This window comes from Arachnia propionica, from assembly GCF_003859805.1.
GTDB classification, from domain to species: Bacteria; Actinomycetota; Actinomycetes; order Propionibacteriales; family Propionibacteriaceae; genus Arachnia; species Arachnia propionica_C.
This window is the reverse complement of the sequence record NZ_RQZG01000005.1, coordinates 113,212-170,882: the sequence shown is the minus strand read 5'-3', so window position 1 is coordinate 170,882 and position 57,671 is coordinate 113,212. Positions and strand designations below refer to the sequence as shown.

The following is a 57,671-nucleotide window of genomic DNA, read 5'->3' as shown; positions in this document are numbered from 1 at the left end:
AGTTCGAGACCGCCTTCGCCGAGGTCCAGGCAGAGCGTACGGCTCCCGTGGTCTGGGTCCAGGAGATGCTGCCCCGCGCCTCGGTGCGCCAGGTGCTCACCCACGCCACGGTGTTCGCCTGCCCCAGCATCTACGAGCCCCTCGGCATCGTGAACCTCGAGGCCATGGCCTGCGAGACCGCCGTCGTGGCGTCCGCCGTCGGCGGGATCCCGGAGGTCGTGGTGGATCAGGAGACCGGGCTGCTGGTCCCCTACGATCCCACCCGGGCCGACGACCCGGACTTCGTCGCGACCTTCGAGGCCGATTTCGCCGCCAAGGTCAACACCTTGACCGGAGACGTCTCGCTGGCAGAACGGTACGGCAGGTCCGGCAGACAGCGCTGCATCGACGAGTTCTCGTGGGAGCGGATCGCCCGTGAGACCGTCGCCGTCTATGAGCAGGCCGTCGCCCACCACGGTGCCCGCTGAGTGCGATCGGGGCCGCCCGGGATGATCCCGGGCGGCCCCTTGAGCAGGTGTCGGACGAGGTTCAGCCGACGACGTCCTTGAGTGCGTTCAACAGGTCGGTGGCCTCGGCGGCGTTCATCTCGACGACGAGACGACCGCCTCCGTCGACCGGCACGCGCATGACGATGCCTCGCCCTTCCTTGGTGACCTCCATCGGTCCGTCACCGGTGCGGGGTTTCATTGCTGCCATGGGCCAACCTCATTCCTTCTCAAAGTCGAGCGAATGCATCCATTATTCCGCATTCCCCGGGTCGCCCACCCCACGGCGGGGTGTCGCCGGACCCACACCCTCCCCCGTCGGTTGTTCGGCTGACAGGTCCACAGATTCCCGGGGCTCGGGGTTCGAGGGCCGTTCGTCGAGGAACCGCATCGCCTCCGCGACCACCCGGTCCGCGGCCTGCATGTCGTAGCCGCCGGGCACCACGTCGAACAACGGCGGTTCCCGATCCGCGGTCCGCGCCACGGCGGCGTCGAGGAAACGGGTGACCTGTTCGGTGTCGTATCCGGTGCTCACCCTCGGCAGGCGCAGGTGGGAGAGGTACTCGACGCCGAAGGGAAGCTGAGGCAGCACCGCCCTCGGTCGGTCGTTGACCACCTCGGGCATCTCCTTGAACCGTCCGGTCCCGGCCACTGCCGCCATCCCCAGCACCACCATCGCGGCGACCACGATCAACCACACCATGGGCCGAGCCTACCGGCCTACCGGCCTACCGGGGCGACCCCATGGCAGCGACGGCCTCGGCGATGTCGTCAGTCACGGTGACGAGGTCGAGGTCCCCGGGACTGATGAATCCTCCAGCCTCCAGGGTCTGCTCCAGCCACTCCAGCAGTGGCCCCCAGAACTTTGTCCCGAACAGCACCACGGGGAAGTGACGCACCTTGCCGGTCTGGATCAGCGTGAGCGACTCGAAGAGTTCGTCCAGGGTGCCGAATCCGCCGGGCATCGCGATGAAACCCCGCGAGTACTTGAGGAACATCGTCTTGCGGGCGAAGAAGTACCGGAAGTTGATGCCGAGCCCGACGTAGGGGTTGAGTCCCTGCTCGTGAGGCAGCTCGATGCCGAGCCCGACGGAGGTGCCCCCGGCCTCCGAGGCTCCCTTGTTCCCGGCCTCCATGATGCCCGGCCCACCACCGGTGACGACCGCCCAGCCCCGCGCGGTGAGCTCCTGCGCGATCCGCTCGGCCGCCCGGTACATCGGGGAGTCCGTCGGGGTGCGTGCGGATCCGAAGATGCTGATGGCGGGCGGAAGATCGTGCAGGGTGTCGAACCCCTCGACGAACTCGGACTGGATCCGCAGCACCCGCCAGGGGTCCTTCGTCGCCCAGTCGGCGCGGTCGGACGCCAGCAGGGCCTCGTCCGCGGTGGGGACGGTGTGGGCGTGGCCGCGCAGCACGACAGCACCCTGACGACGATCGGACATCGGTTCTCCTTCGAGGTTGCGTTTCGGGTTCGGGCAGGACGGTTCAGGCGAGGAGTCGGCGCAGCCCTTGTGCACATCGCTCCAGGTGGGAGGCCGGGCAGTGTTCGTCGTCACGGTGCGCGAGCGACGGGTCCCCCGGTCCGTAGTTCACGGCGGGGATCCCGAGGGCCGAGAAACGTGCGACATCGGTCCAGCCGTACTTGGGACGGGCCTGACCGCCCACGGCTGCCACGAAGGCCCGGGCGAGTGGCTGGTCCAGACCAGGACGGGCCGCCGGGGAGACGTCGAGCACCTCGCAGGTCTGGCCGCCCAACAGGTGGTCGAGCTGGTCCAAGGCCTCCTCAGCGGTCTTGTCCGGGGCGTATCGGTAGTTGACCTCCACCCACGCCTCAGGCGGGATCACGTTGCCCGCCACTCCTCCTCCGATGCGCACCGCGTTGAGTCCTTCTCGGTAGACCAGGCCCTCGACCTCCACCTCCTGCGGTGTGTGTGCCGCCAGCCTGGCGAGCACATCCGCCAGGTCGTGGATGGCATTGTGCCCCATCCAGGAACGGGCACTGTGCGCGGCCTGTCCCGCGGCGTTCACCCGGACCCGGATGGTGCCCTGGCAGCCGCCCTCGATCTCGGCCGCGGTCGGCTCCATGAGCACGGCGAGATCCGAGGCCAGCAGATCCGGTCGATTCCGGGCGAGCCGTCCCAGACCGTTGCGGTGGGACTCGACCTCCTCGTTGTCATAGAAGATCCAGGTGACGTCGACGCCGGGAGCGCTCAGCTCGCATGCCAGTTTCAGGGCAACCGCGATCCCGCCCTTCATGTCGCAGGTGCCGCGCCCGTGGACCATCACCCCGTCAGGGGTCTCGCTCACCCAGGACGGCAGGTTGTCGGCCACCGGGACGGTGTCGAGATGCCCGGCGATGACGATGCGCTGGTCGCGCCCCAGATCGGTACGGGCGACGACACAGTCGCCGTCACGTTCGACGACCAGGTGTGGCTGGCGGCGCAGCACCTCCTCGACGAGGTCGGCGAGTGGCGCCTCATTGCCTGAGACGCTCTCCACGTCCACCACGCTCCGCAGCAACGTCACGAGGTCAGCAGTCGGGTCCAGGGTCATGGCGTGAAGCCTACTCGGTCCGCCCTGATCACCCGACCCACGACGTGTCCTGACAGGCCGATAAACTTGCCGCCATGACTGACTCGCAGCGTCGTGCGTGGGGCTGGGGCCTCGCCACCGTCCACACCTCCGGCTCCGTTCTCGACGTGTTCTTCCCCGACCCTGAACTCGGTGACGCCATCACCGACAGTGCCCCGGAGGACCTGCTGGCCGCCGAGGTCGACGACGACGTCCGCCGGGTCTCCTCGAAGGTGGTCCGGGTACGGATCGACCTCGACGAGGCCCCGACCTCCACCGAGGACGCCTACCTGCGACTCCACCTGTTGTCACACCGGCTGATCCGGCCTCACGGGCTCAACCTCGACGGGATCTTCGGCAAGCTGCCGAACAACGCCTGGACCAACCGCGGTCCGGTCCGGGTCGAGGATCTCACCTCGGTGAGGCTGACGCTGCGTTCCCGGGGTGAGCACCTGCTGGTCCACGGCGTCGACAAGTTCCCGCGGATGACCGACTACGTCACCCCTGTCGGCGTCCGCATCGCCGATGCCGACCGGGTGCGGTTGGGGGCCCACGTGGCCTCCGGCACCACCGTCATGCACGAGGGCTTCATCAACTTCAACGCCGGCACCCTGGGCACCTCGATGGTCGAGGGCCGGATCTCGGCCGGTGTCGTCGTCGGCGACGGCTCCGACATCGGGGGTGGCGCATCCATCATGGGGACCCTCTCGGGAGGCGGTCAGGAGGTCATCCGGATCGGGGAACGCTGCCTGCTCGGCGCCGAGTCCGGGATCGGGATCTCACTGGGTGACGACTGCGTCGTGGAGGCGGGACTGTACGTGACCGCCGGCACCAAGGTGGAGCTGCCCGACGGCCGGGTGGTCAAGGCCCGGGAGCTGTCCGGCGTGGCCGATCTGCTCTACCTGCGCGACTCGCAGAGCGGAAAGGTCATCGCCAGGCCACGCCATGGCCGTGGCGTCGCCCTCAATGACGAATTGCACGCGAACTGATGCGCCGCCGGTCCGTCATCGCGCTCGTCGTCGCGATCTGTCTCGTCGCCGGACTCGGTTTCGCCGGCTGGAAGGGGTGGGAGTGGCTCAGCGCGAAGCTCACCCCGGAGCGTTGCTACCTCCAGGTGGAGGGCGCGGAGGAGCCCCTCCGGCTCACCCACGAACAGACGATGAACGCCGCCATCATCGTGGCCGAGTCGTTCAACCGTGAGCTGCCGGAACAGGCCGCCGTCGTGGCCCTGGCCACGGCGTGGCAGGAGTCCGGGCTGCGGAACCTGGATCACGGCGACCGCGACTCCCTGGGCCTGTTCCAACAGCGTCCCTCCTACGGCTGGGGCACCGAGGAGCAGATCATGGATCCCTGGTACAGCTCCGGCCGGTTCTACGAGGAGATCGTGAAGTTCGACAACTGGGAGACCACCGACGTCAACGACATGGCGCAGAAGGTGCAGCGTTCCGGGCACCCCGAGGCCTACCGCAAGCACGAGACGAATGCCCGGGCGCTCGCTGGTGCCCTGCGTGGCACCCGACCGGCCGTCCTCGCCTGCATCGATCGCGACGGCTCGGGCAGTGACACCAGCGGCATGACGAAGGTGCTGGCCGCGGTGCCGGGGGTGGAGGTCCGGGGCGACGGCACCGTCTTCTCGATCCACGGTGGTGACGCCACGACTCGATGGGCGGCCGCCCAGCTGGCGATGGCGCACACCCGCGCCGCAGGGATCAAGCGCATCACCCTCGGCGAGCAGGAGTGGTCCTCGGGGGCGAAGCAGTGGGGCACCACCCGCTCCACCCCGGGCGAATCCGATGTGGTGGTGATCGCCCTGACGACCACGTGACGCAGGTAACGTTTCGGCAACGACAGGAACCTGTGTCCGAGCACGGTCGTCCTCCGGGTGAGACATGATTGAGCAGAGGAGACGACGATGCAGGTGACGAGGCGGTCCCTTCTTCTTGGCGGCCTGGCCGCCATGGCCCTCAGCGGGTGCAACACCTCGAGGGCAGAACCCCTGACGGGCAACATCACGTACGAGCAGCTGCCCCTGACCACGTCCCATGTCCCCGGGCTGGTCACCGCGTCCCTGGACCTGATGTGGCAGCTCATGCTCCTGGGGAACCAGGAGGACAACACCGTGGCCTCACCGTCCTCCCTCGTCTCCGCCCTGGCCCTGCTCGGCCTCGGTGCCACCGGGGACAGCGCCACCTCCTTCGACCAGGTCTTCGGCATGGGAGCCGAGGAACGCGCCGCCGCGGCCAACGCCCTGCGCACCGCCATGACCAGCCACGACGCCCTCCCCGAGAAGGTCGACGCGAAGAACCCGCCCGCGACCCCGATCCTCCACCAGGCCAGCCACCTGCTCATCCTCGACGAGATCCCCGTGAACCAGGCGTTCCTGGACCGGGCCACCCAGTACTTCGACAGCGCAGTGGAACGGGTGGTGCGCTCCTCGGCCAAGGCCAACCTGGACGCCTGGGTCAACCGCCACACCGCAGGCCTCATCGAGAAGTCCGCCATCGAGGTCACCCGGGACACCAGGCTCGTCATCCAGGACGCGATCCTCTTCGCCGCGGCCTGGCAGACCCAGTTCGACCAGGAGTCCTCGATCGACTTCCACCGCCTCGATGGCAGCAGCATCCCCACCGAGGGGATCTCACAGACCTTCGACTGCGCCCATGCCGAACTCGACGGCTGGCAGGCCGTCCGGCTGCCCTACACCGAGGCCTTCCGCATGGACGTCATCCTGCCACCGACAGGCACCTCCCCCTACCGGGCCGAGACCAGTCACCTGATGCGTCTGATCGAACTCCTCGACGCCGACCACCGCCCCACACAGGGGGTCGAGGTGTCCATGCCCACCCTCGACGTCCGCACCACCCTCGATCTGCGCACCCTGCTCACCCGGCACGGGATGGACCTGGGAAGTTTCGAGGGAATCTTCGCCAGGGCCGCTGTCGAGGACGCCAGGCAACAGGCGCGGCTCCAGGTCACGGCCAAGGGCACCGTCGGGGCCGCTGTGACGGAGATCAGCATGATGGAGGTCTCAGCCCCGATCAACGATGCACTTCCCTTCGTCGTGGACCGGCCCTACCTGATCGACATCACCGCCGAGGCCACCGGCTGGAGCCTCTTCCTCGCCGTGATCACCGACCCGAGCGTCAAGGAGTGAGTCGGCTCGCGGCCGCGGCGATCCGTTCATCACTCGCGGTCAACGCCACCCGGACGTGGGTGGTGGACCGGGTCCCGTAGAAGTCCCCCGGAGCCACCAGGATGCCTCGTTCGGCAAGCCACGCCACCGTGTCACGACACGGTTCGTCACGGGTCGCCCACAGGTACAGCGACCCCTCGGAGTCATCGATGCGGAACCCCGCCGCCTCGAGTGCCGGACGCAGCACGGCGCGACGGGCGAGGTAGCGTTCCCGTTGCTCGATCACGTGGCCCTGGTCCCCCAGCAGCGCGATCAGGGCCGCCTGGACCGGACCGGGCACCATCATCCCCAGGTGCTTGCGGGCCTGCACCAGATCCTGCACCAGCCTCGGGTCACCAGCCACGAAACCCGCCCGATAACCGGCCGCGTTGGAGCGCTTGGACACCGAGTGGACCGCGAGCAGCCCGGTGAGATCACCGTCGCACACCGCCGGGTCCAGGATGCTGTGCGCCTCGGCCTCCCAGGCGAACTCCCCGTAGCACTCGTCGCTGGCCAGCACCGCCCCCAGCCGACGGGCCACCGCCACCCAGGCCCGCAGCTCGGCGATGCCGAGGATGCGACCACTCGGATTGGCCGGGGAGTTGATCCAGATCAACCGGGTGTCCTCCGGAACCGAGGCCGGGTCATCGCACGGCACCGGTCTGGCCCCGACCACCCTGGCCCCCACCTCGTAGGTGGGGTAGGCGATCTCCGGGAACACCACGGCATCGGCCGTCCCCAGCCCGAGCAGCTCGGGGAGCCACCCGACCAGTTCCTTGGTACCGATGACCGGCAGCACACCCTCGTGGCTGAGCCCCTGTGCGTGCCACCGATGCTCGAGATGGCCGATGATCGCATCACGCAGCTCAGCCGTTCCCCACACCGTCGGATAGCCGTGGGAGTCAGCGGCCGCGGCGAGCGCATCGCGAGCGACCTGCGGGGTGGGATCGACCGGAGTGCCGACGGAGAGGTCGACGAGACCTCCGGGATGCGCGGAGGCCACACGCCTCGCCTCCGCCAGGCTGTCCCAGGGGAAGTCCGGCAAGGACTCCGCGAGCCCCATCACTGCCCCTGTGGCGGCAGGGCCTCGACGATGGGGTGGTCACCATCGACGGGGCCGAGACGTGCAGCCCCGCCCGGGGATCCGATGGACTCGAAGAACTGCGCATTGACGTCGTAGTACTCCGCCTGGTCATCCGGCAGGTCATCCTCGTAGTAGATGGCCTCGACCGGGCACACCGGCTCACAGGCCCCACAGTCGACGCATTCCTCCGGGTGGATGTAGAGCATCCGGTTTCCCTCGTAGATGCAGTCGACGGGACACTCCTCCACACAGGCCCGGTCCTTGACGTCGACGCACGGCAAACCGATGATGTAGGTCACTTCCGCTCCTTCACACTTGTCGCGGCCAAGCTTAGAGCCTGTGTCAACCGGTGGAAACCAGCCACAGCACCTGGACGGGGATGACCAGCTCAGTTCTCCCCCGGCTCCGGGTTCTTGGGGGCGCAGGAGATCTTGTCACCCGCCGAGTACTTCCAGGTGTAGTTCTCCGTCTTGGCGACCTCCCCGTCCTTGTAGAACAGCCGCTGCCAGGTCGCCGTGAAGCCCTGGATCGGTGACTGGGGTTTGCAGTCCGGGGTGTCCAGCACCCGTTCCCTGCCGTAGTAGTAGTCGGACTTCACGGGCTCGGAGGACTCCACCTTGTCCCAGGTGGGGATGGAGTGGATCCTGAAGGTGACGCTGCCCTTGCTGCCGGAGGAGGAAGGACTGATGAATCCCTCGATGTAGGCCGGGTACTCGGTGTTGTTCTTGAAGGACATGTCGAGGGCCCCGTACACGACGGTGGCCTCACGCCCCACCGGGTAGCGGTCGAAGTAGAGGCTGTGCGGTTTGTGTTCGATGTCCTCGTAGCCCGCGAAGAACCCCGCGTTGTACAAGGTGGTGGCCGCCTGGGAGACCCCGCCCCCCAGGTCCTTGACCAGGACACCGTCCTTGATCATGTACCCCTCGGTGAAACCGTTCGCCGCGGTCCGCTCACCCAGGGTGCCGTTGAGGCTGAAGGTCTCCCCCGGCATCAGCACGGTGCCGTTGACCAGTTCGGCGGCCCGCCCGATGTTGGTGTTGCGGTAGGGGGCGTGCGGATAGCTGGTGGTGAACTCACCGATCACCTGGGTGGGCTTGAGCCGCTCGGCATCCACCGTGGCGAACTCCGCGGGTCCCTGGACCACCTCGACGTTGACGCTCCGGGCCTCACCACTCTTCGTCGCGGCCTCCTTGACCCCGGCGGCCAGGCCATCCACGTCGACCTGCTGACCGTCCTCGGAGGGCACCACCTGGATGCTCCCGTCGACCATCGTGTACGAGGCGTTCTTGCCCACCTGGAGGCCGAGTTCCGCCCGGGCCTCACTGGTGAGTTCGAACAGCTTCTTGGGGTCGAGGTGGGGTACCAGCCTGTCCCCCTCGACCCCGAAGGTGGTTGCCCCGGCGATGTGCTCGGGGGCCACGGCGAAGGTACCGTTGTCGCCGACCGTGACCTGGACGGGGCCGCTGAGAGCCGGTTCCGCGAAATCGGCGACGGCCTGGTCCACCATGGCGGTCGTCACTGCAGGGGCCTCATGGACCAACGTCACGGTGACCTTCTGCTGCCCCTGGCGGAAGGCCTCGCTGACGGCCTTCGCCGTCGCCTCGACGTCGAGGACCGAGGAGTCCTCGGACTCGGTGCGCACGATCTGCCCACCCTCGAAACCGAGCGTGGCCTCCGCACCGGCCTTCAGGAAGGTGCCCGAGCTGTTCTCCAACTCGGACCTCAGGGCCTGCTCGTCGACCGCCAGGACCAGCTTCGACTCCCCGCCCCCGAACAGCGTCTTGGCGATGTCCAGTGGATTCCAGCTGGCCCCACCACCGGCCTCGGTGACACTGGCTGCCCAGTCGACGCTCAACCCACTGCTCTCGGGGTCGAGGCTCACCTCGTTGCCGGCGTCGTCGGTGAGGGTGATCGGTTCGGTGTGACGCCCGGCCAGTTCTGAGCGAAGTTTCTCCTCGGCCTCGGCGGGACTCAGCCCTCCGATGGCCACCCCTGCGACGTTGGCATTGGCCGGCACCTTGTCCCCCGCTGCGAAGTGCGCCGCCACATAACCACCGCCCAGGAGCACCACCAACCCAACTCCGCCACCGATCAGCCACTTGCGGGCGGATCCCGACTTCTTCTCGGTCATGCATCTCCTTGCAACATCAACTACACGCGGGGAACACAGCGCACCCAATGGTACGCGAGTAGGCTTGCAGGTTGTTCAGATGACGATTTCAAGGTTTCAGGAGGACTGCCGGGGATGAACCTGCGCAACAGGCTGCGTGCGACGGGACTGCCACGCAGCGTATGGGTGCTGGCGGTCACGAACTTCCTGGTCGCCATCGGATTCGGTGTGGTCATCCCCGTTCTCGGCCCCTTCGCCCGCACCTTCGGCGCCACCAACTTCCAGCTCGGACTCGTTGTCTCGATGTTCGCCCTGATGCGGCTGGTCACGGCCCCGTTGGCCACCCGGATCTCCCGACGCATCGGGGAACGCAATGCCATCACCCTCGGCATGGTCATCGTCGCCACCACGACCTTCGGGGTGGCGATGGCACCCGACCTGTGGTGGATGATCATCGTGCGGGCTCTCGGCGGGATCGGGTCGGTCACCTTCACCATCGCCGCGTTCAACCTGATGATCGCCACCACGCCACAACAACTCCGTGGACGTGCCGCCGGGCTCAACCAGGGCGGTTTCCTGCTCGGGAACATGACCGGACCGGCCCTCGGAGGACTGCTCGGGGCGATCTCGCTGCAGGCCCCGTTCCACTTCTACTCCGTGATGCTCCTGCTCTCGGGCCTGGTCGCGTTCCTCCTGCTGCCCGCCCGGGCGACCCCCCTGCCCAGCACGGCCAAGCAACCGCGCCCCTTCAAGGAGGTGCTGCAGGACATCCGCTACCAGGCCGCCTGCGTCATGGGATTCGCCCAGGGGTGGCAGTCCATCGGGGTCCGTTCGGCACTGATCCCGGTCATGATCACCGAGATCCACCACAAGGACACCGGCTGGGCGGGCATCGCCTTCGCCGTCGCCGCCCTGGTGCAGACCTTGGCTCTCACTCCCGCCGGGCTCGCCACGGATCGGATCGGGCGCCGACCCGTGATGGTGACCACAGGTCTGTTGTGCGGCATCGCAACCTTCGCCATGCCCTTCTCACCCAATGTGTGGGTGCTCATCCTACTGCTGTGCCTGTACGGGATCGGGGGTTCGATGCTCGGCACGGCACCCACGGCCGCCGTCGGTGACGCCACCCAGGGACGTGGCGGCGCCCCCGTCGCCGTCTACTCCATGATCCTGGACCTCGGGGCCATCATCGGCCCTCTGGCGGTCGGAGCGATCGTCGATCACGCCGGCCACGCCGTCGGTTTCGCGGTCGGCGGTTGCATCTTCCTGCTCGGAGCCCTCGTCGCCTTCCTGATCCCCGAGGAACTGGACCGCTCCTCGCTGATCCAGGGCTCCCGGGGCTGATCATCACCTCAGGTGGAAACGCCAGGGCAGGGCCAACGCACCCTCGACGTGGAGGCCGACGTGAGTGGCGAGACCGAGCCAGGACTGCTCGATCCCCGGCCAGATGGTGCGGGTGGACCCGGCCCGGTGCTCACTGGAACGGGCGGGGATGACCTTCTCCAGCAGTGACCCCGTCCCGATGCGTTCCGCTGTTGCCTGATCCGGGTCGAGATCGGCCAGGGCGCAGGCTCGACGCCAGGCCAGGTTCCATCCGCCCAGGTGATCCACCAGGCCCCGTTCCTTCGCGTCGGCGCCGGTCCACACCCGCCCCTTCGCGAGGGTCTCCATCTCCTCCACGGACATCCCCCGGTCCTCAGCGGCAAGGCCCACGAAGGTGTCGTAGATCCGGTCCAGTTCCCGGTTCAGTCGCTCCCAGTCCTCGGTGGTGAACTCGGTGGCCGGGCTCATCATCCCGGCGACGGCACCGATCCGCACCGGCTCACGGGTGATCCCGAGCAGTTCGTGGAGACGTCGGGTGACGAACTTCCCCGCCACGACCCCGATGGATCCGGTCAAGGTGGTGGGCAGGGCCACGATCTCGTCGCACGGCATCGAGACGTAGTAGCCACCGGATCCGGCGACCTGACCCATGCGGGCCACCACGGGACGACCCGACTCACGGACCCGTACCACGCTGCGCCGGATGAAGTCGGAGGCGACGGCGGACCCCCCGGGGCTGTCGACGTCGAACAGCACGGCCTTGATGTCGTCGTCACGGAGCACGGCCCGGAAGTGCTCGTCCACGAGGTCCGATCCCACGGTCTCACCACCGAGGGGGGATCGTCCGCCACGTCCGGTGACGATGCCTCCTCGCAGTGAGATCACGGCCACCTTGGCACGCCCACGGTTGCAGAGCCTCCGGATGCCCTGCGAGCGGCCCTGGTGTCGGGAGACGAACAGCAGCTGGTCGGGTTCGGCCTCCCACTCCTGCAGCAGGGTGGCGTAGACCTGGTCCCGGTAGGCCACCTGATCGACCAGCCCGGCCTGAAGGGCCTGATCCGCGGTCAGTGGCGAGGAGTTGACCGCATCCCAGACCTGCTGGGAGTCCAGGCCGCGCCGCGTGGCGATGGTCGCCACCGCGTCGTCGACGATGGACTGCGCGATGCGCGTGACCATCGCGCGGTTCGCCTCACTCACCTCGTCGGCGGCGAACTGGTCGGCGGCGGTCTTGTACTCGTGGCGCTGGCCGAACTGGGGGTCGATCCCCACCTTGTCCAGCATTCCCTTGAGCAGGGTGATCTGGACCTCCAGACCACCGATGCAGAGCTCACCGGTCGGTTGGACGAAGACCCGCTGACAGGCCGTGGCCAGCTTGTACAGGCCGAGCGCATTGCCCAGCTCACCGAACGACTCGCCCCAGGCAGCGGTCGGTTTGGCCTGGGCGAACTCGTGCAGCACCTCACCGATCTCGTCCAGGACCTGCAGCGGTTGGCCGCAATCGGCGACGTGGACGATCAGTCCCGCCACCCGGGGATCGGTCGCCGCATCATGCAGGGTCTCCCGTAGGGAACCCATCGAGGTCGCCCCGACCACCTGCAGCATCTGGAGGGGGTTACGAGGAAAGGTCTCCAGGACGCCACGGGCCAGATCGAGCTCCAGCACGATGCGACGGGTGGGGCGGGCCAGCTTGCCGAGCAGATTCTTGAGCGCCATGCCCCCACACTACCCAGCAGTCGGACCGCCCCGGACGATGTCACAGCACGCCGCGTGCCACCTTCACGACGTTGTCGACGGTGAAGCCGAACTCCTCGAAGCAGCGCGCACCCGACGCCGAGGCCCCGAAGTGCTCGATGCTGACCGAGGCCCCCTTGGCACCGACGTACTTCGCCCAGCCCATCGCGATGCCGGCCTCGATGGAGACCCGGGCCGTCACCGCGGCGGGCAGCACCTGCTCCCGGTACTCCTCGTCCTGCTGGTCGAACCATTCCTGACAGGGCATGGAGACCACTCGTGTCGGGACTCCTTCGGACTCCAGCCTCGCCGCTGCGTCGATGGCCAGTGCCACCTCCGAGCCGGAGGCGATGAGGATGAGCCGAGGGCTCTCGGAGGCCTCCTTGAGGATGTAGGCACCGGAGGCCACCCCGTCGGCCAGGGCGAACTCAGCGCCGCGGGCCACCGTGCGCAGGTCCTGACGGGACAGGATGATGGCAGCCGGATGATCGGTGCGGCGCAGGATCTCGCCCCACGCGACGGCGGTCTCGTTGGCATCGGCCGGGCGCACCACGTCGAAGTTCGGGATGGCTCGCAGTGAGGCCAGGTGCTCGATGGGCTGATGGGTGGGGCCATCCTCCCCGACGCCGATCGAGTCGTGGGTCCACACGAAGATCGACGGCACCCCCATCAGGGCGGCGAGTCGGGCCGGTGGCCGCATGTAGTCGGCGAACACCAGGAAGGTGCCGCAGTAGGCACGGGTCAGTCCGGACAGGTTGATCCCATTGACGATCCCACCCATCGCGTGCTCACGGATCCCGAAGTGGAGGGTGCGGCCGTACTCGTTGCCCGACCAGTCGTGGGTCTGTCGGTTCTCCGGCAGGAAGCTCGGCTGTCCCTTCATCGTCGTGTTGTTGGAACCGGCGAGATCGGCGGACCCGCCCCACAGCTCGGGCAGCTGCGGGGCCAGGGCGGCCAGCACCTCCCCGGAGGCCTTGCGGGTGGACATCTTCCCCTCGTCGAAGACGGGCAGGGTGAGGTCCTCGGGCAACCTGCGGGCACGGGCCCGGTCGAGGAGAGCCGCACGCTGCGGATTCGCCGCACGCCAGGCCTGGTACCTCTCGTCCCATGCCTCGCGGGCGGCCTTGCCTCGGGAGGCGGCGTTGGCCCGGGTCTTCTCGACGAGGTCCAGGTCGATGGCGAAGGGCTCCGGGTCGAAGCCGAGCCTCTCCTTGAGCTGGGCGATCTCGTCGGCACCGATCTTGTTGCCGTGGACGTCGTGGGAGCCGGCCTTGTTCGGCAGCGGCCACCCGATGATCGTGTTCAGCTTGATGATCGACGGGCGGTCGGTGACCTGCTTGGCCTTCTCGATGGCCTGTGACAGCGCGTCGAGGTCCTCCACGTACTCGCTGCCACCGTTGGTCCAGTCGACCTCCTGGGTGTGCCAGCCGTAGGCCGCGTGGCGGGCCAGCACGTCCTCGGTGAAGGAGATGTTGATGTCACCCTCGATGGTGATGCGGTTGGCGTCGTAGATGACGATGAGGTTCCCGAGGTTCTGGGTGGCGGCCAGTGACGCGGCCTCCGAGGCCACCCCTTCCTGCAGGCAGCCGTCACCGACGATGCAGTAGACGAAGTGGTCGAAGATCGATTCCCCCCGTGGCGCGTCGGGGTCGAACAGACCGCGCTCACGACGGGCCGCCATCGCCATGCCGACGGCGTTGCTGATCCCGGCCCCGAGCGGCCCGGTGGTGCACTCGACGAACCTGGTGTGCCCGTACTCGGGGTGACCCGCGCACTTGGAACCCCAGGTGCGCAGCGACTTCAGGTCGTCCAGCTCGAGGTCGCAGCCCGCCAGGTAGAGCTGGCAGTACTGGGTCAAGGAGGCGTGCCCGACCGACAGCACGAATCGGTCCCTGCCGATCCAGGTGTCGTCGGTCACGTCGAGGTTCATGACCTTCTGGTAGAGCAGATAGGCCACGGGGGCCAGGGAGATCGGGGTGCCGGGGTGGCCGTTGCCCACCTTCTCCACGGCGTCGGCGGCAAGGATGCGGGCGGTGTCAACCGCTCGGGCGTCCAGTTCGGTCCAGTCGAGGGTCATGTCTCTTCCTAATGAGTACCGGTGTTGGGCTGCTGCGCCCGGGGACAGGTTACCTGAGTGTTAGCGCAAACACTCCGGTGGGGTCAGGTCAGAAATCGGTGATGCTGATGGTGGGCCCGTCGAACGGGGTGAGGGTTGCCGGATCCACGATCACCTCCGGCTCCTCGGTCACCACCTCAGGAGTGCTGCCCGGCTGGACGGGACGGATGTCCTCGCCGAGCGCCTCCATCACGAGGCGCCGGATCTCGGATCCGCCGTCAGGGTCATGGGTTCGGATCTCGGCCATGCCGTTCCTCCCTTCAGGTCAGTGGGGGTTTGTCCGACCAGGGGAAGACGATCCACTGGTCGGTTCGTTTCCAGCAGTAGTCGGGTTCGACGATGGTGGAGGGCTTCGTGTAGAGCACCGCGCTGCGCACGTCGGCACCGAAACCACGCAGCAGCTTGACCACCAGCGACAGGGTGCGGCCCGAGTCGGCGACGTCATCAACCACGAGCAGTTGCCTGCCAGCGATCGACTCGGTGTCGAGCATGGGCGCGAGCAGCACCGGGTCCGGCAGTGTCTCCTCCACATCGGTGTAGAACTCGACGTTGATGGCATCGGTGAGCTTGATGCCCAACCGATAGGTCAGCACCCCGGCAGGAATCATCCCGCCGCGTGCGATGGCGATGACGACGCTGGGCCGGAACCCCGACCCGTGCACCTGCTGGGCCAGTTCATCCGCCGCCCGCCCCAACCCGTCCCAGGTCAGGATCTCCTTGCCCTCGGTGTCCGAGGCATCCGCGTGATAGGCCATGCGTGGAATGTTAACGGAAGTGGTGGGTGACGAAGATGATGTCGAGCCAACGACCGAACTTCCGCCCCACTTCGCGCAGCACACCGGACTCCTGGAAACCCATCCGGGCGTGGAAGGCGCGGGAGGCCTCGTTGTCCGCGTCCAGCACCCCGATCATGACGTGGACCCCACGTCCACGGGCGTGGTCGAGCAGTGCCCCCAGAAGCATGCGTCCCGCTCCGGCCGAGCGGTGCCCGTCGGCCACGTACACGGAGTGTTCGACGGTGTGCAGGTAGCCCTGCTTGTCCCGGAAGGGGCCGTAGCTGGCGTACCCGGTGACCACACCGTCGCTCTCCACCACCAGCACCGGGAAGTCCTGACTGCGGAGCCTCTCGAACCACGCGATCCGGTCCTCGACGGTGACCGGTTCCAGATCGTACGAGGCGGTGGTGGCCACCCCCGCCTCGTTGTAGATCTCGGCGATACGGGGCAGGTCGTCGAGGACGGCGGAACGGATGGTCACGGCCATGCCCGCCATCCTAGGGATAGGCTCCTGCCCATGGCCACCGAGGAGGACCTGCGCCGGGCAGGACTGCGCATCATCACCGACGACGACGCCACGGGCAGTGCCCTCGACTACGGGGCGACGGTCCTGTCCTGGGCCCCACGAGGCGGTGAGGAGGTGCTGTTCCTCAGTCGGGACGCCCTGGTCGGGGTGGGCGACGAGATCCACGGTGGCGTGCCCGTGTGTTCACCGTGGTTCGGAAGCGGTCGCGCCGAGGTGACCGTTCCGCACGGCCACGGTCTGGTGCGTTGGGTGCCGTGGCGGCTCACCGACCAGGGCCCGGGGCACCTGGCGTGGGAGCTCACCCAGCAGGAGGTGATCCACCTGCCCGGCGCGGACCGCTACCCGTCGGACCTGCTCCACCGGCTGGAGGCCCGGTTCGGCGAATCCCTCGAGATCACGCTCACCGTCACCTCCCCCACGTCCGCTGTCATCCTCGACCAGGCCCTGCACACCTACCTGCGGGTCGACGACGTGACACAGTGCCGGATCGAGGGCCTGGCAGGTGCCCCCTTCCGCGACTTCGCCACGGATGCCACCTTGGCTGTGGAGCACGAACCACTGCGTCTCGGCGCCCATGTGGACCGGGTCTACCGGCACGACGGTCCCGTCACCCTGGCAGACGGCGGGCGTCGGGTCCGGATCTCCCAGGAGGGCGGGGCGAGTGTGGTGGTGTGGAACCCGGGTCCGGAGCTGCGTTTCCCCGGCCTCGCCCCGGACGAGTGGCGGTCGATGGTGTGCATCGAGGTCGGCAACGTGCAGGACCGGGCGGTGACCGTGCCCGCCGGGGGGAGCCACACCCTCCGGCTGCGGATCACGGTCGATGACTGAGCACCCGTGTGGCCTTCGTGACGGGCATCACGACCGCACTCACGCCACAGACCCAGAAGGTCATCACCCACTTCGTCGCCGCCACACTCCACGGCTTCCTCGGTGGGGATGTCAGTCAGGGCATCAGCTACGGCCTGCGCGTGTCCAAGTACGCGCTGACCCATCACGGTGACCTGACCCACATCACCCCGTCGGAACTCGCCATTCCCACCACCACCGACATCATCCGATGAGCGAGACGACCATGACCACTTCATCCACACCTCGTCCCACGACGAGTGAACTCATCGACTCCCGCCCCCTGACGGGACATCAGAAGAACCTCATCGCCCTGGTCATCGTGGCCAACATCTCCGAGTTCTTCGACTTGCTCCTCATCGGCTTCGTCGTCTCGCTGCTGACCAAGCCGTGGAACCTCACCGGTTTCGAGGCCGCCTGGATCCTCGGTGCCTCCGGGGCGGGGACCGTGCTGGGCGCGATCCTGTGGGGGCCCTGGCGGACCGCATCGGACGACGTGCCTCCTTCTTCTGGTGCGTGGTGCTGTTCACCGTCTTCACCGCACTCACCCTCCTGACCCCCGACCGGGGGTGGATCATGCTGGCGATCCTCCGGGTCATCGTCGGGGCCGGGGTGGGTGGCCTGAACATCACCTCCATCCCGTACGTGCAGGAATTCGTCCCGGCGAGACGTCGTGGGTTGCTGGCCGGCCTGGCCTCGGTGTTCATCCCGATCGGTCTGCTGCTCGGCGCCCAGGCCCAGCTGTGGTTCGGGGAGACCATCGGCTGGCGCGGCCTGATCGCTCTCGGTGCCCTCCCGATCCTGCTGCTGCTGTGGCTGCGGACGGTGCCCGAGTCCCCGCGCTTCCTGCAGTCCCGGGGACGGGACGACGAGGCCCGTTCCACCGGCCTCGGGCTCGGCTACGGCATCGGTGCCACGGCGAAGATCATCGGTCCCTTCCTCATGGGTGCCCTGATCGGTGGTGACGCCATCAAGCAGAACGTGACCCGGGACGCGGTGCCACCTGCGTTCTTCCTGTTCGCGGTGCTGCTCGTGGTCGGCGGGATCATCTATCTCCTCGCGAAGGAGACCCGCAACGTCGCCCTCGAGAAGATCTGAGCGGTTCTGCACCGGGCGGTGGGTCCCGGTTCCGGCCGGGACCCACCGCCCGGTTCGGGGTGAGAGAATCGGGAGCGCGATGATGAGACTGACGAGCCTGATGCCTGCCGAGCCGACCCCGGATGCCCTGTTCGACGCGTTGACCACGTGGACCGCCGAGCAGGGGATCTCCCTGTACCCGCACCAGGAGGAGTCCCTGTTGGCGATCCTGGCCGGGGACCACGCCATCGTGACCACACCGACCGGGTCGGGCAAGTCACTGATCGCCCTGGGGGCGCACCTCGCGGCCTTCGCCGAGGGCGGACGGACCTACTACACCGCCCCCATCAAGGCCTTGGTGAACGAGAAGTTCTTCGCCCTGTGCGATGCCTTCGGTGCCGACAACGTCGGCATGGTGACCGGGGATGCCTCGGTCAACCCGGAGGCTCCCATCATCTGCTGCACCGCGGAGATCCTGGCCAACCTGGCGCTCCGGGAGGGGCGTGAGGCCGAGGTCTCCCAGGTCGTGATGGATGAGTTCCACTTCCTGGCCGAACCGGAACGGGGCTGGGCCTGGCAGGTACCGCTCGTGGAGCTGCCCCAGGCCCAGTTCGTCATCATGTCGGCCACCCTGGGCGATGTCACCGAGCTGGCGGCCGACCTGACACGACGGACGGGACGCGAGACCGCGGTCATCGGCGGGGTCAGCCGGCCGGTGCCCCTGACCTACCGGTGGGCGCTCACCCCGATCCACGAAACCATCGCCGAGATCGTGGAGACCCACCAGGCCCCGGTCTACATCGTCCACGCCACCCAGGGTGCGGCGGTGGATCAGGCGACGGCGCTGCTGAGCCAGGGCGTGGTGCGCAAGGCCTCGGCCGCGGTGCCCGCCGAGCTGAAGGAGGCGCTGCAGGGTTTTCCCTTCGCCGGGGGCTTCGGGCAGACCCTGGCCAAGCTGCTGCGCGGCGGGATCGGGGTGCATCACGCCGGGATGCTGCCGAGGTACCGTCGGCTGGTGGAGCAGCTGGCGCAGCGCGGCCTGCTGGCGGTGATCTGCGGCACCGACACCCTGGGGGTGGGGATCAACGTCCCGATCCGCACGGTGTTGTTCAGTGCGTTGACGAAGTTCGACGGGAGACGCTCGCGGGTGCTGCGCAGCCGTGAGTTCCACCAGATCGCGGGTCGGGCCGGACGGGCAGGGTTCGACACCCTGGGCAACGTCGTCGCCCAGGCCCCGGAGCACGAGGTGGAGAACGCCCGCATCCTGGCGAAGTTCGCAGGGGACGAGAAGAAGCTGCGCTCGGTGAGGCGCAGGAAGCCGCCGGAGGGGTTCGTCAACTACACGGAGGCGACGTTCACCAAGCTGGTGGATTCCACCCCGGAGTCGTTGCACGCCCGGATGCGGATCAGTCATTCGCTGCTGCTCAACCTGCTGCAGCGCGACGAGGAGACCAGCGTCGCGGTGGCCCGGCTGGTGGATTCCACCAAGGTGGAGGGCAAGACCAGGCGGGCGCTGCTGCGTCGCGCGGTGCAGCTGGGCCGTTCCCTGCTCCGGGCCGGTGTGGTGACCCGGCTTGCCGAGCCCACCCCGGGTGGACGACGCCACGAGTTGAACGTCGACCTGCAGCGGGACTTCGCCTTGAACCAGCCGCTGTCGGCCTTCGCCCTGGCGGTGATCGACACCTTGGACCCCACCTCCCCGGAGTACGCCCTGGATGTGGTCTCGGTCATCGAATCCACCCTGGAGGACCCCAGGGTGTTGCTGCTGGCGCAGCAGTTCAAGGCCCGGGGCGAGGCGGTGGCCGAGATGAAGGCCGATGGCTGGGACTACGAGGAGCGGATGGAGGCGCTGGAGGAGGTGACCTGGCCGCAGCCGTTGGCCGAGCTGCTGGAGCAGGCCCACCTGGAGTACTCGGCCCTGCACCCGTGGTTGGCAGAGACCCCGGTCAACCCGAAGTCGGTGGTGCGTGACATGTACCTGCAGGGGATGACCTTCGGCGAGTACGTCGCCCACTACAAGCTGCAGCGCACCGAGGGCTTGCTGCTGCGCTACCTGACCGATGCCTACCGGGCGCTTCGGCAGACCGTGCCCGAGTCGTTGCGCACCGAGGAGTTGAACGACCTGATCGACTGGCTGGGGGCCTCCACCCGGCTGGTGGACTCCTCGCTGCTGGACGAGTGGAACGAGCTCGCCGAGCTGGCCGGGGTGGTCGTCGAGCAGCGCCTCGAGACGACAGCCCCGGCCCGTCCGGTCACCGGTAATGAGCGGGCCTTCAGGGTGATGGTGCGCAACGCGATGTGGCGTCGCGTGGAACTGTGCGCCGATGACGACGTGGATGCGCTGGCCGCACTGACCAGCGGGGACCCGATGACCAGGCAGCGCTGGGATGACGCCCTGGCTGACTACTGGGACGAGCACGAGGACATCGGGGTGGGCTCAGATGCCAGGGGACCTGCCTTCTTCGTCGTGGAGACCCGTCGGGGTGGGAGGCTGTGGGAGGTACGCCAGATTCTCGACGACCCGGCGGGCAACCGGGACTGGTCGATACTGGCCACCGTCGATCTGGACGAGTGCGACGAGGCGGGTGAGCTGGTGCTGAGGACCCTGGACTTCAGCCGTCTCGACGGGTGAGAGGGTGCGCGGCGGTTCTGGCTCCGTACCCGGTGTGAGAGCCCAGCTTCGCCAGAGCACACCCAAGGGTGTTATTCACGTCCTGAACCTCCGCTCGACCATCGCCTACGATTGGAGCATGTCTGCTGGGGATTCATCTCCATATCCGAGTTGGCTCCGGCTGTGCGCCTACGGTGCGTTCGCTGCGGTCATTCCCTCCGCGCTGTGGCGGGTGCTCATGATCATCGGGCTACTCCCGGGGACTGCCGAGTTGCGCGAGTTCGAGCTTGCAGGAGATCCGGCGCTCCGCTACGCCTACGTCGTTGGCCTCTCAGTCATGCAACTCGCGACCGGCTACCTTGCCGTCGGGTTGGTGCGGCCGTGGGGCACCACTCTCTTCGGGAGGCAGGTTCCGCCGATCCTTCCCCTCGTGTTGGGCACCGCGGGTGGGGTAGCGGTGACCTGGATCTTCAACATCTCGATGGTGGCTGCCATCGCTCAAGGCAGTCGGCCTGACGCCGGTCTTGTCTCGGGATGGCCGCTGGTCATCATGGTCTGGTGTTATCTACCAATCCTGCTGTGGGGCCCGTTGGTTGTCGCGTCGTCGTGGGGCCACTGGCACCATCGTCGAACCGCGCCCATCGCCTGAGTGAAATGAGCAGAAGGACAGATGCCTCTGCCCCGAAGGTTTGATTGATTGGGCACACCCACCTGCACAACCTGCTGTCACTGCATCCGGGCTGTCTCCCTGCGACGGTGCTGTCGTGGCACCCCGAGACCTTTCACAACAGGTGCCGGATGCGGTGGGTGAACAGCGGGGACCAGTTCGCCTCCACGATGCGCGGATCGACGAACCGGGCCTCAGCGATCTCGGCGCGGGGCTCGGGTAGCTCTGTCAGGGGCTCCGGGTGGCGGAGGATGTCGGCCACCACGACGTGGCCGGGTTCGTTGGCGGCCTCGGCGCGGACCCGGCCCAGCCAGGTGAGTTCCTCCGGGGCGATGTGCAGGCCCAGTTCCTCGTCCAGCTCCCTGGCAGCACACTGTGCGGGTGTTTCTCCCGGTTCCGGTTTCCCACCGGGGTTGAGGAGGCGCTGGGTGCCGCGTTTGCGCACCATGAGCACCTGCCCTGCGGCATTGGTGAGGATGACGGCGCTGACGTGAATCTCCGGGGTCATGCCGGGGCTCCTGATCCGAGCAGGGCGAGCAGCAGGGTGGATGTGGTTCCGGCCAGCAGCAACAGGGCGACATCGTTGGCCCGGAAGCGTCGTTGCACCACCTGGAGCAGCATCACACCGAGGGGAACGGCCCAGGCCACCGTCGCCGTCGGTGCCCCGACGCTGGTGGCGGTGTCGATGCAACCGAGCCACAGGGAGCAGGAGGTGGTGCACAGCAGGCCGCAGATCACGGGCAGAATCCAGAGGCTGAGTGCCGTGGCGAACCGGGACTCCTTGATCCGGTCGAAGAACGCCATGACGAACAGGGCGACGGCGGCGCAGGCGCTGATGGCCGCCGCGAAGGCGAGTGCGGCCATGGCCAGACCGGTCCCGATCCCGCCCGCGGCGGTGCCGGTGGCATACCCCATGCCGGAGACGAGCTTGACCAGGATCGGTCCGGGCAGGGCGTTCGCGATCGGGACGAGCTGGTGGTAGAAGACGTCGGCATCGACCAGACCGGGGACCACGAAGAAGCCGTCGGCGACGGCGATGTAGGCGGCCCCACCGCCGAAGGAGGACAGCGTCGAGGCCACCACGAGTCCCATGAACCGCAAGCCGCCGGGGATGAGGAGTGCTCCTGCCACGAGGCAACCCAGGCTGATCCCCGTCAGCACGGATGCCGTGGTGAGGCTGCCTGGTTCCGTGGTCTGCTGTCTCGGGGGTGCCTCCGGGTCGTGACGTCGTGCCCGCCAGGCGGTGATCCCGATGGCGGCCAGGGCGACGACGATGAGCTGGAAGGTCGTCAGATGGGGTGCCTCGATGCTGACCTCGGCCCCGAGGAGCCGGGCGATCAGTGTGAACAGTCGTCCTGCGCCAGTGGCGAGGAAACACACCAGGGTGAGCCCGATGAAGGTCCTGGCGCGTCCGCTCCTGCGGATCACCCCGATGACGTAACCGGCCACGACCAGGAGGATGAACAGTGAGACGCCGAAGGCCGCGTACTCGATCCATCGGATCGCGGCCTCCCCCAGCCAGGTGAAGGCCAGGAGGATGAGCAGGGCGAGCAGTGCCCCCGGCAGTCCCATCGCGAATGCGGCGAGTGTGCTCGCCATCACCCCGGTGCCCACCCCGGCCAGGGCGGCCATCTTGACGGGGAAGGCCCCGGGGGTGAGGTTGGTCACGACGGTGTGGGTGCCGAAGGTGGCCTCGTCGACGACGTGGCCGCGTTCCACGAACTGCCGGTGCAGCACGGGGATGAGCACTGCACCTCCCCCGAAACCGATGAGTCCAACCGTCAGGGATGAGCGCACCACCGTGCCGATCCGCATCGTGCTCCTTTCCGCAGCGACAACCTATCTCACACGGGGCGGATCATGCTCCGGTGCGGGATGCCTGCCTCGAGGAACTCCTCACCGACGGCGCGGAAGCCGAACCGTTCGTAGAGGCCCACGACATCGCGCTGTGAGTGGATGACCACCGGTTCGTCCCGGAACTGCTCGAGGATCGCGGTGACGAGCCCTGTGGCCAGCCCTTCTCCCCGACGGGCGGCCCGCACCGCGACCCGTCCGAAACTGGCGACCGCTCCGTGCTCAGGCGTGGCCAGGCGCACCGATCGGGCGTATGCGACGATCCCTGCCGGACCGGCGACCCACCAGTGCCGGGTGTCCCGGGCCCGGTCGAGGTCGTCGAGATCGGCCACGGTGATCCGTTGCTCCAGATGGAAGACGAGTTCTCGCAGCTGTGCGATCTCGTAGAGCTCATCTGTGCTCAGCTCCCGAAACGGTCTCACCCGGATGGTCATGTGCCGTGCTCCTTCTCCCCGGACCATGCTACGAGGCGTTCCCGGAGCCGGGTCGTTGCCGCCCCTGCACAGGGATGTGTTCCTGAAGTAGCCTTGCACCAGGTGTGACATCAGCGCAGAAAGGTCCCTCATGAACGAGCATCACCCCCCTGGCATGCAACCCGCCCAGCAGCCGCAGCCGGGCCAGGTCCCGTACGGGCACGCCCAGTACGGCGGCCCCCCACCCCAGGGTCACTGGCAGATGACTCCCCCGGTGAAACCGCAACGTCCGGGAGGCGCGACCGGAGCCGGGGTGCTCGGCATCATCAGTGGCAGTCTCGGCCTCATCAAGGCAATCCTGCTCATCGTCACGACGGCGGTGCTCCAAAGTGGCGAGGTGATCGTCAACCTGAAGAACCCGGAGTTGGTGATTGCCCTGACCAACATCAACGGCTACGGCACGCTGGTCGCGGCAGTGGCGCTCCTGGTCAGCGGGATCACCTTCCTCAAGGGCAAGGGGCACGGTGTGTTGTTGGCGGCTGCCTGCGCCCAGGCCGCCCTGGTCATCCTCAGCCTGGTCATCGAGATCACGGCGGACACCCTGGCAAACCCGAGTGTGGTGCTGGGGCTCATCATCGGGGCCGGCCTCGCCGGGACCACCATCTTCCTCCTGCTCAGCCCGGATGTGCAACGCTGGAAGAAGTAGGACTGTTCCCCTGCGGTCACCCCGTGCGGGCAACAGGTTGGACCCGCTGCGTATCATCGAGGACAGACAGAGTTTTCAGGAGTGATGTCGGGTGTCCAGCGGTTTCTTCTTCATGATGATCCTGCTCGCGTTGGTGTTCTTCGCGATGCGGGGTCACCGCATGCTCGGCGGGGGTGGCGCTCCCCAGCAGCTGGCCGCCACTGGGTACCCTGCCCCGGGCCTGGAGCCCCGGATGACCGATGCTGCCCGGGCCTCCCTGGACGCCGACATCACCCGGTTCGGTGACGAACTGCGGGAGCTGGACCTGGACGTCGTCGGGTACGACCTCGACAAGGAGGCCCAGGCCAGGTACGCCGAGGCGCTGGATGCCTACGAGAACGCCAAGCAGGCCATGAACATGGCCCAGCTGGCCTCGGACGCCACGGCGGTGGCCCACATCCTGGAGGAGGGACGCTACGCCATGGCCTGTGTGCGGTCCGGGGCACGTGGTGAGCCGATGCCGGAGCGTCGTCCCCCCTGTTTCTTCGACCCGTCGCACGGCCCGTCCACCCGCAACGTGATGTGGACCCCCGACGGCGGGACCGCGCGCGAGGTCCCGGCCTGCGCCTTGGACGCGGCCCGGGTGACCTCGGGTGCCGCCCCGCACATCCGCATGGTGCAGCAGGGCTACCAGGCGGTGCCCTACTGGCAGGACCAGGGCCACGCCGCCTACGCCCGTGGCTATTACGAGCCCTACATGGGCGGCGGCCAGATGGTGGACGGCATGGTCAAGGGGGCACTGCTGTTCGGCGGTCTCTCCCTGTTCATGGGGCTGCTCGACGACTGACCGCCGTGGGTGCCACCAGGAGCCCAGGACCTCGGGTACTCTTGCTGGCCGTATGTCCTCCTCCGCCTTCGAACACCTGTCCCCCGCCTACCCGCAGCGCGCCGCCTGGGGGACTGCGCAGAGCCTGCGCGCCTGGCAGGTGGCGGCCCTGGAGCTCTACGAGCGGGACCAGCCCCGCGATTTCCTGTGCGTGGCCACACCGGGGGCCGGCAAGACCACCTTCGCGCTCAGGGTGGCCCACCAGCTGCTGCACACCCGCACGGTGCGCCGCATCGTCGTGGTGACCCCCACCGAGCACCTGAAGACACAGTGGGCGGATGCCGCCGCCCGGGTCGGCATCCACCTCGACCCAGGCAACGGGGGCACCCGGCGGGGTCGGTCCAAGCAGTTCGACGGCTCCGTGGTCACCTACGCCGGGGTGACGGTCCGGGCCCACGCCTACGAGGCCCTGTGCCATGACGTGAAGACCCTGGTGATCTTCGACGAGCTCCACCACGCGGGCGACGCGAAGAGCTGGGGCGATGGCATCAAGCAGGCCTTCAGCGCGGCGACCCGTCGTCTGGCGCTGACCGGCACCCCGTTCCGTTCCGATGACAACCCCATCCCGTTCGTCACCTACGAGGAGTCGGCCTCCGGGGTCAAGACCTCCCGGGCCGACTACACCTACGGCTACAAGGAGGCCCTGGCCGACCACGTGGTGCGCCCCGTGGTGTTCATGAACTACGGCGGCCAGATGAGGTGGCGGATGCGCTCCGGTGAGGTGCTGGACGCCGACCTCGGCTCGATGCTCACCAAGGACCTGACCGCCCACGCCTGGCGCACCGCCCTGTCCCCCACCGGGGAGTGGATCCCAGCCGTGCTGCGGGCCGCCGACCAACGGCTGACCCAGGTGCGCCGCACCCTGCCCGACGCCGGAGGCCTGGTGATAGCGACGAACCAGACCGTCGCCCGCGCCTACGCCAGACTGCTCACCGAGATCACCGGCACCACACCGACGGTGATCCTCTCCGACGACGCGTCGGCGGGGAAGCGGATCGAGGAGTTCTCGGCCTCCGAGGACCGCTGGATGGTGGCGGTGCGGATGGTCTCCGAGGGAGTGGACGTGCCCCGGCTGGCGGTCGGGGTCTACGCCACCTCCACCTCCACCCCACTGTTCTTCGCCCAGGCGGTGGGACGGTTCGTGCGTTCCCGCCGTCGCGGCGAGGTGGCCACCGTCTTCCTGCCGACCGTGCCGATCCTGCTGGCCCACGCCGCCACGCTGGAGCGGCAGCGCGACCACGTGCTGGGCCGTCCCAAGACCGAGGAGGGGGACCTGTGGGCCGAGACCGAGGCCCTGATCGAGGCGGCGAACCGCAGCGAAGGAGCAACCGACGACCTGCTGGGGGAGTTCGAGGCCCTGGACTCCCAGGCCACCTTCGACCACGTGCTGTTCGACTCCCAGGCCTTCGGGATGCACGCGGAACCGACCAGCCAGGACGAGCTGGACTACCTGGGGCTGCCCGGACTGCTGGAGCCCGACCAGGTGAGCGTGCTGCTGGCCGAGCGGCAGCGCCGCCAGATCCGCCGTCGAGAACGCAAGGACCCGAAGTCACAGCCCGAGGTGCCGCTCCACCGGGCGCTCGCCACCCAGCGCAAGGAGCTCAACTCCCTGGTCAGTCAGTTGGCCCGCATCGAGCAGCGCCCCCACAGCCACGTCCACGCCGACCTGCGGCGGGAATGTGGTGGCCCTCCCCTGGCCCAGGCCACCACCGAGCAGGTGGCCGAACGGATCGCCCAGGCCAGGAAGTGGCTGCGCCGCTGATCTCAGAAGCTGTCCATGTCCGCATGGTGCGTGTGGAGACGACGTGAGGCCTCGGCCAGCGAACCGGACAGCGACGGATAGACGGTGAAGCTGGAACTGAACTCATCGACGGTGACCCGGGTCCGAACCGCCACCGACACCGAGTGGATCAGCTCCGAGGCGTTGGGGGCCACGACCACCCCACCGATGATGATGCCCGTGGTGGGCAGGCAGAACAGCTTGACGAAACCATCGGTGAAACCCTGCATCTTGGCGCGGGGATTGGAGGCCAGGGGCAGCAGCACGGAGGCCACCCGGACGGAGCCTGCATCCACCTGCCGCTGCGTGACCCCGACGGTGGCGATCTCGGGTGAGGTGAACACGTTGGCCGAGACGTTGCGCAGGTTCAGTGGGGCGACGGCGTCGCCGAGGCAGTGGTACATGGCGATGCGTCCCTGCATCGCGGCGACCGAGGCCAGCGCGAAGACCCCGGTGACGTCCCCGGCGGCGTAGATGTTGCGCACCGAGGTGCGGGAGACCTTGTCGACGACGACGTGGCCCGACGCGGTCAGCTCCACCCCGACCTCGCCCAGGCCGAGCCCGTGGGTGTTCGGCACGGAACCCACCGCCATGAGGCAGTGTGAACCGTGCACCTCGCGACCATCCGCGAGGGTCACCACGACGCCGTCGCCCTCGGTGCGGGCCGCCACGGCGCGGGACCGGCTCATCACCTCCATGCCGCGGTCGGTGAAGGCACGCTGCAGCACGTGAGCGGCATCGGGATCCTCACCGGGTAGCACCTGGTCGCGGGAACTGACCAGCACCACCTCGGCGCCCAGCGCATCGTAGGCCGAGGCGAACTCCGCGCCGGTGACGCCGGAACCCACGACGATGAGACGGCTCGGCAGTTCGACGAGGTCGTAGAGCTGTTTCCAGTTGAGCACCCGGTGGCCGTCACAGGGAGCATCCGGCAGTTCGCGAGGGGTGGTCCCGGTGGCCACCAGGATGACATCGGCCTCGAGCCGTTGCTCGCTCTTCCCCTCCTGCACGACGACGGTGGTGCGGCCGTCGAGACGGGCCGTGCCGCGGAGCAGTGTGACCCCCTCGTGGGTGAGTCGACCCGCGATGTCGCGGGACTGCGCGGTGGCCAGGTTGCGCACCCGATGGTTCAGCTCGGCCAGGTTCACCTCGACGACATTGGTGGCGTCGTTGCCCGGGAAGTGCAGCCCCAGGTTTCCGGCCCGCTCCATCGTGCTCATCACCTCGGCGGCCGCGATGAGGGTCTTGGAGGGCACGCAGTCGGTGAGCACCGCCGCCCCACCCAGCCCGTCACGTTCGATGAGGGTCACCTCCCCACCCAGCTGTGCTGCCACGAGGGCGGCCTCGTAGCCACCCGGACCTCCGCCGATGATCGCAACCTTTGCCACGCGTTCATCTTGGCACACCATGTCTCGTCGCCGCGCATCGTTGCGACATGTCGTCGCAGCTGGTGCGGCCTCGTGGTTGCGACCCACATCCGGGGTCTCCCCAGTAGGCTGAACGCATGACAGACAACGCCAAGCAACTCGCCAGTGACGCCGCCGCCTTCCTGAAGGATCGCTTCGAGACCGACCACATCGACATCGCCCTGGTGCTCGGGTCCGGCTGGTCCAGCGGTGCCGAGCAGCTGGGCGAGGCGATCGGGGAGATCGAGCTGGGTGCGGTACCCGGTTTCAGCCGCCCCGTCGTCAGTGGGCACGGCGGCAAACTGCTGTTGCGCCGCACCACCAGCGGGAAGGTCGCGGCGGTGCTGACGGGACGAACCCACTACTACGAGGGCCGCGGGGTCGCCCCGGTCGTCCACGGGGTCCGCACCGCCGCGGCATGGGGGGCCACGACGCTGGTGCTCACCAATGGCTGCGGTGGCCTGAACCCGGCCTGGGTGCCGGGCACCGTGGTGCTGCTGAAGGACCACATCAACCTCACCGGCGACACCCCACTGGTCGGGGCCACCTTCGTGGATCTGTCCCAGGCCTACTCGAGGCGACTGCGGGACCTGGCCCACACCGTCGACCCCGAGCTGCCGGAGGGGGTCTACGTCCAGTTCCGAGGACCGCAGTACGAGACCCCCGCGGAGGTGAGGATGGCGGGCATCCTGGGTGGTGACCTGGTGGGCATGTCCACGGCCCTCGAGACCATCGCGGCCCGGGAAGCGGGCCTGGAGGTGCTGGGGCTGTCGCTGGTGACCAATGCCGCCGCCGGGATGGGCGATGCCGACCTGGACCACACAGAGGTGCTGCAGACCGGGCGCGACGCGGGTCCCCGACTGGCCAGCCTGCTGGCCGGGATCGTGGGTGTGCTGTGAGCGCGGAGGGCGCGGCCCGCGCGTGGCTGACCATCGACCCCGACCCCGACACCCGCTCCGAGCTGCAGCAGCTGCTCGACGACGGTGCCCGGGCAGAACTGGCCGATGCCTTCCGCGGTCCCCTGGAGTTCGGCACCGCCGGGCTGAGGGGGCGGATGGGGCCCGGCCCGAACCGGATGAACCGGGTGGTGGTGGCCCAGGCGGCCGCCGGGATCGGCGACTGGCTGAACCAGCACGGTCATGCCGGGCAGCGGGTCATCATCGGTTTCGACGCCCGGCGCAAGTCGCGGGACTTCGCGACGGAGTCGGCGACGATCCTCGCCGGGGCGGGGTTCGAGGTCCTGCTGACCGGCTCCCCGACCCCGACCCCGGTCGTGGCGTTCGGGATCCGGCACCACGGGTGCGTGGCGGGCATCGTCGTCACGGCCTCCCACAACCCGGCCGCGGACAACGGCTACAAGGTGTACCTGGGGGACGGCTCCCAGATCATCCCGCCGACGGATTCCGAGATGGCGACCTGCATCGCCGCCCACACCATCGACTCGCTGGCCGATCTGCCCCGCTCCGATGAGTACGGTGTCCTCGGCGAGGAACTGCTCGACGCCTACATCGACCAGACGGCGAGGCTGGTGCCCTCGACGAGCCCGCGCAAGTTGTCGTGGGTGCACACCGCGATGCACGGGGTGGGCGCCCACGCGATGCGACGCCTGAGCGCGGCGGCCGGGTTCGCGGCGCCGACGGAGGTTGCGGAGCAGGCGGAGCCGGATCCGGCCTTTCCGACGGTGGCCTTCCCCAATCCCGAGGAGGCGGGGGCGATCGACCTGGCACTGGCACGCGCCGCCGAGGTGGGTGCCGATGTCGTCATCGCGAACGATCCTGACGCCGACCGGTGCGCCGTGGCGGCGGTCGTCGACGGCGGATGGCGCATGCTGACCGGGGACGAGCTGGGGCTCCTGCTGGGCGACCACATGATCGCCCGCGGCGCCCCCGGGGTGCTGGCGAACTCGGTGGTGTCCTCCCGGGGCCTGGAGAAGCTCGCCCAGCTGCGGGAACGGCGTCACGTCACCACCCTCACCGGTTTCAAGTGGATCGGCAGGGTGCCGGATCTGGCCTTCGGTTACGAGGAGGCCATCGGCTACTGCTGCGACTCGGACCGGGTCCCCGACAAGGACGGCCTGTCCGCCGCCCTCATGGTCCTGGAACTGGCCGCCACCCTCAAGGCGCGCGGGCTGACCCTGGCGGATCGGCTCGATGAGCTGGCGGCCGAACTGGGCCTGTTCGCCACGGCCCAGCTGTCCCTGCGGTTCGAGGACCTCAGCCTCATCTCGGCGGCGGTGGATCGTCTCCGTCAGGCGCCCCCCGCCACCCTTCTCGGGGTGCCGGTGGTGTTCCTTGACCTCGCGGAGGGCTCCCCCGACCTGCCGCCGACGAACGCGGTCATGCTCGTCAGCGACGCGGTCCGGGTGATCGTCCGCCCGTCCGGAACCGAACCGAAGCTGAAGTGCTACCTGGAGGTGTGCCTGCCGAAGGACCGCACCCAGATCGGCTCGGCAGCCCGGTTCGCCGCAGCCACCCGCCTGACGACCCTGCGCGAACAGGTCCGCCAGATCCTGGGCGTCGGCTGACCCTCAGCCGACCGCGTTGAGGCCGACGAGGATCGGCCAGTGTTCGGTGGGGGTGCCGCCCTCATCCGTCCACCCTCGGCAGCATCACTGCTCCTGAGGCACAAACCGGTGGCGGGCGTCGCCGATCTCCTCAAGGGATTGATGACGCCCGCTGCTCACACCGGACCACGCGTGCCAGCGCGCAGTCCATGTCGAGACCTCTGGCACTCATCCTTCAGTCACCCCCTCCCACCGGCTTCCGCAGCACGCTGATTCGCCTGCCTTGGGCCGGAAACGCCTGCCGATTCTCTTCGCCTGTCCAGTTGGACAGGCGAGCCACAGGCGAGCCACACCCAACACAGGCGAACCCGGGACAAGACAGGCGAAACCACCACGGTCAGGAAACACCATCCTGGAGGGTCGTGCAGGGGGCAGACCTCGGGTCAGGGCGACCTTGAAGCCTCCGCTGAACAACCCTCCTGCTCTGACTCTCGTGAGCAACGCCGCAACCGTGCCGACCCCCGCTACTGCTCCGAGAGGGCACACCGAGTCATCGTGGCCGCAAAACCAGTCGGTTCCCCCTTGAGCAATCTCCTCAGGTCATCAGCTGGACCCTCAAATCCTGCAGCGGAATAATGCGCAAACATTGCTTTCAGCAGCGCACGGGAACCATGGTCATAACGACGAGCCGCCACCCGGGCCACCAACCACGACGGCCAGCGCTGCACGGAGACGTCATGTCCCCAGGCGTCGGCCATACGTTCAGCCATCTGCCGCATGGTCAGCCGTTCGGCTCCGGCCAAGGTGTACGTCTGGCGCTCATGCCCGTCCTCGACCAGCACGATCGCCGCAGCTCGACCCACGTCGGCCACGTCAATGGGGGTGAACCAGCTGTCGGGCGAAAACGGCAATCGCAACCGCGTTCTTGCCCGGTTGAGGAAAGCCAAGGCGGTTTGCGCATACATCGCCGGGCGAACTATCGTCCACGACAACGCCGACTCCCGAAGCAATTCCTCGACCTGCCACTTGCGCCAATGATGCGGCATGTCAGGTGTCTCGGCGTGCATCACCGAGTGATACACCAGGCGCACCCCATCCACCCGCGTTGCCGCTTTCATCACGTTCCGACCAAACGCCACCTCATGCGGGGAATATGTCGGCGGGATGTGATACACCGCGTCAATCCCGGACAGCGCTTCCGTCAACGCCTCGATGTCGGCAAAATCAGCTTCAGCTCTCTCAACCCCCTCGGGCAGAGAAACCGAGGCCCCGGGTCGGACCACTGCCCGCACCGCTGCTCCACGAGCCACCAACTCGGGAAGTAGGGCTGCGCCCGTCTGGCCAGCTGCGCCCAGCACAGCGACACGAGGTCGACCGACACGGTTCATCTCACTTCTCCCATTCGAAGCTGTTGGCATCTTCAGGTTCACTCACCAACCGACGCTGCCGCAGCACCACATTCCTACTCATCGGCCGGAATCACGTGCCGCCTATCCGCGGATGGGGGCCCAGCTCGGGCCCTCGGTGGCGAGCTTCTCGTCAAGCTTACGGAACAGCGGGGTCGGCTTGGCCAACGGCGTGCCCGGCACGATCTCCCGACGCTCCCAGGTGGCCTGCTGGGCGGCGTAGTCGCCGGTGAGGATGGGATAGGTCAGGTCACCATCGCTGACCTCGACCAGCTCCGGCTGCGCCGCCCACACCCCCTCGTTGCCGAGGGCCTCGAAGATGGCCTGCGCCGCGTGCGGCAGGTACGGGGTGAGCAGGGTGTTGCAGTCGCTGACCACCTGCAGCGCGACGTGCAGGATGGTGTCGCGGCGCGCCGGGTCGTCCTTCTTCTTCCACGGCTCCTCGTCGGAGAGGTACTTGTTGGCCAGCGAGACGATCCGCATCGCCTCGGTGATCCCGGCCTTGAAACGACGCTGCGCGATGTGCTCGCCCACGACGTCGAAGGCCGCTGCCGAGGCGTCGAGCAGCTTTTGGTCCACCTCGGTGAGCTCTCCGGCCTCAGGGATGGCGCCGACGTTCTTGTGGGCCATCGAGATGGAGCGGTTGACGAGGTTGCCCCACTCGTTGGCCAGCTCGAAGTTGATCCGACGGACGAACTCCTCCCAGGTGAAATCCGTGTCCTGGTTCTCCGGCCCTGCCACCGCGATGAAGTAACGCAGCGCATCGGGGCCGAACTCGGCCAGGAAGTCCCCGACGAAGATGCTGGCCCCCCGGGAACTGGAGACCTTGGAGCCCTTCATGGTCATGAACTCGGAGCTGACCACCTCGGTGGGCAGCTGCAGCTCGCCCAGCTCCGGCTTCACCTCACCACCGACGGCCCCCTGGCCGTTGGCACCGAGCAGGATGCCCGGCCAGATCACCGAGTGGAAGACGATGTTGTCCTTGCCCATGAAGTAGAAGCTCTGTGCGGTCTCGGCGTTCCAGAAGGTGCGCCACGCCTCGGGGTCGCCACTGCGGCGCGCCCACTCGATGGAGGCCGACAGATACCCGATCACCGCATCGAACCACACGTAGATGCGCTTCATCGGGGCGTCGATCCAGCCGTCGAGGGGCACCGGCACCCCCCAGTCGAGATCCCGGGTGATGGCGCGGGGCCGGATCTCCTTGAGCAGGTTGTGGCTGAACTTCAACACGTTCGGCCGCCAGTCCTCGCGAGTGGCCAGCCACTGGGTGAGCTGTTCGGCCACCTTCGGCAGGTCCAGGAAGAAGTGCTCGGTCTCCACGAACTCCGGCCTCTCCCCGTTGATCCGGGAGACCGGGTCGATCAGATCCGCCGGGTCCAGCTGGTTCCCGCACTGGTCGCACTGGTCGCCACGTGCCGCGGTGTAGCCGCAGATCGGGCAGGTGCCCTCGATGAACCGGTCAGGCAGGGTACGCCCCGTCGACGGGGAGATCGCCCCCAGCTGAGACTTGGAGAACACGTAGCCGTTGTCGTGCAGGGCGGTGAACATCTGCTGCACCACCCGGTAGTGGTTCGGGGTCGTGGTGCGGGTGAACAGGTCGTAGGACAGCCCCAGCCCCTGCAGGTCCGTGGCGATGATCCGGTGGTACCTGTCCGCACACTCCCTGGCGGTCAGCCCCTCCTGGTCGGCCTTGACCTGGATGGCGGTGCCGTGCTCATCCGATCCCGAGACCATCAGGACGTTGTGCCCGGCCATGCGCATGTAGCGCGCGAAGACATCCGAGGGGACCCCGAAACCGGACACGTGACCGATGTGACGGGGGCCATTGGCATAGGGCCAGGCCACCGCCGCGAGAACGTCTGCACACATGGGCGGCATTCTATCGGTTGGCGGCGGCTGCCCCGGTCACGCTCTGGCGTGACGGAAGCCGAGCCAGCCGAGCCAGCAGGCCAGCGTGAAGAACACGGCGATCCCCACCAGACCGCCCAGGAACTGGCTGCCGGTCACCCGGTCCAGCAGCGGCCACGCCAGACCGTAGAACCCGCCCGCCAGGACCCCCCAGCTGAGGATCGCGGCCACCACACCGCGCCAGCCGTACCCGAGGCCGAGCGTGCAGAGCATGAGGAACAACGACGCCAACGGCACCCCGTAGAAGACGAACAACGGAACCATCGCGCGCAGCTCGGCGCTGGCCATCGCGGTGGCACTGATCCCGGTGATGGCCGCCCACACCACGATCCCGGTGAAGGTGCCCAGCACACCGACGGGGTAGACGTGCCGTCTGGCATGTCCCAGCCCGACGGCGAAACGGGCACCCCACAGCCACAGCACGGGAACACTGAACAGGGCGGCCACGAGCAGCACCCCGGCAGGTTCCTCCATCCTGTCCTGCCGAAACGTCATCACCATCGCCGCATCCACCAGCCAGGGCAGGGCCGGCCACCAGAACCGCCATCCCCAGCGGCCCCCGAGTGCGGACAGGATGGGGGTCATCGTCGCATTCATCGTGGACCTTTCTCGTCCTCACCCGGCAGGGCCTCCCGCCTGGGCCCGATGAGGAGGTCCGCCAACTCCCTGAGACTGACGGACTGCCCCGGGAACCCTGCCTCGTGGCCGCGACGCACCACCGCGCTGGCCTGGCCGCCCACCCGGTCGAGCCGCCCCAGTCTGGGCAGCCGGGACACCTCCTCGATCGGACCGTGCACCCGGACGAACTGGGCGAGCAGCCCGGGAACGGTGTCGGCGGCGATGACCCGCCCGGCCTCCATCATCGCCACCCGATGAAACAGCGGCTCCGCCTCGTCGACCAGATGGGTGGACAACATCAGTGTCCTGGGGTACATGGCCAGTTCCTCGGTGAGGATCCGGGTGAACCGACGGCGCGCCGGAACATCCAGTCCGAGGTAGGGCTCGTCCAGCAACGTCAGCGGGGCCCTCGCCGCCAGTGCGAGGGAGAGGAAGGCCGCCGTGCGCTGCCCACGGCTCACCGCGAAGGGGTAGCGGTTGGCTGGAACGTCGAACCACGCCAGGAGTTCCAGGGCCCGTTCCGGATCGAAGTGCGGGTGCACCCGGGTCAGGTGCCGGATGAGGTCCTTGAACCGCTGATCCGGCCCGAAGGGCCAGTACTCGGCGGTCAGGAACACCCGCCCGGAGGCGGCATCCGGCAAGGGCTCGCCGAGGACCGAGGCCTCTCCGCTGCACCGTCCCTCACGTCCTGCCAGCAGCCGCATCAGGGTGGACTTCCCGGCACCGTTGCGCCCGATCAGCCCCATCACGATGCCGGGTGGGGCGACCAGGTGCACCTCCTGCAGCACCGGACGCGCTCCCAGACCGACGGACACGGAACGCAACTCGAAGGCAAGCTGCTCAGCCAAGGCGGTCCTCTCCGTCCGGTCGGTCCCGGAACCTCGTGCACGTCGTACGTCTTACGATGCCGAGTCTATTGCCAAAGCGGGATTGGGGCACCTGTCCACTCGATCGCGTCGTCCGTTTGACCGATCCGGTGCGAGGATCAGCCCGGCTCGGGGACCGGGGTCACCTGGGCGAACCGCAGCCGCCAGCCGAGCGGGGTCTGCTGCCACAGTCCGTAACGCAGCCGATCGCGTTGGCGCCACCGCATCCCGGCCACCCCTGGGGCGTACTCGTCGACGCCGAGCACCTCGAGGTCAACATCATCGAGGGGGTGCCAGCTCCCGTGGTCGATGTCGATGACCCTCCCGTCGACGGCGTGCGCGATGAAGTCCGGGTGCAACAGGTCACGCAGCCGCTCCGCATCGGTGCGCACCTCGGGACTGAGCAACTGCCGGGTCAAGGAGACGAGCATCGCCTTGACCCGTTGCCCGGCCGTGCCGGGAATGCCGGCGGGCGTGGTGACCGGTGGCTCCTCGACGACACTGAACAGGTCGGGCTGCGGCTCGACCACGGCGACCGGTTGGCGGGGCTCGGCACGGGGAATCCCGAAACCGGGACCGGCATCGACGACGGTTCCGTCCCGGTGGGCGGTCGCGGCGGCCCGAGCCCGCTGGTCAGCGGCGTCGTTGAGGTCGTGCCCGGAGTGCCCCTTCACCCACTCGAAACGCACCCGACGCCCCGTCAGGGCCGCATCCAGCTGCTGCATGAGCTCGACGTTGAGGACCGGCTTGCCGTCGCCCTTCCGCCAGCCCTTGCGTTTCCAGCCGGGCAGCCACGTGGTCAGCGAGTTGATGACGTAGCGCGAGTCACACAGGATCAGCAGCTCCTCATCAGCACCGGCCGTGGCCAACAGGAGTTCCAGCACCGCCTGGAGCTCGGCCATGTTGTTCGTGCCGTGCACCCAGCCACCAGCGGCCCAGCGCTCATCGTCGATGTACCACGCCCACCCGGCCGGGCCTGGATTGGCCAACGACGACCCGTCGGCGGCAGCGGTGATCACGCGGTCTTCCCGTGACGGGCCGCACGATAGGCCGGGCGGATCAGCCCGTCGACCAGGGCCTCGCGCTCGTCGTGGTGGAGGAAGGCCGCGCGCATGGCCGCCACCGTGGCCCGCTCCACCTCGGCCAGCCCCCACCCGAAGGCCTCGGAGAGCTTCGCGAACTCCTGGCTGAGGGTGGTGCCACTCATCAGCCGGTTGTCGCAGTGGATGGTGACGTTGAAGCCCAGCTCCGCGAGCCTACCCACCGGGTGCTCCGCCACCGTCGCCGCAATGCCGGTCTGGGTGTTGGAGGTGGGGCACACCTCCAGGGGAATCTGCTGGTCCCGCACGAAGGCGGCGAGCCTGCCCAGCCGGGGACGCGGGCCGTGGAGGTCCTCGATGTCCTCGACGATCCTCACCCCGTGCCCGATGCGCTGCGCCCCGCACAGCTGGATGGCCTCCCACATCGACTCCGGGCCGTCCGCCTCGCCGGCGTGGATGGTGATGTGGGCGTTGTTGCGCCGAAGCAGCTCGAAGGAGTCACGGAACCGGGACGGCCTGAACCCGTACTCGGCACCGGCGATGTCGAAGCCGACCACCGAGTCGTCGCGGTACTGCAACGCCAGCTGGGCGATCTCGGTGGTGGGCTGCTCGACGTGACGCATCGCGGTCACCAGCTGGGTGGCGACGATGGCCTGCCCGGCCGCCTCCGCATCGGCCATCCCCCATGCCAGCCCGTCCCGGACCGCCTCGACGGCCTGGGTGAGGCTGAGTCCTTGCTCCAGGTGCTGCTCCGGGGCCCACCGGGCTTCGGCGTAGACCACACCGTCGGCCGCCTGGTCCAGCACGAACTCACGGGCCACCCGCACCAGTTGATCCCTGGTCTGCATCGCTGCACAGGTGTGGGCGAAGCCCTCCAGGTAGCGCACCAGGGAGCCGGAGTCCGCGGCCTCGAAGAACCAGCGACGCAATTCCTCCGGGTCCGTGGTGGGCAGGTCATGGCCGTTCTCGGCACAGTGCTCGATCACGGTCTGCGGCCTGAGCCCCCCGTCGAGGTGGTCATGGAGGGCAACCTTCGGTAGCACACGCAGCTCTTCAACAGTCAGCATGCGACGATCTTATGCCCTGTCCCCACTGGTCACCCGTGGGGCGATTCCTGAGCTGTTGCCGCTGCCGACCCGACCCATCATTCGTACCGGAGGGCCTCGATCGGCTCCTTGAGAGCAGCTCGGACAGCAGGCGCGGTGCCAGCGATGAACGTCATGGCCAGGATCAACACGAGGACGAACATCAAGGCGACAGGGTCGACGGTGTAGACATTCAGGCCCGGCAACGCACTGAGCATCCCCGTGGTGAGCACTCCGTTGGCGGCCGTGCCGAGGGCAATCGCGGCACCCCCACCGATCACGGCACCCAGGATCCCGATGACGACGGCTTCGAGGGCGAACAACCAGAAGATGACTCTGCCAGAGGTACCAAGTGCCTTGAGAAGCCCGATCTCTCGAGTCCGTTCCTGAACGGACATGAGCAGTGTGTTGGCGACCCCGAAGGCGGCAGCCAGCAGGGTGATCGCTGCAAAGGCTGCCATCACGAGCACGATTCCATCGATGACAGCCTTGAAGGTCCCGATCCGATCCAGGACCGTGGTGCCTTCCAGACCGATCGACCTGAGCTCCTCCTTGAGGCGGTTGACATCGTCGACATCGAGGTCAGGGGAGAAGACGAGGCCGGCATTGGCCATCGGCCTGCGCTGACCACTGGGCATGCCCACGGCCTGCACCTGGGCGATGTGAGAGACCAGGGCCTGATTCGCCACGGGGGTGGTCTGGGGTATCACTCCCGGCCGGATCACCCCCGTGACCCGGGCGGCCGCGGTGTGCTCGGCACCGGTCTGGTCACGAAACCCGAAGATGAGCTCCTCGCCGAGGATCGCCGTCTCGTCCGAGTAGTCCAACGCCCCGACGTAGTTCGCGGGAACAGCGATCTCATGTGATGTGCTGGTGTCATCCGGCGGAACCCCCACCGATGTCTGGAGCACATTGTCGTGCTGGAGAGCACCGAGCCCGCTCGAATACCTCTCCCCGCCAGCGCGTTGGACGTGATCGACGAGGATCGTCTCGAAGGGCTCCACGCTGACCACCCCCGGCAGCGCCCGGGCCTGGTCGAGTTGTTCCTCACTGATCCCGGGCCCTGAGCCACTGAACCCCGGCCCCGTGACAGTGCCTGCCTCGGGATCATAGACCTGCAGGTCTCCCTCCTCGGTGTCGTCGGCCCGGCTGAGCTCCATGGTGGTCGGGGCTCCAAGACCGTCCACCGTGTCGGCGATGTAGGCATTCACGCCGGTCCCGATGCCGACGGTGAGCACCAGGGTGAAGCTCCCGATCATCACCGCGATCCCGGTGAGAACCGTGCGAGCCCTGCTGCGCAGGACGTTTCCGGAGGCTCCATGGACCAGGTCGATCATCCTCATCGGGTCTCCCCCGTTCCCTGGGCGAGACGACCGTCATGGATGACGACCTGCCGACCACACCGGGCGGCGAGGTCAGGATCATGGGTCACGAGGATGAGGGTGATGCCATGCTCACGGTTGAGCCCGGCCAGAAGGTTCCACACGGTCCTACCCGCAGAGGTGTCGAGATTCCCCGTGGGCTCGTCGGCGAAGATGACCGACGGGGCGGTGATCAGGGCACGGGCGATGACGAGTCGCTGTTTCTGCCCACCCGAGAGTTTGTTGGCAGCACTTCTCGCCTTGTCCACGATGTCGAGCTGCTCAAGGACCTCCATGCCACGCCTGCGACGCTCGGCTGGACGCACCCCGGCAATCGTGAGCGGAAGGGTGACATTGTCCAGGACCGATCCACCCGCGATGAGGAAGAACTGCTGGAACACGAACCCGAACTCCTCGTTGCGCACCCTCTCGAGTCGCCTTGCCCCCAGGGCATCCGTTCTGACGCCGCGCACCGAGACCGCTCCCGAGGTGGGACGATCGAGCAGCGCCATGATGTGCATGAGCGTGGACTTGCCTGACCCTGACTTCCCGATGACCGCGACGGACTCCCCCTCGCCGACGCTGAGGTCGATGCCCTTCAAGGCCGTGAAGCTGTTCTCACCTCGGCCGTAGCGACGGATGATGCTGTGACACTCAATCACTGGAGTGGTCATGGCCGCTCCTGACGTGAGATGGGCATCCGGGCCGCCTCGACGAACTGATCCCGGATGCTCTGCACCTGCTTGCGACCGGCAACGGTACGCATGATCACGTCGCGCACCGCCCCCATCATCGGATTCCGCCACGACACGATGGCGCCGATCCGCCAGGAGGTCCGCTGCAGTGCCTCGGCCTCCGGCTTCCGCTCCCGGGTGTAGGCCTCGAGCACGGAACGCAGCCGCAACCCATCCCTGAGATCGACGCCCCGCAGCAAGGACGCCAACCCGACGGCGTCGAGCATCGCCTGCTCGGAACCACGTCCAAGATTCGGCGTCGTGGCGTGGGCTGCATCCCCGAGCAGGAAGATCCGACCGCGGCCCCACGTCTTCATCGGTTGAAGATCGCGCACCGTGTGGTGGATCAACGTTTCCGTCGGCGTGGCGTCGATGACCGAGGTGATGCCTTCCGGAAAAACGCTGAACCTCTTCAGCAGATCATCCTTGAGAGTCTCCAAGGAGCCTTCCAGCGGTACCACTGGTTTCTTCAGACCAACGAGCCAGTATGTCCTGCCGTGCCCACAGTCCCCGAGGGCGATCCGGTCTCCCCGCCCGAAGAACATGGCGAACATGTTGCTCCCGAAGGGAAGGGGGTGCTCCACCAGGGAACGCACGTAGCGATATCCGGCGGTGCGGATCCCCACCTCGGGAAACAGCTCACGTCGCACCCTCGAGTTGATGCCATCCGCAGCGATGAGCAGATCCGCCTCATCCGTCCCGCCATCTGCGAACCGTACGATCACCTTGTCTCCCTGATCCTCAACAGCCACCACCCGGTGCCCCAGGTGCACCGTCGCCAGGTCCACGCCCGTGACCAGAGCATCGATGAGTGCGCTTCGAGCAATCATCACCGGAACCGGCGCACCGGTCAGTCGGGCGTCGTTCAGAAGATCCACGGAGTACAGCGGCGCGCCCACGGCGTTGAAGAACCGGTGCGCATGGACCTCAGCCCCTGCCGAGGCCACGGCGTTCGCGACGCCGAGTTGCTTCAATGCCTGCATCCCCTTGACCCAGACCTGGAGGCCAGCACCGACCTCACTGAACTGCGGCGCCTGCTCGTGGACCACCGCCTCGATCCCGATCTGGTGCAGCGCGATGCTCGTGCACAACCCCCCGATACCACCTCCGAGGATGATCGCTCTGCCTGGCATGTCCCACACCTCCATAAGTAATCAATCACTTACAACTGCCACGATAGCAGATACTCAGCGGCTGATAATCTTGTTGGATGAGTACGCCACGAACTCGTTTGAGCGCTACCGAGCGCCGGGAATCGATTCTCGACGCCGCAGCGGTGGTCTTCGGCGAGCAGGGCTACGTCGGAGCCAGAACCGATGAGATCGCACGACGGGCAGGCATCAGTCAGGCCCTTGTGATCCGTAGCTTCGGGTCCAAGGAGGCCCTGTTCATCGCCACCGCCGAACGTGCGGTTGCCCGTGTCGCCGCGACCTTCCGGAGCACCATCGCCAACACGAACTCCCAGGCACGGATCGAGCCGAGACTCGGTGAGGCCTACGTCCGTCTGGCCGAGGATCGAGGCAGCCTGGTGACACTGCTCCACCTGTTCACCCTCGGACAGGACCCGACCATGGGACCAATCGCCAGGGAGAGCTTCCTCAGCATCTACAGGATCCTGCGTGACGAGGCAGGCCTCTCAGCTGCTCGGGCAAGTGCTTTCCTCGCCAACGGAATGCTGGTCAGCACTCTGTTGGGGCTGCAACTCCCCGGCCAGGCCGAGGACTCCACCGTCACCGAGTTGCTCCGATCCGCGTTCCACGAGAACTACTCACTTGCACTCGCTCCAGCGCACAGCGAAGTCGCCTCACGACGGTAGGCAGAGGTTGCGTCCTCAGCCCATGACGGCGGCGAGATCCGTCGGTCCGAAGGCCTGCGGCAGGACCTCCCTCATCGGCAGGATCCCCTGCGGGGTGTCCACGAGCAGGTCGTTGCCGCCGAACTCGAACAGCAGCTGACGGCAGCGCCCGCAGGGCATGATCCGCTCCCCCAGCTTGTTGCAGCAGGTGAAGGCGACGAGCCTGCCACCTCCGGTGGCATGGAGCTGCGAGACCAGGCCGCACTCGGCGCACAGCCCCACGCCGTAGGAGGCGTTCTCCACGTTGCACCCCACGACGACCCGACCGTCGTCGACGAGCGCGGCACAGCCGACCTGGTAGTCCGAGTAGGGGGCGTAGGCACGCGTGGCGATGTCACGGGATGCGGCCCGGAGCTCCTCCCAGTCGATGTCGGTCATCAGTGCCCCTTGACGAAGTGGGCACCGTCGGCCGCCGGAGGTCGGACCCGCCCGACGAGCCCGGCGACGGCGATGATCGTGGCCAGGTAGGGCAACATCTCGATGAGCTGGCTGGGGATCGGCAACGCCATCAGCTTGGTGGACTGGGCCAGTGCCCGGGTGAAACCGAAGAACAGTGCCGTGGCCGCCGCCAGCAGCGGGTTCCAGCGGCCCATGATGACCGCCGCCAGCGCGATGAACCCATTGCCCGCGGTGATGTTGTTGTCCTGGAACTCACCCACCGAGCCGATGGTGAAGTACGCCCCGCCGAGACCGGCCAGGATGCCACCGAGCAGCACCGCCTGGGCCTTGGTCGAGATCACCTTGATGCCGACGGTGTCCGCCGCGTGGGGATGCTCGCCCACCGCACGGACCCTGAGTCCCCACTTGGTGCGGTGGAGCAGGAACCACACCAGCGGCACCGCCACCATCGCCATGAAGGACAAAGGACGCTGCGTGAACAGGATCGGACCGATGAACGGCACCCAGCTGAGCCCTGGCACCTCGAGAGTGGTCATCGGGTCCACCACACCCCATGTCGCCTTGTCCCTGGCGACGAGCTGGTTGAAGATGAACCCGGTCAGACCCGTGGCGAGCAGGTTCACCACGACGCCGACGATGACGTGGTCCACGAGGTATCTCAGGGTGAACACGGCCAGCACCGCGCCCATGAGCAGCCCGGCGAGGGCCGCCGCGACCAGCGCGGCCACGTAGGAGCGGGTGACCGAGAACGTGACCGCGGCCGCGAAGGCCGCGGAGAGGAACTGTCCCTCGATGGCGATGTTGACCACACCGGCCCGCTCCGAGAGCACCCCCGCCAGCACCCCGAACAGCAACGGCGTCGAGTACTCGATGGTGAGGTTCAGCTGACTGGACAACGTGAACGGCAGGGTGGACGAGGCGGCCGCCCAGACGATGAACCCGACGAGCACACCGACCCCGGCCAGCACACCGGCGATGCGACGCCCCCGTGGGCTGAGCCTCCCGCTGAGGAAACCGATGCCACCACCCAGCACCAGCAGGGCCGCGACGAGCACCGTCGGCAGCCCCGGCACCGCGATGGTCGGCAGCTGCACATCGGCCAGGGCGTCCGACAGGGCGATCCGGCCGACCGCGGAGGTGGTGAAGGCCAACAGGAGCAGGATCAGCCCGATCAGGGTGACGAGCACTCCCGTGGAGATGCGGGTGGCGCGGGCCTCGGGCGACTCGATTCCCACCTTGAGGTGGCCGGTTGACTGTTCCGGATGGGTGTCGGTGCTCATGCCTGGGCCTCCTTCGAGATGCGCGCGGCGCGGCGGTTCCTGGTGTCTCGTCGTTGCCTGAGGAAGGGCAGCAACCACGCCACGAAGGCCGGGGCCGCCACGAAGAGCACGATGAGGGCCTGGATCAGATCAGTGAGCTGGGCGGGAGTGCCCGCCACCGACTCCATCGTGCGCCGACCGGCCTTCAGCGCCCCGAAGAGCAACCCGGCGAAGACCACTCCCAGCGGGCGGGAACGGCCCAGCAGGGCGACGGTGATGGCGTCGAAGCCCAGCACCCCGACGATGGTCCCCGTGAGCTGCGGTGGGAAGCTCGTCAGCACCTCCGGCGCGGTGACGATGATCACGCCACCGAGCCCGGCGAGACCACCGGCCAGCGCCATCGTGACCGCGGTGACCCGGCTGACGGAGGTGCCTGCGGTCGCCGCGGCATGGGGATTGAGGCCCACCGCCTGGAGCCGGAGCCCGAAGGCGGTGCGCTCCAGCAGCCACCAGCAGCCGACGGCCGCGAGCAGGGCCAGGAAGAAGCCCAGGTGCAGGCGGCCCCCCTCCAACCGGGGCAGCGTCGCCGTCCACTCCAGGACCGGGGCGATGGGGTCGTTGCGTCGCGGGTCCTGCATGAACCGCTGGTCCATGAGGTAGGCGAGCAGGATCGCCGCGATGTAGTTCATCATGATGGTGAGGATGACCTCGTGGGCCCCGGTCTTCGCCTTGAGGATACCGACGACGCCACCCCACAGGGCCCCGCTGACGATGCCGAGCAGCAGGACCAGTGGAAGGTGCAGCACCAGCGGCAACCCCTTGATGGAGAACCCGAGGAAGGCCCCGACCAGGGCCCCCATGAGTGCCTGTCCCTGGGCACCGATGTTGAACAGACCGGCCCGGAAGGCGATGGCCACCCCCAGACCCGCGGCGATGAGTGGAGCCGCCTCCGCCGTGGTGTGGGTGATGTTGGTGAAGCTGCCGAGCGCACCCTGGAACAACGCCCCGTACGCACCGGCCACCTTGTCCCAGGAGGCCTGGAGCGCATCACCGGGCCGGGCGAAGAAGTACGAGTACCTGCCCATCACCTCGGCGTCGCTGAGCACCATGACCACGGCAGCCACCAGGAAGGCCAGGACGAGGGAGAAGAACGTGACGAGACCATTCCTCAGCCACGCACGGTCGCTGCGGGTGCTGCTCATGCCCCTGCCTCCTCTTCAGCCGCCGCGGCGACGGCGTCGTCGTAGCCGATCCCGGCCATCATGAGGCCGAGCACGTTGCGGGGGGTCTCCGGTGGGACGAGGCCGACGATCCGTCCGCGGTACATCACCGCGATCCGGTCCGCCAACGACTCCACCTCGTCCAACTCGGTGGAGATGATGAGCACCGCGGTGCCCTTGTCCCGCTCCGCGACGATCCGGCTGTGCAGGAACTCGATGGCCCCGACGTCCACCCCCCGGGTGGGCTGGTTCGCCAACAGCAGCGACAAGGGCCTGGACAGCTCCCTGGCCAGCACCACCTTCTGCTGGTTGCCACCCGAGAGTGACTTCACGGGTTGGGTGTGGGAACCGGTGCGGATGTCGAACTCCTCCACCCTTGCCACGGCGTTGTCGTTGATCCTCCCGAGCTGGAGGTTGCCGCGCCTCGAGAACTCGGCCAGGTTGTCCAGCACCAGGTTCTGCGCGATCGAGAAGTCCCCGACGAACCCGTCACGGTGCCGGTCCTCGGGCACGTAGCCGAGGCCCGCGGCCAGGGTCCTGGCCGGGGTCATGTGGGTGATGTCCACCCCGTCGAGGGTGATGGTCCCGGACACCGGGGTGACGGTGCCGAGCAGGGCCTCCGCCAGCTCCGACTGGCCGTTGCCCTGGACCCCCGCGATGACGATGATCTCGCCACCACGCACCGCGAGGTCGAGTTCGTCGACGGCGATCGCCCCTGAGGGGGAGGTGACCACGAGTCCCTTGACGTTGAGCCTCTCCGCCCCGGGCTCCGGTTCCTCCTTGGCCACCTTGAGCTCCACGGAACGCCCGACCATCAGAGCCGCCAGGTCGCTCTCCGAGGACTCGGGGTCGGCCTGTCCGACCACCCTGCCCCGGCGGATCACGGTGATGTCGTCTGCGACCTCCCGCACCTCACGCAGTTTGTGGGTGATGAAGACGATGGCACGTCCCTCGTCACGCAGGGCCCGCATCACCGTCATCAGCTCGTCGATCTCCTGGGGGGTGAGCACCGCCGTCGGTTCGTCGAAGATCAGGTACCGGGCATCGAGGGACAGCGACTTGAGGATCTCCACGCGCTGCTGGATGCCGACGGGCAGGTCCGCCACGAGCGCATCGGGATCTACGTCGAGCCGATAACGCTCCGAGAGCTCCTTGACCTTCGCCCTGGCCTGCCTGATGTCGAGCAGACCGTGGTTGCCCGGCTCGTGCCCGAGCACCATGTTCTCCGCCACGGTGAAGGGTGGGATCAACATGAAGTGCTGGTGCACCATCCCGATGCCTGCCTGCATCGCCTGCCCGGGATCCCCGAGGCGGAGCACCTGCTCCCCCATCCGGATCTCACCCTCGTCCGGGGTCAGCAGCCCGAAGAGGATGTTCATCAGGGTCGACTTGCCCGCCCCGTTCTCGCCGAGGAGGCAATGGATCCGACCGGGAACGACGTCCAGACTGATGTCCTCGTTCGCCGTCAAGGTGCCGAAGCGTTTGGTGATGCCCCTGAGGGACAGCACCGGGGATGTTGGGGTCACTGATCCTCCTTCATCGGGGGGCGGCAACACTCTACCCTGCCCGTGCGAGAAGGGGCGCCCTGAGGGGCGCCCCTTCCACGGCAGGTGTTCAACCCACGGCTCACTGCGCGGGCAGCTTCACCGTGATCTTGCCGTCGATGATCTCCTGCTTCAGGGTCTCCAGCTCCTTCTTCGTCTCGTCGGAGACCTGGGAGTCGAAGTCGTGGAACTCGGACAGGTCCACGCCCTTGTTGGCCAACGTCCCGACGTAGTTCTCCGAGGAGAAGGTGCCGTCCTTGGTGGCCTTGATGGCATCGAAGACCGCGACATCCATGGCCTTCTCGACGGAGGTGATGATGACCTCCTTGTACTCGGGGGCCGAGACGTAGCCGTCGGTGTCCACCCAGATGGCGTTCACCTTGCCACCCGTCTCCTTGACGGCCGCCAGGGCACCGAGCCCGGCCGGACCGGCGACGGGCAGGATGATGTCAGCGCCCTGCGCGATGAGGGTGTTGGCGGTGTTCTTGCCGCCGGACTGGTCACCGAACGGGTCGTTGCCGCCGATGAACTGGCCGTCCTGTGCCTCATGGCTCCACCCCAGCACCTCGACGTTGGCGCCCTTGGTCTGGTTGTAGTGGGCCACGCCCTGGGCGAAACCATCCATGAAGATGGTCACGGTCGGGTACTTCGCCCCGCCGAAGGTGCCGACCTTGCCGGTCTTGGTCATCGACGCCGCGAGGTAGCCCGCCAGGAAGGAGGGCTCCGCGGTGTTGAAGGTCAGGCCCTTGGCGTTGTCGACACCGTCGAACGAGGGGTTGTCGACGATGGCGAACTTCGCATCCGGGGTCTGCTTGGCGGCGGCCTCGGTGGCGCTGGCCAGGGCGAAACCGACGGTGATGACGATGTTGCACTTCTGGTCGATCATCGCGGCGACGTTGCCCGAGTAGTCGCCCTCGGCCTGGGACTCCAGCTGGGCGGTCTGGACCCCGAGCTCCTCCTTGGCCTGCAGCAGGCCCTTGTAGGAGGTCTCGTTGAACGACTTGTCATCGAAACCACCGAAGTCGGAGACCATGCAGGCCTTGAAGCCGTCGGCGTTGTTCTCAGTCCCGGAGGTGTTGCCACCGCTGGTGGCGGAGCTGGACTCACCGGGAGCGGCGGAACTGCCGGAGGTGGTGCTCGGTGGCTGGGCACAACCGGCGAGCGCGAGCGCGCCGGCCGCGGCGAGGGCGGCGAACTTGAGGAGAGACTTGGTCACAGGGACACTCCAGACTGCTCGGAATGATTCAGGGTCGATTGACGATACCCTGACCCACTCCGGCAAGCCCAGATCCGCGCCGAATCGTTATCAGCTCGCAACCTGGTCCACCAGGGCGATGGCGGAGCGGATCATCTTCCTGGTGGTCTCCTGCCAGAACGGCTCCTGACCCCGGAACGGCCCCGTCGCCAAGGAGATCACCACGGCGGCGGCCCGCAGCCGGAGCTCCACCGGGTCCACCCTGCGGTCGAAGACCGGCACCCAGCGGGCCAGCAGTGACCGCACCGTCGCCTCCTGCTGCCGGTTCATGCGCTGGATGGTCGACAGGTGGGCGATGAGACACGCCAGGTCATCCGCACGGCTGCCCGGACCGATCGTGTCGATGTCGAGGATCCCGACCACGCGTCCCCCGTGGACGTGGACCTGACCCTCGTGGAAGTCGCCGTGGGTGGGTTCGTTGCCCGGCGGGATCCCGGCCAATCCGGACTGGATGCGACGCCTCACCCGGTCCAGGTCGTCCCGCACCTCGGGCAGTGCCGCCGAGACCACACCGGCGTAGTGCTCCACCGCGTCGCTCCAGGGTGGACGCCGATCCAGCTTCGCCACCAGCCGGGGCATCGAGTCGAGCACCTCGATCAACTCCTCCGGGCTGCAGGGCTCGACCGGGTCGAAGATCGCCTTCGCCAGCGGTCGGCCCGGCAGCGCCTCGAGGAACATGAGGTTGTCCTTGGTGGTGAACGCCACTCGCGGCGAGGGCACCCCCGCGGACTCGAGCAACCGATGCCTCGACAAGGTGTCCTCGAACTGCTTTCCCCGGATCGCCTTGACGTAGTAGGTGACCCCCTTCGCCGAGAACCGCACCACGGCTCGACGCCTCGGCCGATACCCGACGATGTTGAGTTCCAGGTCCCTCCCCGAGATCGGACCGGGGATCAACCCGGCCCGGTTGACCAGGTCCGCCAGGCGCTGCGGGTAGGCGACACGTGCCAGCCCGGGCAGATCCGGGTCGTTCGGGTAGATCCAGACCGCGACCTCCCGGTTGCCGTCGGCGAAGACCTCGGCACCACGATCGGACCTCGACAGCCTCCCGCGCCGGGCCGAGACCCCGAGCAGCTCGGTCCGTTCCCCGTAGGGCCACCGGACCCGCGCCAGGAAGGTGGCGGTGGTCGACTGGTTCGGGTTCGCGTCGACGTGCTCCAGCGCCCAGTTCAGCAGCCTTCCCCCGGCATGCTCCACCGCCGCCTTGAGCAGTGGCCCGGCCCCCGGTCCGGTCAGCAGCTCCGAGCCGTCGTCACTGTGTCTCACCGTTCACCTGCCTCACCGACAACCAGGCGGCACGACGCCCGTCCATCTCCTCGACGGTGAACCGCCACGGCACCTCGAGGTGCCCCTCCTCCCCGGGTTCGACGGGGAGGAGGCCGACCTCGACCGCGGCTCCCACGAACGGGAGTCTGCCGAGCCTGGCCATCACGTACCCCGCGACGGTGTCGTAGGGGCCCTCCGGGATGACGTGGCCGGTCAGCTGCGCGAACTCCTCGATCGTGGCCAGGCCGTCGAGCCTCTTCAGCGGGTCGATGCGGGTCGGCCCCGAGGTGTCCTCCACGTCGTACTCGTCGGTGATGTCGCCGATCAGTTCCTCCACCAGGTCCTCCAGGGTGACGATGCCGGCCGTGCCGCCGAACTCGTCACGCACGATGGCCAGGTGCGATCCGGCGGCACGCATCGCGGACAGGGCACGGAGCAGTTTGACGGTCTCGGGCAGGCTGAGGACCGGACGCACGATGGCACGGAGCTGACCGGAACGCGCCGACTCGTCGAGATCCATCAGGTCACGCACGTGGCAGAATCCGATCACCTTGTCCACGGAGCCGTCAGTGACCGGGTAACGGGAGTGCGGCGCCCCGCGGACCTCCTTGTAGGCCCGCTGCACCGGCATGTCCGCCGGCAGGAAGTCGACCTCGGTGCGGGGCACCATCACCTCTCTCAGGCTGAGCTGACCGGCGTCGAAGACCTCGTCGAGGATGCTGCGTTCCTCCTTGCCGAGGGTCGTGGACACCGAGACCATGGCCCGCAGTTCCTCGTCGCTGACCCCGTCCTTGGCACGTTTCGGATCACCACCGAAGACCCGCACCACCGCATCGGTGGAGACCCCGAGGAACCAGATCACGGGACGGGCCAGGGCCGCGATGCCGGCGACCAGCGGGGCCAGGGCCAGGGCGTAGCCCTCGGCACGCTGCATGGCCAGTCGTTTCGCGCTCAACTCTCCGATGACGATGGAGAAGTAGGAGACCACGACCGTGACCGCCACCAGGGCCACCGTCGTGGCCACCGAGGCGGGCATCCCCCACGAGGTCAGCACCGGGGCGAGCCGGTCGGCGATCGTCGCCCCACCGTAGGCCGCGGAGAGGAAGCCCGACAGCGTGACCCCGATCTGCACGGCGGAGAGGAACAGATTGGGATCGCTGGTGAGACGCTCGATGGCCCGCCCCCGCTTGCCCCGGCTGGCCAGTTGCCTGACCTGGGACTCGCGCAACGTCACCAGTGCCATCTCGGCAGCGGCGAAGGTGCCACCGATGAGGATGAAGAGCGCGATGAGCGCGATGTCACCGGCCATCGACATCAGCGGAAGATCACCGTCCGGTGACCATCGCTCAGCACCCGGTGCTCGGCGAAGAGTCGCACCGCCTCCGCCAGGGTCTGCGACTCCTGGGCCTGCCCCTTGCGCACCAGCTTCGACACGCTCATGGTGTGGTCCACCCGGATCACGTTCTGCTCGATGATGGGGCCCTCGTCCAGGTCACTGGTGACGAAGTGCGCAGTGGCACCGATCAGTTTCACACCCCGGGTGTGGGCCTGCCGGTACGGGTTGGCCCCCTTGAATCCCGGCAGGAAGGAGTGGTGGATGTTGATCGCCCGGCCCGCCAGGTGGTCACACAGCTCAGGACTGAGGATCTGCATGTAGCGGGCGAGCACCACCAGTTCCACCTGCTGTTCCTCCACCACCCGCATCACCTCCGCCTCGAAGTCGGCCTTGGTCTCGGGCAGGACGACGTGGTGGGTGAACGGGACGCTGTAGAACTCGGCCATGGAGGCCAGGACCTCGTGGTTGGCCATCAGTCCGACGATCTCCACCGGCAGTTCACCTCCCCGCCACCTGAACAGCAGGTCGTTGACGCAGTGTCCCGCCTTGGAGGCGAGCAACAGGGTCCGGGTCGGGCGTGTGGCGTCGTGCACCTGAAAATTCGCGCCGAGGTCCTGGGCGATGTCGTTGATCCGGGTGCGCAGCACCTCCAGTTCCATCCCCTCCACCGCGATCCTGGTGAAGAAACGTCCCGAGTCAGGGGAGCTGAACTGCTGGAGTTCGGTGATGTTGCCCCGAGCCGCGACGACCGCTCCGGTGAGAGTGTGCATGATCCCCGGGCGATCCGGGCAGTCAAGCGTCATGACGAGTTCCTGCATGACGCGAAGCCTATTGCATGCCTTGTGCCCCACCCACGCAATCAGGGCGGCACCACGTCGGCCGGAAGTCCGGTTTCCGCACCGGCTCCTCGGAGTCGGTAGGCTGGTGCCGCCCTGCGGCTCTGGAACCCGGTTGAACTCCGGGACGGTCCCGCCACTGTGACGCGTCAGCGAAGTCAGGAACATCCGCCGGGCACCTCAACCACCCGGACGCGGATCCCGACGGAGGACACCTTGACCCGCATCGCACTGCTCACCACCACCGAGACCGACCTCCTGAGCGCCCGCGCCAGCGGCGCCGACTTCGTCCACGGCAATCCCGTGAAACTCACCGTCGAGGCAGTCGAACAACTGCTCGAGAACGCGGACCTGGTGGTCTTCCGCTTCCTCGGCGGCAAGGAGCAGCTGCCCGAGACCTTCCAGGTGTGCCGCCGATCGGGGCTGCCGCTGGTGGTGCTGGGGGGGCAGCACACCCCCGACGCCTCCCTGATGGAGCTGTCCACGGTGCCCGTCGGTGTGGCCGCCCAGGCCCACGACTACTTCGTCCACGGCGGGGTGGAGAACCTCCGCAACGTCCACGCCTTCCTCTCCGACACGGTCCTGCTCACCGGGGACGGTTTCGAACCGGTGAGGCAACTGCCCACCTGGAGTGAACTGCCCCGTCCCGAGGCTCCCACTGACTCCCCGGCCGGTCATCGTCGTCCCCGGATCGCCATCATCTTCTACCGAGCCCACCACGCCGCGGGCAACATCGCCCACGTCATCGCACTCGCCGATGCCATCGATGCGGCAGGAGGCATCGGGGTACCCGTCCAGACCGCGTCGCTGCGCAACCCGGACCCGGAACTCATCAAGCACCTGGGGACCTTCGACGCCATCATCACCACGGTTCAGGCCTCCGGTGGGCTCACCCCGGCGGCGGCATCCGCGGGAGGGGACGACGACGCCTGGGACGTCGAACAACTCGCGAAACTGGACCTGCCGATCCTGCAGGGCCTCACCCTCACCTGGGACCGGGCCTCCTGGGAGGCCAGCGACGACGGCATGAGCCCGCTGGACGTCGCCACTCAGGTGGCGGTCCCGGAGTTCGACGGCCGGATCATCACGGTGGCGTTCTCGTTCAAGGAGATCGACGACGACGGTCTGCCCCACTACGTCCCGGACCCGGAGCGTTGCGCACGGGTCGCTCGCCTGGCCGTCAACCACGCCCGGCTGCGGCTCATCCCGGCGGCGCAACGCCGCATCGCGATCGTGTTGTCCGCCTACCCGACCAAGCACGCCCGGATCGGCAACGCCGTCGGCCTCGACACCCCGGTCTCCCTGATCCAGCTGCTGCGTGCGATGCGTGAGGCGGGCTACGACCTCGGTGCCCCGGGCGAGATCCCCGGCACCGGGGAGCTGCCGGAGGTGGAGGGTGAGCACCCCGACACCACCGCCGGCAACGCCCTGATCCACGCCCTGATCGAGGCCGGTGGCCAGGACGAGGAGTGGCTGACCAACGAACAGCTCGCGGGACAACCGGTCAGGATCGACGCCGCGACCTACCGTGGCTGGTTCTCCCAGTTCCCCGAGGAACTGCGCGAGGCCGTCACCGCGGCCTGGGGTGAGGCCCCAGGAGAGCTCTTCGTGGACCGTTCCACCGATCCTGACGGTGAGATCGTCGCCGCCACCCTTCGCGCGGGCAACGTGGTGATCCTGGTGCAGCCGCCCCGGGGCTTCGGCGAGAACCCCATCGCCATCTACCACGACCCGGAGCTGGCCCCGAGCCACCACTACCTGGCGACCTACCGCTGGTTGGAGGAGGGATTCGGTGCGCACGCGGTGGTGCACCTGGGCAAGCACGGCAACCTGGAGTGGCTGCCGGGCAAGAACCTGGCGCTGGACGCCGCGTCAGGTCCGGATGCCGCGCTGGGCTCACTGCCCCTGATCTACCCGTTCCTCATCAACGACCCCGGTGAGGGCACCCAGGCGAAGCGGCGGGCGCACGGCACCATCATCGATCACCTCATCCCACCGATGGCCAGGGCGGAGAGCTACGGCGACATCTCACGGCTGGAGCAGCTGCTCGACGAGTACGGCAACGTCTCCGTGATGGACCCGGCGAAGGCCCCGGCCCTGCAGGGTGAGATCTGGCAGCTGATGAAGGCCGCCCAGATGCACCTGGACCTGGGGTTGGAGGAACGCCCTGGTGAGGACGAGTTCGACGACTTCATCATGCACGTCGACGGTTGGCTGTGCGAGATCAAGGACGTCCAGATCCGTGACGGTCTGCACATCCTGTCCCGGGCCCCCGAGGGTGAGGGCCTGGTGAACCTGGTGCTGGCGATCCTGCGGGCCAACCAGGTCTTCGGCGGGCGCACCGACGGGGTCCCCGGACTCCGCGTCGCCCTGGGGCTTCCCGAGGACCAGCAGGACGTGAACGTCAGCCGGGAGCACGTCGATGCCGTGGAGGCCGAGGCGAGGCACCTGGTGCAGTCCCTGGCGGAACGGGGCTGGGAGGCCTCTGCCGTGGACGAGATCGTCGCCCCGCTGGAGGGCCGTGACGGCGTCGACGTGGCGGGGGTGCGTACCGCGCTGCTCTTCGCCTGCACCGAGGTGGTGCCACGGCTGGCTGCCACGAGCGGTGAGATCCCGGCCGTGCTGCACGCCCTGGAGGGCGGCTACACCCCGGCCGGCCCGTCCGGTTCACCCCTGCGGGGCCTGGTGAACGTGCTGCCGACCGGCCGCAACTTCTACTCCGTCGATCCGAAGGCGATCCCCAGCAAGCTGGCCTGGCAGACCGGTCAGGCCGCGGCGGAGAACCTGGTGGCCCGCTACCTGTCCGAGACCGGTGAGTACCCGTCCTCGGTGGGGTTGTCGGTGTGGGGCACCTCGGCCATGCGCACCTCGGGCGATGACATCGCAGAGGTCTTCGCGCTGCTGGGCATCCGCCCGCTGTGGGACGAGCAGTCCCGTCGTGTCGTCGGTCTGGAACCCATCCCGTCGGAGGAACTGGGGCGTCCCCGCATCGACGTGACGGTCCGGATCTCCGGCTTCTTCCGGGACGCCTTCCCGCACGTCGTGGCCCTGCTGGACGACGCCGTCGCGCTGGCAGCCGCCCAGGAGGACCCCGGGACGAGCAACTTCGTCCGGGCCCACGTGGCGGCCGACCTGGCCGAGCACGGGGATGAGCGCCGCGCCCGCACCCGGATCTTCGGTTCCGCCCCGGGCAGCTACGGGGCCGGTCTGCTGGAGACCATCGAGTCGGGGAACTGGCGTTCCGACGAGGACCTGGCGGAGGTGTACGCGACGTGGGGCGGTTTCGCCTACGGCCGCGACCTGGACGGTACCCCTGCCAGGGAGGACATGGAGGCGAACTACCGGCGCATCAAGGTGGCGGCGAAGAACATCGACTCGCGTGAGCACGACATCATCGACTCCGACGACTACTTCCAGTACCACGGTGGCATGATCGCCACCGTCCGGGCCCTGACCGGACAGGCCCCGAAGGCCTACGTCGGGGACACCACCATCGCGGATTCCGTCCGGACCCGATCTCTGGCCGAGGAGACCGCCCGGGTGTTCCGGGCCCGCGTGGTGAACCCGAAGTGGCTCGCGGCGATGCGTCGTCACGGCTACAAGGGAGCCTTCGAGATGGCGGCGAGCGTGGACTACCTGTTCGGTTTCGACGCCACGGCGAAGGTGGTGCACGACTGGATGTACGAGAAGGTGGCCACCACCTATCTGCTGGACGAGGAGAACCAGGCCTTCCTCAGGCACGCCAATCCCTGGGCGTTGCGCAACATGGTCGAGCGTCTCCAGGAGTCGGTGGACCGGGGGCTGTGGGAGAACCCAGACCCGGAGCTCATCTCCCAGCTCCACGAGCTCTACCTGGAGGTGGAGGGCGACCTGGAGGAGTGACGCCGGGTCTAGCGGGCCACCGCGAGGGTGTCGCCGCCCTGGAGCAGCAGGTGTCCGTGGGAGTTGCTGGCCCAGAAGTACTCCGGGAAGGTCGTCTCCCACACCGGGTCTGCCCTGCCGGGCTCCAGGGCACCCAGCACGACACCCTCGACGCCATCCGAGGCCTGGATGCTGATGACCCATCCCTTCTCGGTCAGCTCGTGGAAACCGCTGGCCGGGGAGGAGTGCTCCTGCAACCGGAAGGTGCCCGTCCGGGTGTCCAGCACGGCCGTGCTCAAACCCTGCAGGTGCTCCACCAGGATCACCGTGTCCCCGGCAGTTTCGATGAAGGGTTGGCTCTCACCCAGGTCGGAGCGCCATGTCTCCTCCCCCGTCCTGGGATCCAGCCGGAACAGCCCCTCATCACTGATCCCCAGCAGGAAGTCCTGCACCGCCCACAACATGACCCATGGAGCTTCCCGGCTCCAGCCCTCCTGACCGTTGACCAGTCCACGCACCGTTCCTGTCACCGGGTTCGCGACGACGACGATGTCACCGAACCGATGGAAGGACTCCCCCCTCGAGAGCCAGGCGGCCTGCCTCCCCGTCGCGATCTCGAGGCTCTCATGACATCCTGCCAGGACGTGACGATTCGGATCGGGGACGACGCAGAGCTCCACCCTGGACTCCCGCTCCTGCAACAGGATCTCCGCTCCGCCGAAATCCAGCGAGGTGGTGGTCTCCCACTCCACCTGGAAGTTCTCCAGCGAGGTGTACCGGGCCACCAGGCCCTCGGTCTCACTCGAGAGCAGCCGGTACACCGCACCTGAGTCCAGTTCGTGGTACTCACCGGGCGGTACCGGCAGGCTCCGCTCCACGGCACCGTCCCGGGTGCGCAGCACCACGAGTCCGGGTTCCCTGTCCTCGGCCTCGAGCAGGAGCCCGATGTGACCATCCCTGAAGTGCGGCTGCACCCGGACCCGCTGGAAACCGTCGAACTCCGCGGCAAGATCCACCTCCCACCTCGCCCTGCCGTCCTCCCAGTCGTGGAGCCGGACCTTCTGCGAGACCTCGAGATCGATGGGCAGCATGAGGACACCCGCCGTCGTGGCTGCCCACATCTCACCCTCCCCCTGGGGGATGCTCCATGCCACCTTCGGTGCCTGCTCCAGCCCCTTCAAGGGGGCATGGCCATCCGGTCGGGTGCTGGACGCACGACCGAACCACCAGATCCCGCCCACCACCAGGGCGATCACCACGACGGTGGCCAGGGCGAGCAGCACCACGGGTGCGCGTCGTGGTTCCAGCACCTGTGCTGATCCGGTCCGGGTCATGGTCTCCCCTTCCTCCCCGAGGAGACCATTGTCACCGATCACATGCTGAATGCGTACACATCCATCACCCAGCCGTGTTCGGCACGCACCCTGGCCCTGGTGGCGATGATGTCATCGATCACCTCGGACAGCACACCGGAACGCAGCTGCTGTGACGGCAGACCGAGGTTCGCACCCCACCAGATCCGGGCACGACCGGCCCGCTGCACCAGCTGCTGCACCTTCAGGTGGCCGTCGAGCATCACCACCGTCATCCCCAGATCAGGGTGCCACTGATCGACCAGCCGGCGTCCTGTCGTGATGTGCACCGGTCCACCCACCTCGTGCAGCACGATCCCGTGGGCCGCCGCCAGCGCCTGGAAGGCCGTGATGCCCGGGACCACGTGCGGCTCCACGTCGATGAGCTCCCCGATCCGCTCCACGATGCGGATGGTGGAGTCGTAGAAGGCAGGGTCGCCCCACACCAGGAACCCGACGACAGCGTCCGCGGGCAGCTCCCGCATCACCTCGACGTATCCCTTGGCCCGGGCCGCGTGCCAGTCCGCCACCCCGGCCTCGTACTGCTCCTTGTCCCGCTCCGCGTCAGGACCCCGCACCGGGTCCGCCACGGCGACGAACCGGTGACTCCCGGGATCCAGGTGGGCCTCACACAGTGCCCGACGCGACGCCACGAGATCGGACTTCACCTCCCCCTTGTCCGCGACGAGGAAGACATCCACCTCCCGCATCGCCTCGATCGCCTCCAGGCTCAGGTGCGCTGGATTCCCCGCACCGATCCCGATGATGTTGACCTTCACCTCGCCACCTCCAGCAGCGCATCGATGTCCAGATGCGTCTCGCACGCATCCGCCAGACGTTCAATCATCGCCTCGCGTCGGGCGGCGAATCCAGGGGCCCCCGGAACCGGCCGCCAGGTGCTGCCGGTGAGTGCCGCCACCTCCCCCAGGAAGGCGCGACGGAACCCGTCGGACTCGAAGGCGCCGTGCCACATGGTGCCGAACGTGGCACCGACGCGACGCCCCTGGCAGAACTCCTCCCCCGCCGTGGCGTGGACCCGGCCGTGGTGGATCGTGTAGCCGGTCACCTCCTCGTCGTGCCACGTCCCATGGGGACGCCCGAGCACCTTCTCGGCCTCGAAACACACCTCGCCCGGGATCAGGCCGAGACCTGCGGCCTCGCCCTCACCCGATTCCAGGTCGTCATGGATCCTGCTGGTCAGCATCTGGTAACCACCGCAGATGCCGAGCACGGGGCGGCCCGCCTCGGCCCGGGCCACGACCTCCTCGGCCAGTCCCCGAGCCCTCAGCCAGGCGAGGTCCGACACCGTGGCCCGTGATCCCGGCAGCACCACGAGGTCCGCGTCACGGACCTCACCGGGAGAGGTCGTGACCACCACCTGCACCCCGGGTTCGGCGGCCAGGGCGTCGACATCGGTGGCGTTCGAGGTGCGGGGCAGGTGCACCACCGCCACCCGCAGCACCCCGGACCCCGGGTGCAGGGGCCGTGACCCGATGGTCAGGGCGTCCTCCCCGTCCAACCACACCTCACTCAGCCACGGCAGCACCCCGAGGCTGCGCAGCCCGGTGCGGCGGCTGAGCTCCACCAGACCGGGTTCCAGCACCCCTGCATCACCCCGGAACTTGTTGATGAGGTACCCCACCAGACGTGCCCGGTCCGTCCCCGCGACGATCCCGTGGGTCCCGAAGATCGCGGCCAGTGCCCCACCGCGGTCGATGTCCGCGGTGAGCACGACGGGCAGGTCGAACCGTTCCGCCAGTCCGAAGTTGACGTAGTCGCCCTCCCGCAGGTTGATCTCCGCCGGGGAGCCGGCCCCTTCACACAGCACCAGGTCGTGCTCGTCCG

At 67.9% G+C, this 57,671-nt stretch carries 51 protein-coding genes, 2 pseudogenes and 1 riboswitch (2 of these 54 only partly in view); of the genes and pseudogenes, 17 read left to right on the top strand and 36 right to left on the bottom strand.

The annotated features are described in order from the left end of the window. Window positions 1-467 carry the 3' portion of a glycogen synthase gene (gene glgA / locus EII34_RS06240; protein WP_124844024.1) on the top strand. 724 nt of this gene lie to the left of the window's left edge, so 467 of the gene's 1,191 nt are visible here — the last part of the coding sequence; its start codon lies beyond the left edge, outside the window; its stop codon occupies window positions 465-467. 61 nt (window positions 468-528) lie between these two features. Here the strand turns inward: glgA and EII34_RS06235 are convergent, their stop codons facing one another. The 4 genes from EII34_RS06235 to dapE are packed head-to-tail and all read right to left on the bottom strand — an operon-like array spanning window position 529 to window position 3,038. Then, window positions 529-696, bottom strand: a complete 168-nt coding sequence (locus tag EII34_RS06235) for a DUF3117 domain-containing protein (protein WP_124844022.1) — start codon at window positions 694-696, stop codon at window positions 529-531. A 42-nt stretch (window positions 697-738) separates the two neighbouring features. Next, window positions 739-1,188 (bottom strand): hypothetical protein, encoded by a 450-nt coding sequence (locus tag EII34_RS06230; RefSeq protein WP_124844020.1) that lies wholly within the window; start codon window positions 1,186-1,188, stop codon window positions 739-741. Window positions 1,189-1,213: 25 nt separating this feature from the next. Further along, window positions 1,214-1,927 carry an LOG family protein gene (locus tag EII34_RS06225; RefSeq protein ID WP_124844018.1) on the bottom strand — a complete coding sequence of 238 codons (714 nt, stop codon included), beginning with the start codon at window positions 1,925-1,927 and terminating at the stop codon, window positions 1,214-1,216. Between the two features lie 43 nt (window positions 1,928-1,970). Beyond that, complete coding sequence (gene dapE / locus EII34_RS06220; RefSeq protein WP_124844016.1) at window positions 1,971-3,038, bottom strand: succinyl-diaminopimelate desuccinylase; 1,068 nt, start codon at window positions 3,036-3,038, stop codon at window positions 1,971-1,973. A gap of 74 nt (window positions 3,039-3,112) precedes the next feature. Between dapE and dapD the strand changes: the two genes are divergently transcribed. From dapD to EII34_RS06205, 3 genes are all read left to right on the top strand, one after another. Then, window positions 3,113-4,045, top strand: coding sequence for a 2,3,4,5-tetrahydropyridine-2,6-dicarboxylate N-succinyltransferase (dapD, locus tag EII34_RS06215; RefSeq protein WP_124844014.1), 933 nt, complete (start codon window positions 3,113-3,115; stop codon window positions 4,043-4,045). Continuing rightward, window positions 4,045-4,881 carry a hypothetical protein gene (locus tag EII34_RS06210; protein WP_124844012.1) on the top strand — a complete coding sequence of 279 codons (837 nt, stop codon included), beginning with the start codon at window positions 4,045-4,047 and terminating at the stop codon, window positions 4,879-4,881. The genes dapD and EII34_RS06210 overlap by 1 nt, the downstream gene beginning before the upstream one ends. Before the next feature lie 87 nt (window positions 4,882-4,968). Next, window positions 4,969-6,210, top strand: a complete 1,242-nt coding sequence (locus EII34_RS06205; protein WP_124844010.1) for a serpin family protein — start codon at window positions 4,969-4,971, stop codon at window positions 6,208-6,210. On the opposite strand, the gene dapC is transcribed toward EII34_RS06205, so the two are convergent. The 3 genes from dapC to EII34_RS06190 form a co-directional block, all read right to left on the bottom strand. Then, complete coding sequence (gene dapC / locus EII34_RS06200) at window positions 6,200-7,291, bottom strand: succinyldiaminopimelate transaminase (RefSeq protein WP_185711205.1); 1,092 nt, start codon at window positions 7,289-7,291, stop codon at window positions 6,200-6,202. The two genes, EII34_RS06205 and dapC, sit on opposite strands and share 11 nt — an antisense overlap. Further along, entirely contained in the window at window positions 7,291-7,611 is a 321-nt protein-coding gene (gene fdxA, locus EII34_RS06195; RefSeq protein ID WP_124844006.1) for a ferredoxin, read from the bottom strand. Before fdxA ends, dapC begins: the two co-directional genes overlap by 1 nt. Window positions 7,612-7,700: 89 nt before the next feature. Further along, on the bottom strand, window positions 7,701-9,443 hold the full coding sequence (locus EII34_RS06190; RefSeq protein ID WP_124844004.1) for a VanW family protein: 1,743 nt from the start codon (window positions 9,441-9,443) through the stop codon (window positions 7,701-7,703). A 114-nt stretch (window positions 9,444-9,557) separates the two neighbouring features. Between EII34_RS06190 and EII34_RS06185 the strand changes: the two genes are divergently transcribed. After that, window positions 9,558-10,766: an MFS transporter gene (locus EII34_RS06185; protein WP_124844002.1), complete on the top strand. Its 1,209-nt coding sequence runs from the start codon at window positions 9,558-9,560 to the stop codon at window positions 10,764-10,766. Window positions 10,767-10,769: 3 nt separating this feature from the next. On the opposite strand, the gene sppA is transcribed toward EII34_RS06185, so the two are convergent. From sppA to EII34_RS06160, 5 genes are all read right to left on the bottom strand, one after another. Beyond that, the gene (gene sppA, locus EII34_RS06180) at window positions 10,770-12,458 is read right to left on the bottom strand and encodes a signal peptide peptidase SppA (RefSeq protein ID WP_124844000.1); all 1,689 of its coding nucleotides are present in this window, start codon (window positions 12,456-12,458) and stop codon (window positions 10,770-10,772) included. 40 nt (window positions 12,459-12,498) lie between these two features. Then, window positions 12,499-14,553, bottom strand: a complete 2,055-nt coding sequence (gene tkt, locus EII34_RS06175) for a transketolase (protein ID WP_124843998.1) — start codon at window positions 14,551-14,553, stop codon at window positions 12,499-12,501. An 88-nt stretch (window positions 14,554-14,641) separates the two neighbouring features. After that, window positions 14,642-14,839, bottom strand: a complete 198-nt coding sequence (locus tag EII34_RS06170; protein ID WP_124843996.1) for a hypothetical protein — start codon at window positions 14,837-14,839, stop codon at window positions 14,642-14,644. A gap of 13 nt (window positions 14,840-14,852) precedes the next feature. After that, entirely contained in the window at window positions 14,853-15,347 is a 495-nt protein-coding gene (locus tag EII34_RS06165; protein WP_124843994.1) for a phosphoribosyltransferase, read from the bottom strand. Window positions 15,348-15,357: 10 nt separating this feature from the next. Further along, a complete protein-coding gene (locus EII34_RS06160) occupies window positions 15,358-15,855 on the bottom strand; it encodes a GNAT family N-acetyltransferase (RefSeq protein WP_124843992.1) in 498 nt (165 codons plus the stop codon). Between the two features lie 30 nt (window positions 15,856-15,885). Between EII34_RS06160 and EII34_RS06155 the strand changes: the two genes are divergently transcribed. The 5 genes and pseudogenes from EII34_RS06155 to EII34_RS06135 all read left to right on the top strand — a co-directional run bounded on the left by EII34_RS06155 (window position 15,886) and on the right by EII34_RS06135 (window position 21,077). Continuing rightward, window positions 15,886-16,722 (top strand): aldose epimerase family protein, encoded by an 837-nt coding sequence (locus EII34_RS06155; protein WP_124843990.1) that lies wholly within the window; start codon window positions 15,886-15,888, stop codon window positions 16,720-16,722. Window positions 16,723-16,793: 71 nt separating this feature from the next. After that, a pseudogene (locus EII34_RS06150) lies at window positions 16,794-16,955 on the top strand (sugar kinase); the annotation flags it as partial. Window positions 16,956-16,966: 11 nt separating this feature from the next. Beyond that, window positions 16,967-17,838, top strand: a pseudogene (locus EII34_RS06145) (MFS transporter). Window positions 17,839-17,920: 82 nt separating this feature from the next. After that, window positions 17,921-20,449 carry a DEAD/DEAH box helicase gene (locus tag EII34_RS06140; protein ID WP_395858073.1) on the top strand — a complete coding sequence of 843 codons (2,529 nt, stop codon included), beginning with the start codon at window positions 17,921-17,923 and terminating at the stop codon, window positions 20,447-20,449. A 118-nt stretch (window positions 20,450-20,567) separates the two neighbouring features. After that, window positions 20,568-21,077 (top strand): hypothetical protein, encoded by a 510-nt coding sequence (locus EII34_RS06135; protein WP_124843986.1) that lies wholly within the window; start codon window positions 20,568-20,570, stop codon window positions 21,075-21,077. 133 nt (window positions 21,078-21,210) lie between these two features. On the opposite strand, the gene EII34_RS06130 is transcribed toward EII34_RS06135, so the two are convergent. From EII34_RS06130 to EII34_RS06120, 3 genes are read right to left on the bottom strand one after another with little or no spacing between them, the layout of a single operon-like run. Further along, complete coding sequence (locus EII34_RS06130; protein ID WP_124843984.1) at window positions 21,211-21,603, bottom strand: NUDIX hydrolase; 393 nt, start codon at window positions 21,601-21,603, stop codon at window positions 21,211-21,213. Then, window positions 21,600-22,910, bottom strand: coding sequence for a chromate transporter (locus EII34_RS06125; RefSeq protein ID WP_124843982.1), 1,311 nt, complete (start codon window positions 22,908-22,910; stop codon window positions 21,600-21,602). Before EII34_RS06125 ends, EII34_RS06130 begins: the two co-directional genes overlap by 4 nt. Window positions 22,911-22,939: 29 nt before the next feature. After that, window positions 22,940-23,383, bottom strand: coding sequence for a GNAT family N-acetyltransferase (locus EII34_RS06120; protein ID WP_185711204.1), 444 nt, complete (start codon window positions 23,381-23,383; stop codon window positions 22,940-22,942). Window positions 23,384-23,513: 130 nt separating this feature from the next. Between EII34_RS06120 and EII34_RS06115 the strand changes: the two genes are divergently transcribed. The 3 genes from EII34_RS06115 (at window position 23,514) to EII34_RS06105 (ending at window position 26,695) form a co-directional block, all read left to right on the top strand. After that, window positions 23,514-24,068, top strand: a complete 555-nt coding sequence (locus tag EII34_RS06115) for a hypothetical protein (protein WP_124843978.1) — start codon at window positions 23,514-23,516, stop codon at window positions 24,066-24,068. Between the two features lie 91 nt (window positions 24,069-24,159). After that, window positions 24,160-24,894 carry a hypothetical protein gene (locus tag EII34_RS06110; RefSeq protein WP_124843976.1) on the top strand — a complete coding sequence of 245 codons (735 nt, stop codon included), beginning with the start codon at window positions 24,160-24,162 and terminating at the stop codon, window positions 24,892-24,894. Window positions 24,895-24,946: 52 nt separating this feature from the next. Next, window positions 24,947-26,695 (top strand): DEAD/DEAH box helicase, encoded by a 1,749-nt coding sequence (locus EII34_RS06105; RefSeq protein WP_124843974.1) that lies wholly within the window; start codon window positions 24,947-24,949, stop codon window positions 26,693-26,695. A gap of 2 nt (window positions 26,696-26,697) precedes the next feature. Here EII34_RS06105 and EII34_RS06100 read toward each other — a convergent pair whose 3' ends face one another. Then, complete coding sequence (locus tag EII34_RS06100) at window positions 26,698-28,101, bottom strand: NAD(P)H-quinone dehydrogenase (RefSeq protein WP_221620212.1); 1,404 nt, start codon at window positions 28,099-28,101, stop codon at window positions 26,698-26,700. A 116-nt stretch (window positions 28,102-28,217) separates the two neighbouring features. On the opposite strand from EII34_RS06100, the gene EII34_RS06095 reads away from it, so the two are divergent. Both EII34_RS06095 and EII34_RS06090 read left to right on the top strand, forming a co-directional pair. After that, window positions 28,218-29,018 carry a purine-nucleoside phosphorylase gene (locus tag EII34_RS06095; protein WP_124843970.1) on the top strand — a complete coding sequence of 267 codons (801 nt, stop codon included), beginning with the start codon at window positions 28,218-28,220 and terminating at the stop codon, window positions 29,016-29,018. After that, complete coding sequence (locus tag EII34_RS06090) at window positions 29,015-30,643, top strand: phospho-sugar mutase (protein ID WP_124843968.1); 1,629 nt, start codon at window positions 29,015-29,017, stop codon at window positions 30,641-30,643. The genes EII34_RS06095 and EII34_RS06090 overlap by 4 nt, the downstream gene beginning before the upstream one ends. A 503-nt stretch (window positions 30,644-31,146) precedes the next feature. On the opposite strand, the gene EII34_RS06085 is transcribed toward EII34_RS06090, so the two are convergent. From EII34_RS06085 to EII34_RS06045, 9 genes are all read right to left on the bottom strand, one after another. Further along, a complete protein-coding gene (locus tag EII34_RS06085) occupies window positions 31,147-32,010 on the bottom strand; it encodes an SDR family oxidoreductase (protein ID WP_185711203.1) in 864 nt (287 codons plus the stop codon). 102 nt (window positions 32,011-32,112) lie between these two features. After that, complete coding sequence (gene metG, locus EII34_RS06080; protein WP_124843964.1) at window positions 32,113-33,900, bottom strand: methionine--tRNA ligase; 1,788 nt, start codon at window positions 33,898-33,900, stop codon at window positions 32,113-32,115. A gap of 36 nt (window positions 33,901-33,936) precedes the next feature. Continuing rightward, entirely contained in the window at window positions 33,937-34,524 is a 588-nt protein-coding gene (locus tag EII34_RS06075) for a hypothetical protein (protein WP_124843962.1), read from the bottom strand. Window positions 34,525-34,532: 8 nt separating this feature from the next. Further along, window positions 34,533-35,405, bottom strand: a complete 873-nt coding sequence (locus tag EII34_RS06070; RefSeq protein ID WP_124843960.1) for an ATP-binding cassette domain-containing protein — start codon at window positions 35,403-35,405, stop codon at window positions 34,533-34,535. Between the two features lie 137 nt (window positions 35,406-35,542). Continuing rightward, window positions 35,543-36,442 carry an RNase H family protein gene (locus EII34_RS06065; protein ID WP_124843958.1) on the bottom strand — a complete coding sequence of 300 codons (900 nt, stop codon included), beginning with the start codon at window positions 36,440-36,442 and terminating at the stop codon, window positions 35,543-35,545. Next, the gene (locus tag EII34_RS06060) at window positions 36,439-37,530 is read right to left on the bottom strand and encodes an adenosine deaminase (protein ID WP_124843956.1); all 1,092 of its coding nucleotides are present in this window, start codon (window positions 37,528-37,530) and stop codon (window positions 36,439-36,441) included. Before EII34_RS06060 ends, EII34_RS06065 begins: the two co-directional genes overlap by 4 nt. Window positions 37,531-37,607: 77 nt before the next feature. Continuing rightward, entirely contained in the window at window positions 37,608-38,891 is a 1,284-nt protein-coding gene (locus EII34_RS06055; RefSeq protein ID WP_124843954.1) for an ABC transporter permease, read from the bottom strand. Continuing rightward, on the bottom strand, window positions 38,888-39,583 hold the full coding sequence (locus tag EII34_RS06050; protein WP_124843952.1) for an ABC transporter ATP-binding protein: 696 nt from the start codon (window positions 39,581-39,583) through the stop codon (window positions 38,888-38,890). The genes EII34_RS06055 and EII34_RS06050 overlap by 4 nt, the downstream gene beginning before the upstream one ends. After that, window positions 39,580-40,776: an FAD-dependent monooxygenase gene (locus tag EII34_RS06045; protein WP_185711202.1), complete on the bottom strand. Its 1,197-nt coding sequence runs from the start codon at window positions 40,774-40,776 to the stop codon at window positions 39,580-39,582. The genes EII34_RS06050 and EII34_RS06045 overlap by 4 nt, the downstream gene beginning before the upstream one ends. A gap of 98 nt (window positions 40,777-40,874) precedes the next feature. Here EII34_RS06045 and EII34_RS06040 point away from each other — a divergent pair, with 98 nt between their 5' ends. Then, window positions 40,875-41,459, top strand: a complete 585-nt coding sequence (locus EII34_RS06040) for a TetR/AcrR family transcriptional regulator (RefSeq protein ID WP_185711201.1) — start codon at window positions 40,875-40,877, stop codon at window positions 41,457-41,459. A gap of 15 nt (window positions 41,460-41,474) precedes the next feature. Here the strand turns inward: EII34_RS06040 and EII34_RS06035 are convergent, their stop codons facing one another. From EII34_RS06035 to purU, 8 genes are all read right to left on the bottom strand, one after another. Continuing rightward, window positions 41,475-41,876, bottom strand: a complete 402-nt coding sequence (locus tag EII34_RS06035; RefSeq protein ID WP_124843946.1) for a cytidine deaminase — start codon at window positions 41,874-41,876, stop codon at window positions 41,475-41,477. Continuing rightward, on the bottom strand, window positions 41,876-43,177 hold the full coding sequence (locus tag EII34_RS06030) for an ABC transporter permease (RefSeq protein WP_124843944.1): 1,302 nt from the start codon (window positions 43,175-43,177) through the stop codon (window positions 41,876-41,878). The genes EII34_RS06035 and EII34_RS06030 overlap by 1 nt, the downstream gene beginning before the upstream one ends. Continuing rightward, window positions 43,174-44,358, bottom strand: coding sequence for an ABC transporter permease (locus tag EII34_RS06025; RefSeq protein WP_124843942.1), 1,185 nt, complete (start codon window positions 44,356-44,358; stop codon window positions 43,174-43,176). Before EII34_RS06025 ends, EII34_RS06030 begins: the two co-directional genes overlap by 4 nt. After that, complete coding sequence (locus EII34_RS06020) at window positions 44,355-45,932, bottom strand: ABC transporter ATP-binding protein (RefSeq protein ID WP_124843940.1); 1,578 nt, start codon at window positions 45,930-45,932, stop codon at window positions 44,355-44,357. The genes EII34_RS06025 and EII34_RS06020 overlap by 4 nt, the downstream gene beginning before the upstream one ends. 70 nt (window positions 45,933-46,002) lie before the next feature. Continuing rightward, a complete protein-coding gene (locus EII34_RS06015; RefSeq protein ID WP_124843938.1) occupies window positions 46,003-47,136 on the bottom strand; it encodes a BMP family lipoprotein in 1,134 nt (377 codons plus the stop codon). A 90-nt stretch (window positions 47,137-47,226) separates the two neighbouring features. Further along, complete coding sequence (locus EII34_RS06010) at window positions 47,227-48,441, bottom strand: phosphotransferase (RefSeq protein ID WP_124843936.1); 1,215 nt, start codon at window positions 48,439-48,441, stop codon at window positions 47,227-47,229. After that, on the bottom strand, window positions 48,428-49,759 hold the full coding sequence (locus tag EII34_RS06005; RefSeq protein WP_395858076.1) for a hemolysin family protein: 1,332 nt from the start codon (window positions 49,757-49,759) through the stop codon (window positions 48,428-48,430). The genes EII34_RS06010 and EII34_RS06005 overlap by 14 nt, the downstream gene beginning before the upstream one ends. Further along, window positions 49,756-50,595 carry a formyltetrahydrofolate deformylase gene (gene purU, locus EII34_RS06000; RefSeq protein WP_124843932.1) on the bottom strand — a complete coding sequence of 280 codons (840 nt, stop codon included), beginning with the start codon at window positions 50,593-50,595 and terminating at the stop codon, window positions 49,756-49,758. Before purU ends, EII34_RS06005 begins: the two co-directional genes overlap by 4 nt. Window positions 50,596-50,682: 87 nt before the next feature. Next, window positions 50,683-50,803: riboswitch (cobalamin riboswitch) on the top strand. Window positions 50,804-50,829: 26 nt separating this feature from the next. Between purU and cobN the strand changes: the two genes are divergently transcribed. Beyond that, a complete protein-coding gene (cobN, locus tag EII34_RS05995) occupies window positions 50,830-54,495 on the top strand; it encodes a cobaltochelatase subunit CobN (protein WP_124843930.1) in 3,666 nt (1,221 codons plus the stop codon). An 8-nt stretch (window positions 54,496-54,503) separates the two neighbouring features. Here cobN and EII34_RS05990 read toward each other — a convergent pair whose 3' ends face one another. The 3 genes in view from EII34_RS05990 to EII34_RS05980 are tightly spaced (at most 38 nt apart) and all read right to left on the bottom strand, a layout consistent with a single transcriptional unit that may run on beyond the window. Beyond that, the gene (locus EII34_RS05990) at window positions 54,504-55,808 is read right to left on the bottom strand and encodes a hypothetical protein (protein WP_124843928.1); all 1,305 of its coding nucleotides are present in this window, start codon (window positions 55,806-55,808) and stop codon (window positions 54,504-54,506) included. Window positions 55,809-55,846: 38 nt separating this feature from the next. Next, window positions 55,847-56,605, bottom strand: coding sequence for a precorrin-6A synthase (deacetylating) (cobF, locus tag EII34_RS05985; RefSeq protein WP_124843926.1), 759 nt, complete (start codon window positions 56,603-56,605; stop codon window positions 55,847-55,849). Continuing rightward, a protein-coding gene (locus tag EII34_RS05980; RefSeq protein WP_464115343.1) for a cobyric acid synthase crosses the window boundary here: on the bottom strand, window positions 56,602-57,671 show its 3' portion. Its footprint extends 382 nt past the window's final position; only the last 1,070 of its 1,452 coding nucleotides appear in the window; the start codon falls outside the window, past its right edge — the gene reads right to left on this strand; the stop codon is at window positions 56,602-56,604. The genes cobF and EII34_RS05980 overlap by 4 nt, the downstream gene beginning before the upstream one ends.

Bases quoted from the DNA above. Each gene is read 5' to 3' on its own strand.
- EII34_RS06235 (WP_124844022.1), bottom strand. From the start codon at position 696: ATGGCAGCAATGAAACCCCGCACCGGTGACGGACCGATGGAGGTCACC.
- EII34_RS06230 (WP_124844020.1), bottom strand. From the start codon at position 1,188: ATGGTGTGGTTGATCGTGGTCGCCGCGATGGTGGTGCTGGGGATGGCG.
- EII34_RS06225 (WP_124844018.1), bottom strand. From the start codon at position 1,927: ATGTCCGATCGTCGTCAGGGTGCTGTCGTGCTGCGCGGCCACGCCCAC.
- dapE (WP_124844016.1), bottom strand. From the start codon at position 3,038: ATGACCCTGGACCCGACTGCTGACCTCGTGACGTTGCTGCGGAGCGTG.
- dapD (WP_124844014.1), top strand. From the start codon at position 3,113: ATGACTGACTCGCAGCGTCGTGCGTGGGGCTGGGGCCTCGCCACCGTC.
- EII34_RS06210 (WP_124844012.1), top strand. From the start codon at position 4,045: ATGCGCCGCCGGTCCGTCATCGCGCTCGTCGTCGCGATCTGTCTCGTC.
- EII34_RS06205 (WP_124844010.1), top strand. From the start codon at position 4,969: ATGCAGGTGACGAGGCGGTCCCTTCTTCTTGGCGGCCTGGCCGCCATG.
- dapC (WP_185711205.1), bottom strand. From the start codon at position 7,291: ATGGGGCTCGCGGAGTCCTTGCCGGACTTCCCCTGGGACAGCCTGGCG.
- EII34_RS06190 (WP_124844004.1), bottom strand. From the start codon at position 9,443: ATGACCGAGAAGAAGTCGGGATCCGCCCGCAAGTGGCTGATCGGTGGC.
- EII34_RS06185 (WP_124844002.1), top strand. From the start codon at position 9,558: ATGAACCTGCGCAACAGGCTGCGTGCGACGGGACTGCCACGCAGCGTA.
- sppA (WP_124844000.1), bottom strand. From the start codon at position 12,458: ATGGCGCTCAAGAATCTGCTCGGCAAGCTGGCCCGCCCCACCCGTCGC.
- tkt (WP_124843998.1), bottom strand. From the start codon at position 14,553: ATGACCCTCGACTGGACCGAACTGGACGCCCGAGCGGTTGACACCGCC.
- EII34_RS06170 (WP_124843996.1), bottom strand. From the start codon at position 14,839: ATGGCCGAGATCCGAACCCATGACCCTGACGGCGGATCCGAGATCCGG.
- EII34_RS06165 (WP_124843994.1), bottom strand. From the start codon at position 15,347: ATGGCCTATCACGCGGATGCCTCGGACACCGAGGGCAAGGAGATCCTG.
- EII34_RS06160 (WP_124843992.1), bottom strand. From the start codon at position 15,855: ATGGCCGTGACCATCCGTTCCGCCGTCCTCGACGACCTGCCCCGTATC.
- EII34_RS06155 (WP_124843990.1), top strand. From the start codon at position 15,886: ATGGCCACCGAGGAGGACCTGCGCCGGGCAGGACTGCGCATCATCACC.
- EII34_RS06140 (WP_395858073.1), top strand. From the start codon at position 17,921: ATGAGACTGACGAGCCTGATGCCTGCCGAGCCGACCCCGGATGCCCTG.
- EII34_RS06135 (WP_124843986.1), top strand. From the start codon at position 20,568: ATGTCTGCTGGGGATTCATCTCCATATCCGAGTTGGCTCCGGCTGTGC.
- EII34_RS06130 (WP_124843984.1), bottom strand. From the start codon at position 21,603: ATGACCCCGGAGATTCACGTCAGCGCCGTCATCCTCACCAATGCCGCA.
- EII34_RS06125 (WP_124843982.1), bottom strand. From the start codon at position 22,910: ATGCGGATCGGCACGGTGGTGCGCTCATCCCTGACGGTTGGACTCATC.
- EII34_RS06120 (WP_185711204.1), bottom strand. From the start codon at position 23,383: ATGACCATCCGGGTGAGACCGTTTCGGGAGCTGAGCACAGATGAGCTC.
- EII34_RS06115 (WP_124843978.1), top strand. From the start codon at position 23,514: ATGAACGAGCATCACCCCCCTGGCATGCAACCCGCCCAGCAGCCGCAG.
- EII34_RS06105 (WP_124843974.1), top strand. From the start codon at position 24,947: ATGTCCTCCTCCGCCTTCGAACACCTGTCCCCCGCCTACCCGCAGCGC.
- EII34_RS06095 (WP_124843970.1), top strand. From the start codon at position 28,218: ATGACAGACAACGCCAAGCAACTCGCCAGTGACGCCGCCGCCTTCCTG.
- EII34_RS06085 (WP_185711203.1), bottom strand. From the start codon at position 32,010: ATGAACCGTGTCGGTCGACCTCGTGTCGCTGTGCTGGGCGCAGCTGGC.
- metG (WP_124843964.1), bottom strand. From the start codon at position 33,900: ATGTGTGCAGACGTTCTCGCGGCGGTGGCCTGGCCCTATGCCAATGGC.
- EII34_RS06075 (WP_124843962.1), bottom strand. From the start codon at position 34,524: ATGACCCCCATCCTGTCCGCACTCGGGGGCCGCTGGGGATGGCGGTTC.
- EII34_RS06060 (WP_124843956.1), bottom strand. From the start codon at position 37,530: ATGCTGACTGTTGAAGAGCTGCGTGTGCTACCGAAGGTTGCCCTCCAT.
- EII34_RS06055 (WP_124843954.1), bottom strand. From the start codon at position 38,891: ATGAGGATGATCGACCTGGTCCATGGAGCCTCCGGAAACGTCCTGCGC.
- EII34_RS06050 (WP_124843952.1), bottom strand. From the start codon at position 39,583: ATGACCACTCCAGTGATTGAGTGTCACAGCATCATCCGTCGCTACGGC.
- EII34_RS06045 (WP_185711202.1), bottom strand. From the start codon at position 40,776: ATGCCAGGCAGAGCGATCATCCTCGGAGGTGGTATCGGGGGGTTGTGC.
- EII34_RS06035 (WP_124843946.1), bottom strand. From the start codon at position 41,876: ATGACCGACATCGACTGGGAGGAGCTCCGGGCCGCATCCCGTGACATC.
- EII34_RS06030 (WP_124843944.1), bottom strand. From the start codon at position 43,177: ATGAGCACCGACACCCATCCGGAACAGTCAACCGGCCACCTCAAGGTG.
- EII34_RS06025 (WP_124843942.1), bottom strand. From the start codon at position 44,358: ATGAGCAGCACCCGCAGCGACCGTGCGTGGCTGAGGAATGGTCTCGTC.
- purU (WP_124843932.1), bottom strand. From the start codon at position 50,595: ATGCAGGAACTCGTCATGACGCTTGACTGCCCGGATCGCCCGGGGATC.
- EII34_RS05990 (WP_124843928.1), bottom strand. From the start codon at position 55,808: ATGACCCGGACCGGATCAGCACAGGTGCTGGAACCACGACGCGCACCC.